The sequence below is a fragment of the Pseudomonas graminis genome (assembly GCF_013201545.1).
Taxonomy (GTDB): Bacteria; Pseudomonadota; Gammaproteobacteria; order Pseudomonadales; family Pseudomonadaceae; genus Aquipseudomonas.
This window is the reverse complement of record NZ_CP053746.1, coordinates 4,105,423-4,162,220: the sequence shown is the minus strand read 5'-3', so window position 1 is coordinate 4,162,220 and position 56,798 is coordinate 4,105,423. Positions and strand designations below refer to the sequence as shown.

Sequence of the window (56,798 nt, the reverse complement as noted above, 5' to 3'; positions counted from 1 at the left end):
ATCAAGGTGACCACGTTGCCCTTGTTCATCTTCAGGTCGACGCCCTTGAGGACTTCAACCGGGCCATAGGATTTGTGCAGCCCTTCGATGCTCAACAGAGCCGGGGCGGCAGGTGCGGTTTGAGTCTGTGTCATGGCAAGGCCACCCGTTTTTCGATTTGCCGCCCAAGAAGCTCGATGGCGTAGTTGATGACGAAGAAGAGAAAGCCGGCGAACAGGTAAAACTCGAGGGTCATGAAGTTGCGCGCGATGACCTGCTGGGTGCTGAGCAGCAGCTCGGCCACGCCGATCACCGAGAGCAACGTCGAGGCCTTGACGATCTCCGTCGACGAATTGACCCAGGTCGGCAATATCTGCCGCAGCGCTTGAGGCAACAGCACATAACTGAGGGACTGGGGAAACGTCAGGCCGATGGCCTTGCCGGCTTCCAGCTGCCCGCGCGGGATGGCCTGCAAGGCACCGCGCACGATCTCGGCGACGTGAGAACCGCAAAAAAGCGTCAGCCCCAGCGCACCGGCCTGGAACGCGCCGATCTGCCAGCCCAGCGCCGGCGCCATATAGAAGCAGGCCAGCACCAAAACAAACACGGGGGTGCCGCGGATCAGGTCGACGTAGGCGCGAAACGGCAGGCGTGCCCACCATTTGCCGTAGGTCAGGATCAGCCCGGCAAACACGCCGATCACCGTGCCGAACACGATCGCAAGGCCGGCGCACTGCACGCTGGTGAGAAACCCCGCCCACAGCGCTTCCCGGGCAGTCCACAATTCATGCAACCAACTGGGTTGTTCGTACATGGTGCGGGCCTCCTAGCGGCGAATCGCCAGGCGCTGCTCGAGGTAACGCAGCAGCATGGCGATGAGGTAACAGGCCGCGACGTACAGCGCCGTGGTCACCAGCCAGGTTTCAATCACCCGGTAGCTCTCGACGTTGATCTTGCGCGCGTAATAGGTCAGTTCCGGCACCGCGATGGCGGCGGCCAGCGACGTGTCCTTGAACAGCGAGATGAAGTTGTTCGACAGCGCCGGCAGCACGTTGCGCAACATGACCGGAACGACGATGTACGCACGCACCTGCCATTCGCCGAGGCCGATCGCCAGCCCTGCTTCGCGCTGGCCCTTGTGAATGCTCAACAGACCTGCGCGGAACACTTCGGTCAGGTACGCCCCTGCATACAGCGACAGGGTGATGATGAACGACGGGATCTTGTCCAGACGAATGCCAAGCCCTGGCAAGGCGAAGTAGATGAGCAGGATCAGCACCAGAATCGGCGTGTTGCGCACCACGGTGACGTAAATCGACGCCACGATACGCAGGGCGCGGTAGCGGGACAGCATCGCGAACGCGGCCAGCATGCCGATGACGCAACCGATGGCGATGGAGATCAGGGCCAGTTCCAGGCCGAGCCCCAGCCCTGCCAGCAGACTGGGGAAATCCCGCCAGACTGCTGCAAAATTCAGCTGATAATTCATGGTCAGCAGTACCTGGGGCGGGACGGCACCACGGCCGCCCTCGCCCCCTTCAGTGAGCGACGCGCGCGGCGCGGGTTATTTGTATTCCATCGGGAAACCGATCGCAGGGGTCGGCAGGTCCACGCCGAACCACTTCTTGAACGACTCGGCATACATCGGGAATTCAACCCCGGTCATGGCTTCATGGAGCGCGGTGTTGACGAAGTTCAGCCAGTCCTGATCGCCACGTTTGACGGCGCACGCGTAGGTTTGCGGGCTCCAGGCAAACGCAGGCGAACGATAACGACCCGGGTTCTGCACCATCAGGTATTTCACCGATGACTGATCGGTGGCGGCCGCATCGGCACGACCGGAGTTGATGGCCTGGTACATCAGATCGACGCTGTCGTACTGGTCGACTTTCGCCTTGGGCAGCGCCTGATGCACCAGCTCTTCGGCGTAGACGTTCTGCAGCACCGCCACAGTGACGCCGTCGCCGGCGCCTTTCAGGTCGTCGATCTCCTTGTACTTGCTGTTGGTCGGCAGGAGCAGCGCAACGCCTTCGCGGTAGTAAGGCAGCGTGAACGCCACCTGCTGGGCACGGCTGGCGGTGACGGTGATGAACTGGCAGCTCATGTCGACTTTGTCGGTGAGCAAGTTCGGAATCCGCGCGTCCGAGGACTGCACGACGAACTCGACCTTGCTCGGGTCGTTGAACAGGCCCTTGGCGACGATGCGCCCGATGTCGATATCAAAACCCTGCAACTTGCCGTCTGCACCCTGGAAGTGCCAGGGCGCATTGGTGCTCCCAGTGCCCACGATCAAATGGCCACGTTGCAGAACGCTGTCGAGCTTGCTGTCAGCAGCGTAAGCCGTCGTTGCAAACGTCGCTGCCGTTACCAAGGCCAATGCACAAGCTTTCAAAGAAAGGGATCCGCGCCGCATGAGAGAAACTCCGCCGGTTATGTTTATTCCGCTATAGCGGAACACTGTGTGCCACACCGGAATAGACAGCAGAAAGTGTGCCACAGAGTCCGGCAGTAAAAGAAGGCGCAAAAAATTCCGGTATTTTCAGGTACATGGGCTTTGAGGCAGGTGTCTACGGGATGAAGCCGCACGCGTGCCAACAGGATTCAGCGCTACGGATCACCCCACGGATTGAGAATTGGGCCCCATCAACGGGCACCCTGCGCCAAGAGCGCGCATTACGGTTTACATCGCGTAACCGTTCATCGTGCCAAGGGCACGATTCCCCTGAAAGCAACCCTAAGCACCGCATCAACTCAGTAGTGGCACTTTGGATCAATCCGGGACGCCGCCCAAGGCGACGCGACACGCCGTTGGGCCGGTTACTCCGAAACTCCACCCATACAAGCTATGGTTTTCCTATGACCGGCCGATTTATCTGGGGTCAAGGGAACATTGGCACCGTTACTGCTTCAAACGTATTTATGAAAGTTTTGTGACAACCGTATGAACATGCACGGACGGCAGGCGCTTTTACGAGTTGTAGGGTGGAGGAACGCCAATGAAAGAACGAGCCACAGTCATCTGCCGCAGAGACAACCAGATTCTCTACGTGCGCAAACCCAAATCTCGCTGGAATCTGCCGGGTGGCAAGGTCGAGGCCGACGAGTCGCCTGCGCAAGCTGCGGCACGCGAGCTACGTGAAGAAACCGGGCTGATCCTGGAAGACCTGGCGTACATCAGCCGGTTTGAGGGCGGCACGGTGATGCATCACGTCTTCGAAGTCTCAGTGACGATGATCGCCACTCCCGCACCACACAATGAAATCGCCGACTGCAAATGGTTTACCACTGAGGAGTTGGGCGGCCAGAAAGTCAGGCCGTCAGCGAAGTCGATCGTGAAGGCGTTTTTGACCAACGCTATTTATTAAGTGTTGTTGAGAGGCGTTCACAGGTTTTTCACATCGGGGGCGGTAATCTTCAATTGCTCCTCCAAGACTGACTTTAAGCCCGCACCCCCCATCGCGGGCTTTTTCTTGTCCAGAATTCCTCGATTTGCCCTTCTTTCTGCGCGACGTGATCTATAAAGAATTCTGACGGTCGGACTTAATTTCGGGATCCAAACGCCGACATCAAGTCATGGGCCTATTCACGGAGCGGCAGATGTTTAATTCCAAGATCAAAAAGCAGGTGACCACTCTGAGCTCGGAGCTGGTCACGCTCAAAAATTTCCATGACGCCCTCATGCAGGAGATGCTGTCGCTGACAGTAGATTCTGACCTGCGCATCACGGACGCGAACAGCAAGTTCTGCGCAGCCATCGGTTACTCCCACGATGAACTGGTGGGCCACCCCATGGCCGCGTTCGTCCCTTCCTATGTGGCGACCATGCCATGCTTTCGCAACTTCAGGGCGGCAGCGACCAGCGGCACGGCAGTGACCGACGACTACCGCTTCGTCAGCAAAAGCGGTTCGCTGATCTGGATTCACGCCACGTGGTCGCCGTTGAAAGATGAGCAAGGTCGCCTCGTCGCCCTCAAATGCCTGGCAACCAATGTCACCACCGAAATCAACAAGGCGCGGGAAAACGAGTCGTTCATCAATGCCCTGCTGCGCTCGACAGCAGTCATTGAGTTCGACCTTGGCGGTCACGTGCTTAAAGCCAACCAATCCTTTCTCAAGGAAATGGGCTATAGCCAGGATCAGATCCTCGGCAAACACCACAGCCTGTTCTGCGACCCGAAGTTTGCCGGCACCGATGAGTACAAAACCTTCTGGAAACGCCTGAACAACGGAGAGTTCGTCGCCGACCGCTTCAAGCGCATCAACAGCCGGGGCGAAGAGGTTTGGCTCGAAGCGACCTACAACCCGGTGCACGACACCCAGGGCGAGCTTTATAAGGTAGTCAAATTTGCCACTGTGATCACGGATCAAGTCCACCGCGAGGCGGAGATCAACGTCGCGGCTGGCACTGCCTTCGAGATTTCCCAGCGCACTGACGTCTCGGCACAGCGCGGGGCAGCGGTGATCAACAACACGGTCGAAACCATGAACGGAATCGCCGATCAGATGCTCTCCGCCTCCCACGGCATGGAAGCCCTGGGCAAACAGTCATTGCTGATCAGCACCATCGTGCAAACCATCGGCGGCATCGCCCAACAGACCAACCTCCTTGCCCTCAATGCCGCCATCGAAGCAGCCCGGGCCGGTGAACAAGGCCGTGGCTTTGCCGTTGTGGCTGATGAAGTGCGTCAGCTGGCCGGGCGCACCAGCACGGCCACCGAGGAGATCGTCGCGGTGGTGCAGCAAAACCAGAAACTGGTGGATGAGGTGGTCAAGGACATGGGCAGCACGCGGGCTCAGGCCGAACAGGGCCTGTCGCTGGCGAACCAGGCCGGTAGCGTGATCGTGGAAATTCAGGAAGGGGCGCGGCAGGTCGTAGGGGCGGTACAGCGATTTAGCCACCAGCTCTGACGTCGGCGGCCCTCGCCTCGTGCCCGGGGGCCCCATGGCAAATGGTCGCAGCGCGCTGAGCGGGAGATACGCTTGCCCTACAAAATGCTAATCTGCGCGACAGATGTGGCCCCATCCGGTATGCCACCCCACGTTGACATGGAGCCGACAATGGCTTTGGATTCCCTGCTCTGCCCGGATTTACTGACCATTGCAGAGCGTTCGGCGATTGCCGAGGTTGAAGCGACCACAAACATCCTCAAGCTGGTGACCCGGCTGACCGGCATGCGCTTTGCGGGCATCGCCAAGTTCACCGACTCCGAATGGGTCGCCTGCGCGGTCTATGACGAGATTCACATCGGTATCCAGGAGGGCGAAGTCCTGGAGCTGGAAACGACCCTGTGCAACGAGCTGATCGAAAACCCGCAGGCGCTGATCATCCCCAGCATCAGCAGCAGCGAGCGCTATGCAGGTCGCCCGGTGGTCAAGAAATACGCCATCGAAAGCTATATCGGCGTGCCGATCAGCCTGCCGGACGGCCAGCTGTTCGGGGCGCTGTGCCTGCTTGATTCCAGAGCCAGCTCTTTCGACAACCCGGACCTCGTCGAGACACTGGGTCTGTTCTCCCGTCTCATCGGCTGCATCGTGTTCTCCCATCACTCAACGGTGAACAAAGTCAGGACACAGGTCGAGCACGCCTGATCAGGTGATGCTCACCGGGCGAGCGGCGGTAGGTGGAAAACCAAGACGGTGTTACACTGCCGCGCCTTGAATTAGCCTGCGCTGCTTGAGCCTTTCGTGGGGTCGCGGCGCGCGGCCAGACCTTTCCGTCTTCCGGCGCACAGCAAGCGTGGCCGATGCATGTCGGTCACCCGCTGAAGCCGTATCGGACGCTGCTCCCGTTCACCCATCTTCATCAGGTCATGTCCCCGTCACCGGTGACGTGCAGGCTGCTGGTTGGATCACGAGCAATCGCCACCAGGCGTCGAAGGCCATCGCCAGTCAGCCCTTTGTAAACAATCCAGGATAAGCAATTGATTTCCACAGCTAACATCACCATGCAGTTTGGCGCCAAGCCGCTGTTCGAGAACGTTTCGGTCAAATTCGGCGGTGGCAATCGCTACGGCCTCATCGGCGCCAATGGCTGTGGCAAGTCCACCTTCATGAAGATCCTCGGCGGCGATCTGGAGCCGTCCGGCGGCCAGGTGATGCTCGAGCCGAACGTGCGTCTGGGTAAATTGCGCCAGGACCAGTTCGCCTACGAAGACTTCACCGTCATCGACACCGTGATCATGGGTCACGAAGAGCTGTGGAAGGTCAAGGCCGAGCGCGATCGCATTTACTCGCTGCCGGAGATGACCGAAGAAGACGGCATGGCCGTGGCTGAGCTGGAAACCGAATTCGCTGAAATGGACGGCTACACCGCCGAGTCCCGTGCCGGCGAGCTGTTGCTCGGACTGGGCATCGGCATCGAGCAGCACTTCGGCCCGATGAGCGAGGTCTCCCCTGGCTGGAAGCTGCGCGTCTTGCTGGCCCAGGCGCTGTTCTCCGATCCTGAAGTGCTGTTGCTCGACGAGCCGACCAACCACCTGGACATCAACACCATTCGCTGGCTGGAAAACATCCTGACCCAGCGCTCCAGCCTGATGATCATCATTTCCCACGACCGTCACTTCCTCAACAGCGTGTGCACCCACATGGCTGACCTGGATTACGGCGAGCTGCGCCTGTTCCCGGGCAACTACGACGAGTACATGACCGTGGCGACCCAGTCCCGCGAGCAGTTGCTGTCGGACAACGCCAAGAAGAAAGCCCAGATTTCCGAGCTGCAGTCGTTCGTCAGCCGCTTTTCGGCCAACGCCTCCAAAGCCAAGCAGGCCACTTCCCGCGCCAAGGCGATCGACAAGATTCAGCTGGCCGAGGTCAAGCCTTCGAGCCGCGTGAGCCCGTTCATCCGCTTTGATCAGAACAAGAAGCTGCACCGTCAGGCGGTCATCATTGACCAGATGGCCAAAGGCTTCGACGGCAAGCCGCTGTTCAAGAACTTCAGCTTCCAGGTTGAAGCGGGCGAGCGCGTTGCGATCATCGGCCCGAACGGTATCGGTAAAACCACCCTGCTGCGCACCCTGGTCAATGAACTGACCCCGGACGCCGGCACCATCAAGTGGACCGATGCGGCAGAGCTGGGTTACTACGCCCAGGACCACGCCCACGACTTCGAAGACGATGTCACCCTGTTCGACTGGATGGGGCAATGGACTCAAGGTGAGCAGGTCATTCGTGGCACCCTGGGCCGCATGCTGTTTTCCAACGACGAGATCCTGAAATCGGTCAAAGTCATTTCCGGTGGTGAGCAAGGGCGCATGCTGTTCGGCAAGCTGATCCTGCAGAAGCCGAACGTGCTGATCATGGACGAACCGACCAACCACCTGGACATGGAGTCGATCGAGGCGCTGAACCTGGCGCTGGAGAACTACCCGGGCACGCTGATCTTCGTCAGCCACGACCGCGAGTTCGTATCGTCCCTGGCCACTCGCATCATCGAGCTGAGCCCAAGTGGCGTGACCGACTTCAGCGGCACCTACGACGATTACCTGCGCAGCCAGGGCGTTGCATTCTGATCAGGGCTCTGAGCTGACAGAGTGATGCGGAAACAAGGAGCCCCGTCCACAGTGACGGGGCTTTTTTGTGACAGTGGGAACGGCTTTGGCCGAAAAGACGCCAGACCAGGCGCCCCCAATTTTGCGGTGTGACATCCGACGCTTTCCCGGCTAAAGCCAGTCCCATTGGAATTAGGCGGTGAGTGAGTGGGACCGGCTTCAGCCGGGAAGGGGCAACTCCGGGCGCCATCTGATCCCGGATAAAAACCGTTAGCCAGCTTTCATTTCCTGACACCACGGGCGATGATGCGGCACTCCCACCGCTCCAGCGAAGAGTCCCCATGTCTGCCGCCCTGCCGCCCGATACGCCTGCCAACACGCCTGTCAGCGACGCCAGTTCGATGGCGATCACGCTGCAAATCGTCTCCATCGTCATCTATACCTTCATCGCCTTCCTGTGCATCGGTTTGCCCATCGCAGTGATGCCCGGCTACGTGCACAACCAGTTGGGCTTCAGCGCGGTGGTCGCGGGGCTGGTGATCGGCGCGCAGTACCTCGCGACGCTGCTGAGCCGTCCGGTGGCCGGACGCATCTGCGACACCATCGGCACCAAGCGCGCCATCGTGTACGGGCTGTCCGGCATCGCGTTGAGCGGCGTGCTGACATTGGCGGCAATCCTGCTGGAGCGTTTCGCCGGAGTCAGTCTGACCATCCTGATCATCGCCCGCCTGTTCCTCGGTGCGTCCCAAGGCTTGATCGGCGTCGGCACCATCAGCTGGTGCATCGGCCAGGTCGGTTCGGAGCACACCGCCCGCTCGATCTCGTGGAACGGCATCGCGTCCTACGGCGCCATTGCGATTGGCGCACCGCTGGGGGTGGTGATGGTCGGCGCGCTGGGGTTTGCAAGCCTGGGCGTGGTGCTGTTTTTACTGGCAGCCGGGGCGCTGCTGTTGATCCGCAAGAAACCGGCGATCCCGGTGGTGCGAGGCGAGCGTATGCCGTTCTTCTCGGTGTTTGGTCGAGTGGCGCCGTTTGGCTTGAGCCTGACCCTGTCCTCCATCGGCTACGGCACGCTGACAACCTTCATCACGTTGTTCTATGTGGCCCGCGGCTGGGAAGGGGCGGCCTGGTGCCTGACCGTGTTCGGCGTCTGCTTCATCCTGGCGCGGTTGCTGTTCATCAATGCGATCAACCGCTTCGGCGGCTTTCGCTCGGCGATCGTCTGCATCTCGGTGGAAACCCTGGGGCTGTTGCTGTTGTGGCTGGCACCCGACACCACCTTCGCCCTGATCGGCGCGGGGCTGACCGGTTTTGGTTTGTCGCTGGTCTATCCGGCGCTGGGCGTCGAAGCCATCAAGCAAGTGCCCAACAGCAGTCGCGGTGCCGGGCTCAGTGCCTATGCGGTGTTCTTCGACTTGGCCCTGGCCATTGCCGGCCCGCTGATGGGTGCGGTGGCTTTGGGCATAGGTTATGGCTGGATTTTCTTCTTCGCGGCGTTGTTGTCGGTGGCGGCGTTGACGCTGGCAGTGGTGCTGTCGCGCAGGGCGCCGGTCGACACGCGGGTGTAGCGAGCGCAGCGTCTCAAAGCTTCCCGGCTGAAGCCGGTCCTACAGAGGGAAGAGGCCGGCGACTCTGCAACAGCGCTCACTCGCTGTTGAAATCCCCCGGCCACAGCCCGTCCCACCTAAAAGCTGAACTGCCGCCTCGCGTCCCGGTCGGAATAGCACATCCCCCGAACAGGAGTGAGGGCGTGACCCCCGATCCCGCTGGCTCGAACGCAACCCCTCCGGACCCGGCCACGTTTCGCGAAGTCCACAAACTGCGCGTGCTGACCGTGAACACCCACAAGGGCTTCACCGCACTGAACCGGCGTTTCATCCTGCCGGAGTTGCGTGAAGCCGTGCGCAGCACCGGTGCCGACCTGGTGTTTCTGCAGGAAGTCCTCGGCGGCCACGACCGCCACGCCGCCAAGTACGAAGACTGGCCCGACACGCCGCACTACGAGTTTCTCGCCGACAGCATGTGGACGGACTTCGCCTATGGCCGCAACGCGGTCTACCCTGACGGCCATCACGGCAACGCGTTGTTGTCCAAATACCCGATCCTGCATTACCGCAACCTGGACATATCGATCACCGGGCCGGAACGTCGTGGCTTGTTGCACTGTGTGCTGCAGGTGCCAGGGCATGCGGAAGTCCACGCGATCTGCGTGCACCTCAGCCTGCTGGAAAGCCACCGCCAGTTGCAGCTGAATCTGCTGTGCGACCTGCTCGACTCATTGCCCGAAGACGCTCCGGTGGTCATTGCCGGTGACTTCAACGACTGGCAGTTGCAGGGCAACAAGCGTCTTCAGCGCTGCGGCTACCTGCACGAGGCCTTCGAGCGCAGTCAGGGGCGGTTGGCCAAGACCTACCCGGCGCGCTTCCCGATGCTGCGCCTGGACCGCATTTACCTGCGCAACGCCACCAGCCACCATCCGAAAATTCTCGGCACGCGGCCGTGGACGCATTTGTCCGATCACCTGCCGCTGGCGGTGGAAGTGCATATGTAGCAACGGCCGTTCATCACCGCCGCCGTTGGTCTGCAAGTGGACCTTTGGGTTAAACCATTGCGTGAACGACCCCTCACATTTAAGGCGAGGCACAGGCTTCGCCATCTCAATAACAAGAGGTCTGCGATCATGGCTAACACCGGAAAGTCGAACCCTGGCAATTTTGCGAACGATAAAGAAAAAGCGTCCGAAGCCGGCAAGAAAGGCGGACAGGCTTCAGGCAGTGGCAATGCCGGAAGCGATATGAAAAGAGAATCGGGTGCAGGCGCAAGCGGCACTGGCAAGAAAGGCGGCTCAGGCGGCAAGTCGTAGTGGCGTGCAGGTGAGTCAAGCGAGCGAGGGCCTAGGCTCTCGCTCTTTTGTTTGATCAGCGGTTAAACAAGCGACGTGCGCCTCATGGCAGGCGCACATTGCCAGCGATACCCTCCCCCTCATTTATCCGGATTGATCAGCGGCACCGTTGCGTCCCGATCAAACTGGGAACCGGGATCTTCATTGCCCGGATCCAGGTCGGCGTCGAATCCTGTTTCTTCGTCACCCGGCTGAGGGGCGGGGCGCGGGGGGACGGGTGCAGCATCAGGCGTATGGGATTGCATGGCTGTTACCTCTCGTTTCAATAGGGCCAACACTAGAATCAGAGGGCTCAAGAGCAGCCCGGTTCAATGGATTGAGCTTAGCTGGCGCTGACGGTCCAGTGCACGGCATCCTCGGCAAACTGAAGTTGCTCGACACGGTGGGCAATGCCGCAGGCCAGCGAATCTTCGGCACGGATCACTTTCTCCTCCGCCGACAGGCAGCGCCCGATGTCCAGCGGGTGCACGGCGCTCACGGTCTCGCTTTCGTAAATATTCACGTAGCGCTGCAGGTCGTTGTCCAGGCTGCGCAGGTATTCGCGCATGCGTGAGTGATCCACCGAGCTCTGGTTGAAGTACCAGCTCATGGGATGGATCAGAAAACGCGAGTGGGGGCAGACGATCCGCTCTTGAGCCGCCAGGTAGATGACGATGCCCATGGATTCGATGTTGCCGCTGTTCAGTGCGCGGATCGGCACTTTCAGGGACTTCAGGAAGTTGTACAGGGTGAATCCCAGCGCGGTGCTGCCGCCGGCGGTCGACAGATTCAGCAGCAACCCGGTCGCGCCCTTGCCGAGGGCTTCGAGGCAGCGATCACGAAAATGCTCGGTGCTGGCCTGATCGACCCCGCAGTGGAAATGAATGATGTGCTCGCTCATCGGCGGCCTCGCTGTGCAGTCACCCTGAAACCTGGCGCCGCTGAAGATGAATGGTGGATATTCGGGCCTCTTCTCGGCTGAAGCCGGTCCAACCAAGAACCCCGGCGCCTTCGTAGGACCGGCTTCAGCCGGGAAGACGTCGGACGCCACTCCGCAAATACAGGCTCTGGGCAACCTTCAAATCTGTGCCCTCGACGTATTTATCTGAAATGTTGAAATTCGCACGCGTGGCTAAAGTTGCATGGGCTGAGGATAGCCGCTCGCCGGGCATGTGAAAGTAAGACACCGCCCATGACCAAGAACCCCTGCGGCAAACAACAGTCAGTAAAGAAGCTTCGCCGGTTTCATCGTGCTCGATGAGGGTCGTGAACCGCGCGCCATCCAACACGCCCCACCGCACAGGACACCCCCATGAGTCTGCACGACAAGATCATCGGCCGCCTCGGCTTCGGCTCCGCGCCGCTGGGCAACATGTTCCGCACCATCGACGAAGAGGAAGCGGCGGCCACCGTTCAATCGGCCTGGGACCAGGGCATTCGTTATTTTGACACCGCACCGATCTACGGCGCCGGCCTGTCCGAGCAGCGTCTGGGCAAGGCCCTCGCCGGCGTCCCCCGCGACCAGTACACCCTGAGCACCAAAGTCGGCCGGCTGATTTCCGACGAGATCGACACCGAGCCCCGCAGCGGTCCGTTCGCTGAAGGCCTGAAAAACAAGATCGTCACTGATTACTCCGCCGATGCCACGCTGCGTTCCATTGAAGCGACCCTGAAACGCCTGAACACCGATCGGCTGGACATCGTGTTTGTTCACGACGTCGCCCAGGACGCCCACGGCGATGCCTGGATCGAGCATTTCAACATCGCCCGCACCGGCGCTTTCCGCGCCCTCACCCGACTGCGCGAAGAAGGCGTGATCAAGGCCTGGGGCCTTGGCGTCAACCGCGTCGAGCCGTGCGAACTGACCCTGGACCTGGAAGAAGCCCAGCCCGATGGTTTCCTGCTCGCCGGCCGTTATTCGCTGCTCGACCATGACCAGCCGCTGCAACGGCTGTTCGACAAGGCCCGCCAGCACAACGCCGAGTTCGTGGTCGGCGGGCCTTACAGCTCCGGTGTGTTGGTGGGCGGCAAGCATTTCGAGTATCAGGAAGCGTCGCCGGCGATGCTCGACAAGGTGGCGCACATTCAGGAGATCGCCCGGCAGTACCAGGTCGACATCAAATCGGCGGCGTTGCAGTTCGTCCTCGCCAACCCGCTGGTGGCAGCGGTAATCCCGGGTGCCAGCCGGCCGTCACGGATCATCGAAGACGTCACCGCGCTCAACGCTCAGGTGCCGGATGGATTCTGGCAGGCCATGCGCGATCAGGGCTTCATTGCCCTGCAGGCGCCAGTCCCGGGCAAAGACTGATATCGTGGGCAACGACGCCGGGCCAGACGCCCGGCCTTGTTTCCTGCGCGAGATCTGTCCATGCGAATTCTGATCGTCAATGTCAACACCACCGAATCCATGACCGAGACCATCGCCGAGCAGGCCCGCAGCGTGGCCTCGCCTAGCACCGAGATCATCGGCCTGACCCCGCGCTTCGGCGCCGAGTCGGTGGAAGGCAATTTCGAAAGTTACCTGGCGGCCATTGCGGTGATGGACCGGGTAATGTCCTACGTAGGGCCCTACGACGCGGTGATTCAGGCCGGCTACGGCGAGCACGGCCGCGAAGGATTGCAGGAATTACTCGACGTGCCGGTGGTGGACATCACCGAAGCGGCGGCCAGCCTGGCAATGTTGCTGGGGCATAAATACGCCGTGGTCACGACGCTCGACCGCACCGTGCCACTGATCGAAGACCGCCTGAAGCTGGCCGGTGTGCATGAGCGCTGCGCGTCGGTGCGGGCCAGCGGCATGGGCGTGCTGGAGCTGGAGGAATTCCCGGAGCGTGCGGTCGAAGCCATCGTTGAGCAGGCCATCGAAGCGGTGATCCGCGACAAGGCCGAAGTGATCTGCCTGGGCTGCGGCGGCATGGCTGGGCTGGATCAACTCATCCGCGACCGCGCCGGCGTGCCGGTGGTGGATGGCGTGACCGCGGCGGTGGCACTGGCGGAATCACTGGTGCGTCTGGGGTTGAAGACCTCGAAAGTGCGGACCTACGCGACGCCACGGCCGAAGAAGATCGTCGGTTGGCCGTTTAAGTTGTAGACGACCAATGTTCAGCACACGCAGATTGAAGGCGAACGTATAACCTGTGGGAGCGAGCTTGCTCGCGAAGACTGCATTCCAGCCGCTGAAGATTTAGCGAAAGTTCGGGCCTCTACGTGAGCAAGGTGGAACGCCACCCCGGTCACTCCCACAGGTTTTGCATCTCCTTCAGGTTTTGCACCTCCTTCAGGTTTTGCACCTCCTTCAGGTTTTGCACCTCCTTCAGGCTTTGCACCTCCTTCAGGTTTTGCATCTCCCGCAGGTTTAGCGCTGCTCCCGTTACTGCCAAGTGTTTGGCCGCCCTCTGCCACACCGCCGCCGCATTCGCCTCCACCCGCCGAATCGTTTAGTATCCCCGCCGCCGGTTTCCACTCGGAATTAATAGGGAATCCCCAGGCGCGCTGCGCGCTGAGACGGAACTGTCCCCGCAACTGTAGGCGCTGAGCCCTGCTTCCTGTTTGCCACTGGGTGACCCCGGGAAGGCCGAAGCATGGCAATGATGCGCCAGTCAGGAGACCTGCCGGCCAGCATATTCATTCACCGGCGGGGTGTCCGGGGAAGGACTCCCGTTCGCGCGTCGCTCGCGCACGCTGTGCTCGCCCTCATCGTAGGGGCGCCCGTCGGGTGGACTTTCCAGCGCCTGCTTCGCCAAGCATTCAGGCTTTCTGGAGATCGCTGTTCATGCCGCTGCGCCGCCTCGCCGCCCTGCTCGTCACCCTGACCTTGCCCACTGCCGCCCTCGCTGCTTCGACGGTTTACCCCTTGACCGTGGATAATTGCGGCGAACCGCTGACCTTCACCCACGCCCCGCAGAAAACCGTGACCATTGGCCAGGCCGCCACCGAGATGCTCTACGCCCTCGGCCTGGGTCCGAACATCGTCGGCACGTCGCTGTGGTTCAATCCCGTGCTGCCCCAGTACCAAACCCTCAACAACGGCATCGAGCGCCTGGCCGACAACGCGCCGAGTTTTGAATCAGTGATCGGCAAACGCCCGGATTTCGTCCCGGTGCAGTTTGAATGGATGGTCGGGCCCCAGGGCGCCGTCGGCACCCGCGAGCAGTTTCGCGATCTGGGCATCCCGACCTACATCCTGCCGTCCGATTGCGAGGGCAAGAACAACCGGGTGGGCGCCGACGGCACGCGCCTCGAAGCCTTCCGCATCGACACCCTGTACAAAAGCCTGCGTCAGCTGGCGCAGATCTTCGACGTGCAGGACCGTGGCGAGCACTTGATCACGGGTTACCAAACCCGGCTGGCCCAGGCGGTGACGCAGGCGAAAGCCCATGCCAATCCGCCCGTCTCGGCGGTGTTCTGGTTTTCAAGCCCGGACATCAACGTCGACCCTTACGTGGCCGGGCGCAAGGGCATTCCCAATTTCATGCTCGACACCCTCGGCATGCGCAATGTCATCGACTCCGATGAGGAATGGCCGACCGTGGGCTGGGAAACCATCGCCAAGGCCAACCCGACGGTGCTGGTCATCGCGCGGATGGACCGCCGCCGCTTCCCGGCCGACGATCACGAGAAGAAGCTGGCGTTTCTCCGCTCCGACCCTGTCACCCGCAACATGGACGCGGTGAAAAACAATCGCATCGTGCTCATGGACGCCAGCGCCATGGAGTCCAGCGTGCGGCTGTTTGACGGCATCGAGCAACTGGCCCAGGCCACTCAAGCGCAATGACGTCATTCAGCATGCCCTCTTCAAGCGTCGTCCGAATCTTCGGCCACGGTGCCTGGGCCCTCGCTTTGCTGGCGTTGGCGGTGCTGGCGGGCGTGGCGATCGGCGAGACATCAATCAGCCTGCCGGTAATCGTTCAGGTGCTGGCCAACAAGCTGTGGGCCGCGGGTTTTCCTCTCGACCCTATCGACGAGGGCATCGTCTGGAATTACCGTCTGACTCGGGCCATCGTTGCCGCCACCTGCGGCGCAGGGCTGGCGGTGTCGGGCGTGGTCTTGCAATCGCTTCTACGCAATCCGCTGGCCGATCCCTACTTGCTGGGCATTTCCGCCGGCGCGTCGACCGGCGCAGTGTTGGTGGCGATCATCGGCATCGGCGCCGGTACGATTTCTCTCTCGACCGGCGCGTTTGCCGGTGCGATCGCCGCGTTCGCGCTGGTCGCCCTGCTCGCCCGCTCCTCCCGTGGTCAGACCGCTGCCGGCCAGATCATTCTGGCGGGCATTGCCGGGTCCCAGCTGTTCAACGCCCTGACGTCTTTCCTGATCACCAAGTCGGCCAATGCCGAACAGGCGCGCGGGATCATGTTCTGGTTGCTGGGCAATCTCAGCGGCGTGCGCTGGTCGTCGGTGGCGCTGTCAGTGCCGTTCGTGTTGCTCGGCTTGCTGGTGTGCCTGTGGCATCGGCGCGCGCTGGATGCGTTCACGTTTGGCACCGATTCAGCCGCATCGCTGGGCATTCCGGTGCGCCGGGTGCAGGCCGTGCTGATCCTCACTGCCGCGCTGATGACGGCGGTGATGGTGTCGATTGTCGGCTCCATCGGCTTCGTCGGTTTGGTGATTCCCCATGCGGTGCGCCTGGTGGCCGGCGTGCGCCATGCACGGTTGCTGCCCTTGAGCGCCCTGATCGGCGCACTGTTCATGATCGCCGCCGATGTGCTGTCGCGCACGCTGATCAAGGGTCAGGTGTTGCCGATCGGGGTGATCACTGCGCTGGTGGGCGCGCCGGTGTTTGCCATGATTCTGGTCCGCGGGAATCGTCCTCGATGAATGCGAGTCAGGAGGTGCCCGGCGCCATGCTCGAAGGCAGTGACCTGAGTTATTCGGTCAAGGGCGCGCCACTGCTCAGTGGCGTGAGCCTGGCGATTCGGCCGGGGGAAAACCTGGGGATCGTCGGGCCGAATGGCTCGGGAAAGTCGACGCTGTTGAAGTTGCTAGCGGGGATTCAGGCGCCGTCTCAGGGCGAAGTTCGCCTGGGCGGGAAGCGCTTGTCGGCGCTGAGCCGGCGGGACATTGCGCGGCAGGTCGCGGTGGTGGAGCAGCATGCCCAGACCGGCGATTCGATCAGTCTGTTGCAGGCGGTTGAGCTGGGGCGTACGCCGTGGCTGTCGGCGCTGGCGCCGTGGGGCGAGATGGATGACGGGATTGTGGCGAAGGCAATTGCGGATGTGAGTTTGCAGCCTCTGGTGCATCGGTCGTGGCATACGTTGTCGGGTGGGGAGCAGCAGCGCGGGCATATTGCGCGGGCTTTGGCGCAGCGGCCGCAGGTGTTGTTGCTGGATGAGCCGACGAATCATCTGGATATTCAGCAGCAGTTGTCGATTTTGCAGCTGGTGCAGGGTTTGCCGGTGACGACGGTGGTGGCGTTGCATGATTTGAATCAGGCGTTGGGCTGTGATCGTCTGGCGGTGATGGATGGCGGGCGGTTGGTGGCGCTGGGTTCGCCGTTTGAGGTGTTGTCGCCGGAGTTGTTGGGTGACGTTTTTGGGGTGCGGGGGCATTGGTTGGTTGATCCGTTTGACGGGGCTCGTATGTTGCGGCTGAGGGCGCCAGGATCAACGGCGTCGGCCTAACGGCCTCGTTTTCGCCTTCGGCGAGTTACTTGGAAAAGCACCCCAAGTAACCAAGGGTGCTTGCTCTCGGTTTGGCCCGACTTCGTCGGGTTCCTTCACTCCGGTCTCGCTCCGTGGGCCCGCCGCCATCCGCCATCCATGGCGGGGGGCGGCTCTCGCGGCATCCATGCCGCTCGGCCCACTCCGCGAGGCCTGCGTTCAGCCTGCACCCAAGTCGCGATTGGCGGTGACTGGGCTTTTTGTGCACGAAGATCAAAAGCAGATCAAGAGCAGATCAAAAGCTTCCCGGCTGAAGCCGGTCCTACAGGCGCGCGCGGTCTATTAGTGGGACCGGCTTTAGCCGGGAAGAGGCCAGTCCAGGCGCCGGCGGATTCTTCGGTTCGGACCCTCCTTGTGGGAGCGAGCTTGCTCGCGAATGCGGTTCCTCGAACACCACCCATCCAGCGCTCTCCCCCAACTTCAATACCGCGGCTTCACCGCCCTCCACTCCGGTTTGTATTTCTGCATCTGCCGGACATCGTCCCGCTGGCGAATGCCGCACGTTAGAAACTGGTCGTTGAGTTTGCCCAGTTGGTCGTAGTCCAGTTCAAGGCCCAGCCCGGGCTCGCGGGTGAGGTGGACGCAGCCGTCGATAATGGGGAGTTTGCCGCCTTTGATGACTTCTTCGTCCGGTTCTTGCCACGGGTAGTGGGTGTCGCAGGCGAAGTCGAGGTTGGGGACGGCGGCGGCGACGTGGGTCATGGCCATGAGGCTGATGCCCAGGTGGGAGTTGGAGTGCATGGAGACGCCGAGGCCGAAGGTATCGCACATTTTTGCCAGCGCCTGGGTGTCGCGCAGGCCGCCCCAGTAATGGTGGTCGGCGAGGACGATCTGCACGCTGTTCAGTGCGACGCTGCGGCGGAATTCGTCGAAGTCGGTGACGACCATGTTGGTCGCCAGCGGCAGGCCGGTGCGTTTGTGCAGTTCGGCCATGCCTTCCAGCCCGGGCGTCGGGTCTTCGTAATACTGCAGGTCGTCGCCGAGCAGTCCGGCCATGCGGATCGAGGTCTCCAGCGACCAGTTGCCGTTGGGGTCGATGCGCAGCGGATAGCCCGGGAATGCCTTTTTCAACGCCTTGATGCACGCCACTTCGTGCTCCGGGTCCAGCGCGCCGGCTTTCAGTTTGATGCTCTTGAAGCCGTAGGCTTCGATCATGCGGCGCGCCTGGGCGACGATCTGTTCTTCGCTCAGCGCTTCTCCCCAGCTGTCCGGCGCGTAGGGCGAATCGGCGTGTTGGGCGTATTTGAAGAACAGGTACGCACTGAACGGCACGCGGTCGCGAACGGCACCGCCCAGCAGGTCAACCAGTGGCAGGTTCATGGAACGTGCCTGCACATCCAGAAACGCCACTTCGAACGCCGAATAGGCATTGCTCACCGCCTTGCTGGCGTGGGAGCCCGGCGCCAGTTCAGCCCCGGCAATACTCGCTGGCTTGTTTGCAGCAACGGTCGCTTTGACCACCGCGCGCAGGTGGTTGAGGTTGAACGGGTCCATGCCGATCAACTGGCTCTGCAACTGCTGCTGGATCGCCAGCGCAGGTGCATCGCCGTAGCTTTCGCCCAGCCCGAGGTAGCCGTTGTCGGTTTCCACTTCAATGATCGAGCGCAGGGCAAAGGGCTCATGGATGCCGCTGGCGTTGAGCAACGGCGGATCGCGGAAGGCAATCGGGGTGACGGTGACGCGTGTGATTTTCAAATGACTTCTCCCGGTCAATCAGGGTGTGAGCTTAGGGTTTCAGGCTTGGAGTTGAGCTGAGCGAGGTCGCTGTACGAAGGGTTGCAGCGTCTTCAGGCTTGGGGCGGTGCGGGTCGCCTTTGGGCGTGGTGCGGGCGAAGAAGATCACCACGGCCGCCACCAGCGAGGTCAGCGCCAGGCCGTACATGCCGCCTTGAATCGAGCCGGTTTTCTGCTCGAGAAAACCGAACGCCGTGGGCGCCACGAAGCCGCCGAGGTTACCGATGGAATTGATCAGCGCGATGACAGCCGCCGCAATGCGCGCGTCCAGATAGCCTTGGGGAATCGGCCAGAACAGCGCCGAAGCTGCCTTGAAACCGATGGCAGCAAAACAGATGGCGACGAAGGCGAAGATCGGCCCGCCGACGGTGGACATGAACATCCCGCACGCGGCAATCACCAGGGTGACCGCAACCCACGCCTGTTGATGCTTGAAGCGAGCGGCCAGCGCGGCGAAGCCGTACATGGCGATGATCGAGATGATCCATGGGATCGAGTTGAACAGGCCGACTTCGAAATCGCTGAGGCTGCCCATCTTCTTGATCATGCTCGGCAGCCAGAACGTCGCGCCGTAGATGGTCAGGGCCACGGAAAAGTAGATGAAGCAAAAGAGCATGATCTGCCGGTCGGCGAGCAGTTTGAAGATGGACGGTTTGACCACCTGAGCCGCTTCACGGGCGCGTTGTTCCGCGTCGATCGCGCTGATCAGTGCGCCCTTCTCTTCTTCGCTCAACCATTTGGCTTCGCGGGGATGGGACTGCAGCCAGAACCAGACGAATCCGCACAGGGCGATGGAAGCAAAGCCTTCGATGATGAACATCCACTGCCAGCCGTGCAGGTTCAGGCCGCTGACGCCGAGCAGCGCGCCGGACACCGGCCCGGAGATCACCGACGCAATGGCGGAGCCGCTGAGAAAGATGGCCATGGCCTTGCCGCGTTCGCTCGAAGGCAGCCACTGAGTGAAGTAGTAAATGATGCCGGGGAAGAACCCTGCTTCTGCCGCGCCGAGGATGAAGCGCAACACATAGAAGCTGGTTTCACCGCGCACGAAGGCCATGGCCATCGCCGCTGCGCCCCAGGTGAACATGATGCGCGTCAGCCAGGCGCGGGCGCCGAAGCGTTGCAGGAGCATGTTCGACGGGACTTCGAACAGCGCGTAGCCGACGAAGAACAGCCCGGCGCCGAGCCCGTAGGCAGCCGCGCCGATGCCCAGATCGGTTTCCATGTGGCTACGGACGAAGCCGATGTTGACCCGGTCGATGTAGTTGACGATGAACATGATGACGAACAACGGCAACGCATGACGCTTCACCTTCGCGGCCGCGCGGGCCAGTACGGTGGGATCGGCGCCGCCGATGGGTTCACTCTGGGGAACTGTGCGGTTCAAGGTGCGACTCCCGGTCTTTGTGATTTTTTTTGGGATGGGAAATGCAGGTGATGAACCGATCATGGACCGGCGCATTGTTCCCGTCTAATCTAGATTGACTGTTGATTGATACCCGGAATAGATCAATGTTCGAGCTTGCCCAGCTGCGCTGCTTCACCACCGTCGCCACCGAACTAAACTTTCGCCGCGCCGCCGAACGCCTGAACATGACTCAGCCGCCGCTCAGTCGGCAGATCCAGTTGCTTGAGCATTCGCTGGGCGTTCAGCTGTTCAACCGCAACACCCGCAGCGTCGCGTTGACCGCGGCGGGCCGGGCGTTTTTTATCGAAGCGCAGACGCTGCTGGAACGTGCACATCAGGCGGCCATTGCGGCGCGACGCTTTGCCGAGGGTGACATCGGCTCGGTGACCATCAGTTTCGTCGGCAGCGCGGTGTACGAGTTTTTGCCGCGGGTGATCGCCGAAGCCCGGCAGAACCAGCCCCACGTAAAAATCTCCCTGACCGAGCTGAACACCTACCAGCAACACGAAGCCTTGCGCGCCCGGCGCATCGATCTGGGCATCGTGCGGGCGCCGCTGCTGCAGCCCGGTTATGAGACCGAATGCCTGGTCCGTGAGCCGTTCGTGCTGGCGGTGCCTAGCAGTCACCCGCTGGCGAACGCCCGGAACATCAGCGTGCAAGACCTCGACGCGCAGCCCTTCCTGATGTACTCGCACTCGGCCTATCCGCCGTTCAACGAACTGCTCACCGGCATGTTTCGCTCGGCGCAAGTGGCGCCCGAGTACGTGCAGTGGCTGGGTTCGTCGCTGACCATTCTGGCGCTGGTGAATGCCGGCATGGGCCTGGCGCTGGTGCCGCGCTGCGCCGCCAATGTGGTGTTCAAGGGCGTGACGTTCCGCGATATCGATCTGGGTGAAGGGGTGCAGAGTGAGCTGCATCTGGTCTGGCGGTCGGACAACGACAACCCGGCGTGTCAGATGCTGCTGGAGGCGATTCGCGCGGCGGTGAAAGCTGAAGGGGTGTGAAGCGGATGCGGCCGGGAAACCATCAATCACGCCGCAAGAGTAACGGTGCCTGCACTGGCCTCTTCCCGGCTAAAGCCAGTCCCACTAAACCATCCGCGCGCATTCAATGGGACTGGCGGGAACACCGACTTGTGGGACCGGCTTTAGCCGGGAAAGCGTCAGTGGGCACACCGCACCAGTGACGTCCGCATCCGGCTCAGCACTTAGGTGCGCTGGGCGGCTGCCGACACATCCAGAGGCGCTGCATCCTCCGGCGTGGTCGAAAACGGCTCAATCTTGCCGACGATAAACAGGTAACTGAACGCCCCCAACAGGGCAAACGCCCCGGCGGTCAGCAGTGGCGCGGTGAACGAACCGTTGCCGATCACCAGCATGAAGCCGGTGAAGGTGGTGATGAAAATGCCGGCGGTGTTCGACGCGAAGTTCTGTATCCCGCCGATCGACGCCACGTGGGCCGGAGACGGCGCCACGTCAGCCGGCAGGCACCAGATGCTCGCGCCGGCAAACGCCAGGCTGGCATAGGCCAGGCTGAAAAAGCCGAGCATCGCCCAGGTACTGTCGACAAACACCGACAGGGAAATGCTCGACGACATCAGCATGCCGCCAACGATGCAGGTCTTGCGCGCGGCGGTCAGGCTCCAGCCCCGGCGATACAGCGCGTCGGAAGTCAGCCCGCCGATCCAGCCGCCGACAATGGACGCCACCGCCGGAATAGTGCCCAGCGTGCCCAATGATTTCAGCGAGAACCCGCGTTCGGTGACCAGGTAAGTCGGAAACCAGGTGATGAAGAAATAGATCACGAAGTTCAGGCAGAAGAAGCCCAGCATCATTCCCCACAGGGTGCGGTGGCGAAACAGCGATGCCCACTTCACTTTCGGCCGTGCCGCGAGGGTCGCCGCCTTGACCGCCTCATGCTGCTCGATGGCGGCCACGGCCTGAGGCTCTTTGTAGATCAGGAACCAGCCCACGACCCAGATCAGGCCCACCGCGCCGGTGATGATGAACGACGCGCGCCAGCCCCACAGCTCGATGATCAGCGCCACCAGCGGAATGGACAGCGCCGAGCCGACCCGTGAACCGCTGTCGAAGATGCTGGTGGCAAAGCCGCGCTCCTTGACGTCGAACCACTGGCTGACGATTTTCGCGCAGGACGGATACGCCCCCGCCTCTCCCACGCCGAGCATCAGCCGGCAACCGAACATCGACGCCAGGCTGCTGGCCGCCGCGGTGGCCGCCGTGAACAGCGACCACCAGGCGACCGCGAGGGGCAGCGCGATGCGTGCACCGACCTTGTCGACGAACCAGCCAAAGGGCATTTGCATAAGTGCGTAGGTCCAGAAGAAACCGCTGAGCAGCAGGCCCATTTGCCCTGAGCCAAGACCGAGTTCTTTCTGGATGTAGGGGGCGGCAACCGCGAGGTTGGCCCTGTCGATGTAGTTGATGGCCACCGCGAGGAAGCACAGAAAAATTACCAACCAGCGCCCTTTCTGCATGGCGAGTCCTCCTAATTATTTTTATGAGTAAGACGTCGTTAGAGCTTCGTCTAGCGCCCAGTCCCTGATCTGCGCGCTGTTCACTGATGGACTGAGCATCCGTCAAAAACCGCAGAATTGGCCTGACCAAATATCCGAATGCAGCGGATACTAGACCCGCAAATCGGGTTAGGGAAATCGAAAAGGCGATTTATTTGCTGAATTACGGCTCGACGGTCGGGATTTGCATAATTTGGCCTGACCAATCTATGCTGCTGCGCACGCCACGCTCCGCCCGGCTTCAACGAAGCACTGGCGGTCTTGAGCGGCCCGCTCCCATAACAACAAGGACTGCGCAATGAAAATGACCTTCCGTTGGTACGGCGACAGCGATCCCGTCACCCTGCCCTACATCCGCCAGATCCCCGGCATGACCGGCGTGGTCTCGGCCATCTACGACATCCCGGTGGGCGAGGTCTGGCCGCTGGAAAAGATCGCCGCCCTCAAGGCTACGGTGAATGCCCACGGGCTTGAGCTGGAGGTCATCGAGAGCGTGCCGGTCCACGAAGACATCAAGCGTGGCTTGCCTTCCCGCGATCAGTTGATCGACAACTACGGCCAGACCCTGCGCAACCTGGCGGCCTGCGGGATCAAGGTGGTCTGCTACAACTTCATGCCGGTGTTCGACTGGACCCGCTCGACCCTGGCCATGGAGCTGCCGGACGGTTCGACCACCCTGGCGTTCGACGTGGCGGTGATCGAGCAGGCCAATCTCGATAACGGCATCAGCCTGCCCGGCTGGGACGTCAGCTATGAGCCGGAAGTCCTGCGCGCGCTGATCAACGAATACGCGCAGGTCGATGAAGCCACCCTGCGAGAACGGCTGGCGTACTTTCTCGAGCGCATCATTCCGGTGGCCAAGGATGCGGGCATCAAGATGGCCCTGCACCCGGATGACCCGCCGCGCTCGATGTTCGGCATGCCGCGGGTGGTGAAGAACCGCGAAGACCTGGCGCGCATTCTGGCGATGGTCGATGACCCGGCCAATGGCTTGACCCTGTGTTCAGGTTCACTCGGCGCGGACCTCGGTAACGATATCCCGTCGCTGGTGCGGGAATTCGGCGGTCAGGGGCGCATTCACTTCGCCCATCTGCGCAATGTGAAGGTCAACGAGGCCGGTGACTTCTACGAAACCGCCCACCGCTCCGAAGACGGCTCGCTGGACATGGCCGAGATCGTCAAGGCCTACGTCGAGACCGGCTTCGAGGGCTATTACCGTCCCGACCATGGGCGCATGATCTGGGGCGAAACCGGCAAACCGGGCTATGGCCTGTACGACCGCGCGCTAGGGGCGGTGTATTTGAACGGGTTGTGGGAAGGGATTCGCAAAACGATGGCGTGAAGCGTCAGCTCAGGGTGCACGTTGACGAGTGGGGAATACTGACCATGTGGGAGTGACCGGGGTTGGCGGTCTTGCTTACGAAGACGGCGTCTCAGCCGCTGAAGATGTAGCGGATGTATGCGCCTCTTCGCGAGCAAGCTCGCTCCCACATTATCGGCGTACATAGTTTCAGCGCAGCTCCGCTTCCATGCCATCGAGCCACCGCGCTTCTGAACGTCGCAGGTGTTCGCGCATGGCGGTCTGGGCGCCGATCAGGTCGCGGGTCTGGACGGCGTGCAGGATGGCTTCGTGCTCGGCCACCGCCATGGCCCAGGTTTCGCGGGTTTCGGAGTGTTCGCTGACGTGGGCGGTGAGCGGGCTGTAACGCTCTTCGAAGAGGGAGGTGATGATGCGCACCAAGGTCGAGTTGCCGCTCATTTTCGCCAGCCGCTGGTGGAATTTGCGATCGTCGTCCAGCGCCGGCACACCTTTGAGCGCACCCTCGCGCATCTTGTCGATGCACCCCTGCAGGTAGCGAAAGTCAGCCTTGCTGCCGTGCAGGCAAGCCAGCATCACGCTCTCACCTTCGATCAACGCCCGGGCCTGCATCAACTCTGACGGGCTTTCTCCCAACGTGCGGGTTTTGCCTTTGACGCCGAGCAGGTGCTCACAGACGTAGATGCCGGAGCCCATGCGGATTTCGACGCTGCCTTCGATTTCGAGAGCAATGAGGGCTTCGCGCAGAGACGGACGAGAGACGCCGAGCAACTGGGCCAGATCGCGCTCGGGGGGCAACCGCGCGCCGGGGGCGATGCCATGCTTGCGGATGTGCTCGCGCAATCGGTCGGCAGTGATCTGGTACAGGCGGCGTTCGGGTGCTGGGTTTGGCGCGGTCATCAATCACGTTCCATCAAGATGCGCCGGAGGATATCACAGGCGTTGGGGCGCCTTGTGAGGTGGCCAGAGATGCGGTCATGACTGGATGCACGCGAGCGTTTAGTGGGACCGGCTTCAGCCGGGAAGAGGCCAGTGCGTTCACCCTCGATTTTGCGGTGTACCAATTGACGCCTTCCCGGCAAAAGCTGGTCCCACTATGGATTCTCAGTGGGTCAGCTGGGGATCAATCGGCTAACGCTCCGCCAAGCTGCGGCTGCTCAAACCCCGCAATTCTCCGCCCCATCTCCACCACCGGCAAGAACCTGCGGCGTTTCTTCTCCTCGTGGTTCTGCGCGATGTCGGCAATGCGGTGCTGCAAAAACGGGTTCAAAAAACGATCGCGAACACTATCCAGATAGTCCCGCGCCTGATCCCCTTGGCCCTTCGCCGCAAACACCGGCAGCACCTCCCGCTCCCACAGATCCTCCAGGCTCCCGCGCAGCAGCGGGTCGTTCATCGCCTGAAACACCGTTTCGTCCGCCGGCCGGCCATCCTTCAACCACCGCTCGGCCAGCCAGGTGTGCCCGAGATTGAGCATGAACAATTTGAACTGCTCGTACTGCTCAAGCTGATCCGTCACCACCACGCAAGGGTGCGTACACGGCAGCACCAGCCCCGGCTGCCGCCCAATCGCCCAGATCGCGTACGGCTCGGCAATGGCGCCAACCGGCTGAATGGGCTGCGAGACGATGCGATCAACCAGGGAATTCGCCCAGCGGCAGGTGTCGCGCAGATAGTGCGTAAACTCGATGTTGATGCCCCACTCCGTCGCCAGCGCAATGATCAGGTCGCGCAGCACGTCGCCATTGCGCGACACCAGTTCACAGGGGAACAGCGACAACGCTGCATCAGGGTTCGCCTGCCAGCGGTCATGGAGCAACACCAGCAGTTTCGCCGGAAAACTCCTGGGCGTCGGGGCATCAGCGGCCAGGCAAGACGCAATGTCAGCCGCGTCCAGCACGTAACCGTTGTCGCCGGTATTGGAAATCACCACCTGCACGTCGTGCCGCATCGCCTGACGAATCACCGACCAATCGGGGTTGGCGTGCAGCGCCCCGGCAATCGAGGTCGACCAATACTCTTCATCTACTGTGCGACCGGCTTCTGTGCCCTGGATGCGCACCGGATACCCCAAGCCGCTGGCCAGCGCCTGCACCCGCCGGGCACTGTCCGCGCTGGATGTGGTTTGCACGACAGTAATTCTGCCCAGCGCTTCGCCCTTTTCAAGCGCCTGGGAAATGAACAGATCGACGTGGGCCTGAAGAAAACGGCTGGTGCCGAACTGCAAGATCGGGGTAAACGGGGTCGCACGCATCCCCGCGCCTCCTAGCATTCGACGATGGCTTTGACGACGCGCTGCGCCGGGTCGAGCAGCGTGGTGAAGCGCTCAGTCACTTCGCTCAGGGCCATGCGGTGGGTGTTGAGCGCTGCGTCGGGGATCAGGCCGTCGCGCAGGCATTGCTCGACGTAGCGGAAGTCCTCGACGGTGGCGTTACGGCTGCCCATCAGTGTCGCTTCGCGCTTGTGGAATTCAGGGTCGGAGAAGCTGATGGTGTCGCGAACGATGGATACCAGCACGTATTTACCGCCGTGGGCGATGAACTCGAAACCGCGCTCCATGGCCTTGGCGTTGCCGGTGGCGTCGTACACCACATCGAAGAATTCACCCTGGGTCAGTTGCTCCAGTTGCTGCTTGTCGTCCGCGCCGATCAGCACGGCCGAGTCGATCTGCAGGTGCTGCTTGCAGAAGGTCAGACGGTCCTCCCGGGTGTCGAGCACGGTGACCTTTGCCCCGCGCAGGCGGGAGAAAATCGCCACTGCCATACCGATCGGTCCGGTGCCGACCACCAGCGCGCGCTGGCCGGATTGCACGTCCGAGCGACGCACCGCATGGGCGCCGATGGACAGAAATTCGATCATGGCCGCCTGATCCAACGTGACCCCGTCGGCCTTGAGCACGAAGCCGTGGGGCAGGCTCAGGTATTCGGTAAACGCGCCGTCGCGGTGGACGCCGAGCACTTGAATGCGCACGCAGCAATTGGTCTTGCCCTGACGACAGGCGATGCAATCGCCACAGGACAGGTAGGGCATCACGTACACCACGTCGCCAGGCTCAAGGCCGCTACCCGCCTCGCTCTGCTCGACGATGCCGGAGAATTCGTGGCCCATGACCCGGGGGTATTCGAGAAACGGCTGGTTGCCGTTGAAGATATGCAGGTCGGTGCCGCAGACGCCTACCCGCTTGATGCGGACCAGCGTTTCGCCAGGGGCGCGTTCGGGTTTCGGACGGTCAAGGGCCAGGAGGGATCCGGGTTTTTCGCAGACGACGGTGAGCATCTTCTTTCTCCAGACCAGGCACGCCGGCGCAACTGGGAGGGCCGAAGCCGTTTGTTGCCGGGCAATGATCTTGTTGTTGTGGGGTGGCTGATGAATGCTGAAAGCGCGGGCCGCAGCTGAATGGCTCGCCCTGCGGCTCAGGAAAAAACTACACAGCCGCCTGATCATTGGCAAGACCAATTAATGAATCAAGCTATTGGCCTTACCAGATTTGTGATTCGATGTTCCGGCGCGAACGCCCGTGCTACCGCTGTAAATCCCTACAGCCGATGGTTATGATCGGAGCCCATGACTTCCCCATTGCCGATCCGCTCGCCCTGCCCGCCCGGCGCCTGTCAATGCGACCGCGACCAACTGTTGGCGCTGGACGGGGCAGATGTGCGCATCCTTCGCCTGACCCGCCAGGAAGAGAAACGCCTGCTCGATCGTCTGGAAAATATCGCCAGCCTGGAAGATCTGCAGCGCCTGCAAACGCGAATGTTCGACCAACTCGGCATCCGCCTGGACATCGCTCCCGGCTTCAATGAGGTGCGCAGCATGCGCGGCATGGTCATCGACATCGCCGCACTGCCCGGCATGTGCCGCAAGACCCGCGCCGCCATCCCCGCCGCCATCCGCCGCGGGCTGGAAAAAAACCCCGAAATCGCCTGGCGCTTGCTCAACGCCCACGACTTGTTGCGGGATGCCTGACCCCGGTGACCTGCCCGCAGGCTCTGTCACTGCAGAACCTGCATCACTACGGCCTTACTTCTCCCAGTCCGCCTTGGCGATCTTCAACCCGTGCAAACCGTTGTAGGCCGCGCGTTTGGGCTGCTCCCAGCCTTGCAGCAACGCCGCATCAAGGTCGTAAACCTCGACGCCCAGCGGCCGGCAAACGGTCAGTGGGTCCTGAGCATCCGGGCCCCACATTGGCAGTGAAAGGTCGCCCCCGGGGCAGGTCGATAAGGCACAGAGCAGGTCAATCTCGGCGAAAAACTCCAGGTAATCCCCCTGTTTGGCCGGGCAGGCTTTCATGAAATACAGGTCGTCGTGATTCAAGCCGGTGCACTGGAAGATGTTCAGCACGTCGTGGACGTCAAACTCGGTCAGGCCGTGGGGCAACACGGCGCGGGTCAGGTTCGAATGGCAGTGGTGGTGAAAGTCTTCGCCGGTGAGCATTTTGTTCACATAGGGATCGCAGCGGGTGCCGAGCAGGTCATGCAGTCTGCCGCCGTGTTCGTCGATGCCGTAACTGGCGAGGCTGTCGTCGGTGATGGTGACCATCGGCCGCAGGAACGGCAGGTTAGACCACAACCGGTCATGGGTCGTGACATGGGCGCCCTGCAGTTGCCGGGTGCGTGCCGCCCACATGCGCTCGCGGGGGTCGTCGGCACTCCAGACATTGAAGTCGCCCACTTGCGGGCCCACCGGGGTGGTCACACGGAACACCTGCCCGGCCTTGACCTTCCAGGCCCGCCCGGTGCGGATGGGCACTTCGAATTGCTCGACCAGGGTGCGGCTGTCCTGCGCCTCGCGAATGCGTTGATAAAAGGCGGTGTCGACCTGCAGGGCCGAGCCTTTGCTGACCTGATAAGCAGCGGGATAGTCTTTGTACATGGGGGCTCCGGGCGAGTGGGTTTTCAGCTGATGCATTGAGCACAGCACAGCCCGTGCCAAGGGATGTGCGGCATTCAACACGCACAGCCACAACCTGTTATTTGGAATTTAATTTCCATCTGTACAAGTAATAGAACTGCGGCTAGCATTGCGACAGCCTCACCGAGGCCCCGAATCGACCTCAACAAGACCTCACCGAGAGGCGCCAGGGGATTCACATGCTCGACCGCGCCAGACGTTTTTCCATCAAGCAGATCGCGACTCAGGCCGGCGTGAGCAAGGCGACGGTCGATCGCGTCCTGCACCAGCGCGGCAGCGTGCATTACCAGACCCACCGCCGCATTCATCAAGCCCTCGAAGAACTCGAAGCCCAGGAAAAGTCCGGGCCTGCGGTGGGCCGCACCTTTCATATCGATGTCATCCTGCACACACCCAAGCGCTTCAGCGATGCAGTGCAGGAGGCAATTCTCGCGCAGCTCGGCAATCTGGCGCCGTTTCGTATCTTTCCGCGTTTTCACCTGTATCAGGCCATCGGCACGCAGCAGATGCACGACCTGATCCTGCGTTGCGTCGGCAAAGGCAGTCAGGGCCTGATCATCAAGGCCGCAGATGAGTTACCGATCAACGAGGCAGTGAATCAGGCCACGGCGGCGGGTGTGCCGGTGGTGACCTTTGTTTCCGATCTGCCCCAGAGTGAGCGCATCGGTTACATCGGTATGGACAATCGCACCGCCGGGCAAACGGCGGCGTACTTGATGTCCCGCTGGCTGGCCGAGGAAGCGCAAGACGTGGCCGTGGTGATCAGCAGTGAGCTGTTTCGGGGCGAGGAAGAACGGGAAATGGGTTTTCGCACCTGGCTGCGCAGCCGTGCGGCCCATCTGCGCGTGGTCGACGTCACCGGTGGGTTTGGGGTGCATGAGCCGACCTTTGAAAAAGTGACGCGCGCGCTCCAGGACAATCCGTCGATCAAGGCCATTTACAGCGTCGGCGGCGGCAACCGCGCCATCGTTGAAGCCTTCGCGGCACTCAATCGCCCCCTGGAGGTGTTCATCGGGCACGACCTCGATCAGGAAAACCGGCAACTGCTGGCGGAAGAAAAGATGGCCGCGATCATCGATCACAACTTGCACGTGGACGCCCGCAACGCGTTTCTGCACATCCTGCAGTTTCATCGCCTGTGGAAGGCGGTGCCGATTCCCGTTTCCCACGTGCAGGTAGTCACGCCGTTCAACCTGACGCACTGACGCACTGACGCGCAGTCACACCCGTTACGCCGATCACCCCATAACAACAATCCCGGAGATCCACCCATGCTACGCATTGCTGTCCTCGGCGCAGGCCGTATCGCCAACATTCACGCGGCCAATGTGGCTGCCAATCCCGACGTGCAACTCGTGCTGATCGCTGATCCATGGCGCGAAGGCGTCGACACCCTGGCCGGGAGGTTGGGTTGCGCGGCGGCCTACGATTGCGCCGAGGCCATTGCCCGGGACGATGTGGACGCGATTGTCATCGGGACGCCGACCGACACCCACATCGACCTGATGCTGCGGGCGGTTAAGCTGGGCAAACCGGTGCTGTGCGAGAAACCCATTGACCTGGATTTCGCCAAAGCCGCCCGCGCAGTGGAAGAGATCGAGCGCCTGAACGGCAAAGTGATGCTGGGTTTCAACCGCCGTTTCGACCCGGACACCTTGCAGATGCGCAAAGCCATTACACGGGGGGACATCGGCGAGGTGCGCCAAGTGGTGATCACCAGCCGTGATCCGGGGCTGGCGCCGGTGGAGTACCTGACCCACTCCGGCGGCATCTTCCGCGATATGACCATCCATGATTTCGACACCGCACGCACACTCCTCGGCGAGGAACCCATCGAAGTGATCGCCATCGCCAGCCGACTGGTGGAGCCCGCGCTCGCCCAGATCGACGACTACGACAGCGTGATGGTCCTGCTGCGCACCGCCTCCGGCAAACAGTGCCACATTAATTGCTGCCGCGAGGCGGTGTATGGCTACGATCAGCGCCTGGAAGTATTCGGCTCAAAAGGCATGATCCTCAACGACAACCATCGCCCGAGCACGGTGCGCAGCTACAGCGCCACGCAAACCGAAGTGCGCGAGCCGCTGGAGAATTTCTTCCTCGAGCGTTATGCCGCTTCCTACCGCATCGAACTGAACCAGTTCATTGACGCGGTGCGCGGCAACCAGCCCCTGCCGACCAACGCCCGCGATGGCTTGAAAGCTTTGCATCTGGCGAACTGCGCCATTGAGTCGATCAAGACCGGGCGGGCGGTGAAGGTAGTAGCCTGAAGGAGAATTCTCAGATCAAAGGCCTCCCGGCTAAAGCAGGTTCCACGGTCTGGGGTCATGGCAAATATCGCGAACTGCACGCAATGCTTTTAGTGGGACCGGCTTTAGCCGGGAAAGCGCCGGTGTAGCCAACGACAGTTTCAATGAATACACGCACGCTCACTGGAGGAGCCGGCTTGTTGGCGAACGAGGTGGCGCTGAAATGAAGATGTTGACTGATCCACCGCGTTCGCCAGCAAGCCGGCTCCTACAAAGGTTTGCGTCAAAGAGACATGTGACGGGGTGCACAAGATCCGTGGGAGGTCACAGACATCCAGTTAGTTATCAGCCCGCTTGCCCGTCACTTGAAATCCCGACTGCGCACGTCGAGCCCGGTGAGCATCGGCGTGAGGTCGAACAATCGCTGGGCGATGACGTGGCGTACGCCCTTCTGGAATTCGAACTTGCCGAACACCTGCATCAACTGCGACCCGACCAACACCTTGCGTTGACGCTCGGCCAGATCACGCCAGACCACGACGTTGATCATTCCGTGTTCGTCTTCCAGGGTGACAAAGGTCACACCACTGGCGGTGCCGGGCCGTTGTCGACCGACGACAAGCCCGGCGACGCTGAAACTTCGGCCGTGTTCTTCATCCAGCAAATCCTTTGAGCTGCGAAAACGCTTCGCCGCCAGTTTGTGGCGCAACAGGGCCAGCGGGTGCGGGCCGAGTGTGGTGCCGAGGGTGTCGTAATCGGCAGCAAGGTCCTGGGCGACACTGGGCAACGGCAGCGCGACCTGGGCCTCTTCGCCAAAACAGTCATCGCCGAACAACGGCCGTTGCATCTCGACGCCGGCGATTTCCCAGCGCGCCCGATGCCGATGCCCCACCAGGCCTCGCAATGCACCGGAATCCGCCAGCGCAGCACGGGCCCGATTGTCCAGTTCGGCGCGAATACACAGGTCGGTTACGTCTTTGAAATCCCGTACGCCCCGCGCCTGCTCGATGCGTCTGGCGTCTTCCTCGCGGAAGCCGCGAATCATGCGCAGGCCCATGCGGATCGCCAGGTTCTGGTTGTATTCCCGGCCGGCCACCGGCTCGAGGGAACAGTCCCAGTCGCTGTACCGCACGTCCACCGGATGCACGTCGATGTGGTGGCGCCGGGCGTCTTGCAGCAATTGATCAGGGCTGTAAAAGCCCATCGGCCAACTGTTGATCAGCGCACAGGTGAACGCCGCCGGCTCGTGGCATTTGAGCCAGCAACTGGCGTAGGTCAACAGGGCGAAACTGGCGGCGTGGGATTCCGGAAAGCCATAACTGCCGAAGCCCTTGATCTGTTCGAAAATGCGCTGGATAAACTCGTCGGGGTAGCCCTTTTCCTTCATGCGCTCGCTGAGGCGAATGCGATGGGGCTCGAGACCGCCATGGCGTTTCCAGGCCGCCATTGACCGGCGCAGTTGATCCGCCTCCCCGGGGGAATAATCGGCAGCCACAATCGCCAGCTGCATGACCTGCTCCTGAAACAGCGGAACGCCCAACGTGCGCTCGAAAACCACTTTCAGTTCCTCGGACGGGTACGTCACTGCCTCTTCGCCGTTCTTGCGGCGCAGGTACGGATGCACCATGCCGCCCTGAATGGGCCCGGGGCGGACGATGGCGACTTCGATCACCAGGTCATAGAAGGTATTGGGCTTCAAGCGTGGCAGCATGGACATCTGCGCCCGCGACTCGATCTGGAACACTCCAATGGTGTCGGCGCGGGTGATCATGTCGTAGGTCGGTTTGTCCTCGGAAGGAATGGTCGCGATGGTCAGGTCGTAACCCCGATAGCCCCTGACCAGATCAAAGGTCCGGCGCAGCGCGCTGAGCATGCCCAAGGCCAGGATATCGACCTTGAGCAGGCCCACCAGATCGAGGTCGTCCTTGTCCCACTGAATAATGGTGCGGTCCGCCATGGCGGCGTTTTCCACCGGCACCAGGGTTTCCAGCGGGTGCTCGGAAATCACGAAACCGCCGGGGTGCTGGGACAAATGCCGCGGGAAGCCGATGAGTTCGCCGGTCAACGTCAGCACCCGCCGCAGGATCGGACTGTCGGGTTCGAAACCGCATTCGCGCAGGCGTTCGGCGGGCGGCATGCTGTCGCTCCAGCGGCTGAAGCAGTCGGCCAAGGCGTTGATCTGATCGGGGGGCAAACCGAGGACGCGCGCCACATCGCGGACGGCCCCCGCACCGTGGTAGGTACTGGCAACGGCAGTGAGCGCCGCCCTGCCCCGTCCGTATCGACGGAACACGTATTGCAGGACTTCCTCGCGCCGTTCGTGCTCGAAGTCGACGTCGATGTCCGGGGGCTCGTCGCGCTCTTCGGAGATGAAACGCTCGAACAGCAGATTGCTTTTTGACGGGTCCAGCTCGGTGATGCCCAGGGCAAAACACACTGTGGAGTTGGCCGCCGAGCCTCGGCCCTGGCAAAGAATGTGCTGGTCGCGGGCGAAGCTGACGATGTCATGCACCGTGAGGAAGTAACTCTCGTAACGCTTGGCCGCGATGACCTTCAGCTCTTTTTCGATGTTGCTGCGGGCGACCTCCGGCACGCCTTGAGGCCAGCGACGGCGTGCGCCCTGCTCGGTCAGATGCCGCAGCCAGCTGCTGGGGGACTGGTCAGGCGGTACCAGTTCATGGGGGTATTCGTAGCGCAATTCACTGAGGTCGAAGGTGCAGCGCCGGGCGATGGTCACGGTTTCAATCAGCAGGCTTGCTGGATACAACTCGCCGAGCACCGACAGCGGCCGCAGATGCCGCTCACCGTTGGCAAACAGCCGATGCCCTGCCTCGGCCACGGTGGTGTGGTGGCGAACGGCGCTCATGGTGTCCTGCAACGCCCGACGACCGCGGGCGTGCATGTGCACGTCGCCGCTTGCGACGGCTGGAATCGCCATGGCCCGTGCCATGCCGAGCAAGGTGTTCAGACGCTTTCGATCATCCGGACCGCAATGCAACTCGACACTCAGCCACAGATTCTGCTGAAAAATCCCACGCAACCATTCGCCTTGTTCCCGCCGCGTCGGAACGTCGTGATCTAGATCCGGCAGCCACAGCGCCAAAAGCCCCGAGAGCGGCGGCTGAAAGTCCTCGCGCAGCAAGCGGTATTCGCCCTTCTTGCTGCGGCGCCGACCCTGGGTGATCAAGCGACACAACGCCTGGTAGCCGGCGAGATTCTCCACCAGCAACACGATCTTCGGCCCGTTCTCGACAGTGATTTCGCTGCCGATGATCAGCGGCAGTTCACATTCCTTCGCCGCCTGCCACGCCCGCACAATGCCCGCCAGGGTGCATTCATCGGTGATCGCCAGCGCTTGATACCCATGAAGTTTGGCCCGCTCGAACAGCTCCTTCGCACTCGACGCCCCGCGCTGGAAGCTGAAGTTCGACAGGCAATGCAGCTCGGCGTATCCCCCGCTCATGCGAACCAGCCGTGGAGCAACAGGTTGCTGTCGCCGACGCTGCGGTACGCCCAGCCGCGCTGGCCGTTGCGGGTTTCGACGAGGTAATAGTCGCGGCGCACGTCGCCGCCGTCCCACCAGCCCGACTCGATGCGCTCCGGCCCGGCCAGCACGCGCAGGCCGGGCTCGGTCAGTAACTCGGGCTCAGGCAACAGCCAGCCGGGGCGTGGCACTTTATGGGTCAGCGCCAGCGGTTTGTTGGGGGATGCTGACAGCGAGGCGTGTTCCGGGCGATGGTCGGCATTGAAACCCAGCCCTGCGACCGCTTCATCTCCAAGCCGGGCACGCAGGCGTTCGCGCAGCTGCTCCCAGGGCATGGTCTGCTGTGGGCGGTCGTCGAACAGCTCGCGGTGGGTGGGCACAAATGCCGGCAGGTCCTTGGCCTGCAATCTCAAGGCGCGTACCGGCGAAGGCACTTCGACTTGTTCCAGACGGCCACGCGCCAGCTCGAACAGCATGTTGGCTTCGCGCTCGGCGCTGAGCAGGCCGACGGGAATCTGCGTGTCCGGCGCAACGCTGCCGACGCTCGGCACGTGCTCCAGATGAATCACGAAACGCTGAACGCCGCTGTCGCGCCCGGCCAGAAACACCGCCAGATCGGCAATCATGCGCTTGAGCGGAAACAGCAGCGCCTGATGGGATTCGACGTCGAAATTCAGCTCGATGCGGGTATCGAAACGGTCCGGCGGCACATAGCACTCCAGCCCCATGGGCCTGCGCCCAAACAGCGTGTCGAGGTGTTGCAGCACGGCGGCCGGGAAACGCCGGGCCAGGGTGTCACGTGGCAGCGCCTCAACCTGTCGCACGCGGTGCAGCCCCATGCGCGCCAGTGCAGTGGCGACTTCGGTTGGCAGTCCGATACGGTTGACCGGCATCTGTGCCAGCACCTCGTGCAGCGTGTCGCCATCGGTCACGGCAAGCCCATCATGGGCGTTGGCGAGCATGCGGGCCGCCAGCGGGTTGGGCGCCGCAACGATGCGGTGGGTGAAGCCCAGTTCGGTCAGTTCCTGACGCAGACGCGCTTCGAACACCGGCCATGGCCCGAACAGGCCGAAGCTGGATTCGACCTCCATCAACAGCACGCGCGGGTACTTCAGGCTAACGTGGGAACTGAAACGGTAGGCCCAGGCCGCCAGCAAACGATGCCAGCGCTCCGTTTCGTCGGGGTCGTATTCGACCGTGGCGAATTCACGGGTCATGGCATGGGCTGCGGTCAACGACTGGCCTGCACGCAGGCCTATGGCCCGGGCCGCCGGGTTGACCGTCTGCAGCACCCGGCGCTGGGCCGTGCCGCTGATCAGTGCCAGCGGTTCTTCAGGGTTTTCGCGACGACGCATGACGCCGTCCAGCGCCAGCTGCGGCAGGAGGACACAAGCCCAGAGCATGGCAACCTCAAACGTCAGCAGTGAACGGAAAGGGGGAAGACGGAGCCAGCCCGCCGCGACACTTCAGCACCCGCAACTGACTGGGGCGTGCATCGATCGCAATGCGCAGCGCGGCCGGTGACGGATTGGCCGCCGCTTCATGCCCGCGGCAGGCAAAAGCCAGGGTTTCACCGGTTTCGGCGGCCACCTGCAACCGCCGCAAGGCGCGGTCGTCGACTTTGGTGGGCCAGCACAACACAGCGCCGCAACTGCCCGAACGCAGGCATTGCTCCACCGCCCACAAGGCATCGCGCTCGTTGGCATGAATGATCGATAACTGCCTCAAGTCGATGCCCGCCATCTGCCACGCCTGCGCATAGGGCAAAAAGGGAGGCGCAACCAGCACGATGCGCTCGCCGCTGTCAGCGAGCCGCGCCAGGGTTGGCCACATCAGCCGCAACTCGCCAGTGCCGTTGGCCGCCACCAGCACTTCGGTCATCGCTGCAGGTGGCCAGCCGCCCAAAGGCAATGCCGCATCGAGGGCCGCATGGCCGGTGGGCTGGGCGGCAACCGAGGCAACTTGCTGGCGCCCTTTCCAGACCCGTCGCTCGTCCAGCAGCGCGTCGAGGCTGACCATCGCGCCCATCATTCCCGCCGCACCAGGCCACAGAACACGCCTTCGATGGCGAAGTCCTGGTCGGGCCGCACGATGATCGGTTGGTAGGCAGGGTTGCGCGGCAGCAGGCGCAAGTGATCATCGCCGCGCTCAAGGCGCTTGATGGTCACTTCGCCATCCAGTCGGGCGACGATGATCTGCCCGTCGCGGGCCTCGGCGCTTTGCAGGATGCCCACCAGATCGCCGTCGAAGATACCGTCGTCGATCATCGAGTCACCGTTCACCCGCAACAGGTAATCCGGGACGCGCATGAAGGTGCGGCTGTCCAGCGTGAAGGTGTCGTGGTGATCGAGATCGGGCCCGATGGGCGCACCGGCGGCCACTCGGCCGAGCACGGGTATGTCGAGCATCTGCGGTCGTGGGCGAGTGTCCAGCAGGCGGATACCGCGGGCCTGATTGGCGACGACTTCGATCAAGCCGGCGTCGGTCAGGGCCACGATATGTTTGCGCGCAACACTGCGCGACGCAAATCCGAAGGCTTCGGAAATTTCAGCCAGGCTGGGAGGCTGGCCATTCTGGGCGATGCGATCTCGAATGAACGTGAGGATGGCAGCGCGTTTTGGGGATAGGGTCGTCATGGAGCACATTTGTACTCTTTTCGAATAACCCTGACCAGCGCCTCTTGTCGATCCGGCTGCCATTTTTGTAACAGAGCGGCGAATCCTGGTAATTGCCACCCTGCTCCAAAGCGCTATCTAGCGCTCAAACAGCGCCTGAATCTGCGGATACGTGAGGCTGGACTCGGTGACTGTCTCCGAGCGGCCTTCCTCCAGAAAGCCCCTTGCCAATTGCTCGGCCTGTCCCCACAAGGTCTGGGCGATGCTGGATCCGGCGCTCAAACGGCGCACGCCCAATGCGGCCAACGCATCGGCGGCGAGCAGCCCCTGTCGCGCCAGCAGATTGATGGGCAGACCGATGCCTTTAACGACGGCTTTGATCGGCTCGACATCCACCAGGGCCGCGACGAACAGACCATCCGCCCCCGCCTCCCTGTACAGCTGGCCTCGCTTCAGGGTTTCCTGCAGGCGCAACTCATCAGGGACCAGACTCGCCAGGTAAACGTCCGTGCGGGCATTGATAAAGACGTCCAGCCCGTTACTGGCCGCCATGCTTTTGATCGCCTCGATCTTGCGGGCCAGCAGATCCGGCGCGTCGGAACCATCCTCGATATTGATCCCGACCGCGCCGACGTCCAGCACCCGCTTGACGTTTTCCGCGACGGTTTGCGGGTCGTCCGAGTAACCGTTTTCCATGTCGACCGACAGTGGCACCTTGATCAGCCGGGCGATGCCGGCCGCTACGCTTACGGCAATGTCGACCGGAAACACACGGCCATCGGCATAGCCCTGGGCCCAGGCGACCCCGGCGCTGGTGGTCGCGATGGCGGTGGCGCCGAGGCTTTCGAACAGTCGAGCGCTGCCCGCATCCCAGGCATTGGGCAGGCGCAAAACGGTGGATTGGTGATGGAGCGAGCGAAACGTCTGAGCGGAACCGGGCATGATCATCTCCATTGATTCGGTTTCGGGGCGGGTGCCTACTTTACGGTGTGCGTGTGCGTGATTGCGCGGGCCAGTCTAGAACAGTGACGCCTGGGTCGAAGCCACTACCTTGACGCGCTTTTCCCGCAGTGCGGGCTGATAACCCTCCAGGGTCAGCAGCAGATGCTTGGCGTCGAGGCCACCGGCAAAACCGGTGAGCGCTCCGGAGCTGCCGATCACGCGGTGGCAGGGAGCGATGATGGAAATGGGGTTCTTGCCGTTGGCGGCACCGACCGCGCGAACGGCCGCCGGGTTGCCGATCTGCAGGGCAACGTCGAGATAACTGCGGGTTTCACCGAAGGGAATGCTCAACAAGGCCTGCCAGACTGTCTGCTGAAAGGCTGTGCCATGAAATTCGAGCTCAAGGTCGAAGCGCTGACGCTGCCCGGCGAAGTATTCGGCGAGCTGGCGCTCAGTCCGGTCAAGGATATCGCTGCCGGTGTCTTCGCTCATCGCCCCCAGCAGCACGCGATTAGGGCGGTCGTTTTCCCACAGCACGGCGGCCAGACGCGGGCCTTTGGCGATCAGTTTCAGCTGACCGACCGGGGACTCGATGAAACGGTAGGTGAGGGTCATCGTCTGGCTCCTGCTCTGATTTTTGCTCTCGATACGGGCGCCGGGATAATCTGGAATCGTCCGGGCATGGGCCGTACGCCGTCATACTACTCGCGCGCCCATCCCGAACCACCCGATTCTTGCGCTCAAACTCTCGGGTCAACCGCCCTTCTGCTTGCCTGCTGCGTCCGCCGCGGAATTCCAGATGTGAATCGCGGCGTAGGCGCGCCAGGGTTTCCAGGCTTCGGCCCGCGCCTTGTGCTGCGGCAGACGGAGCAGCGATGGCTCTTGCTGAGTCATCAGGTTCATCAGCACCAGGTCGGCGGCGGGCCAGGCGTCCGGGTCACGCCAGGCGCGCATGGCAATGTACTCCACGGTCCAGGGGCCGATGCCGGGCATGGCCAGCAGCTGTCGCCGCACATCGCCGAGGTCGCCATGGCGAACGTCAAGGGACAGCTCGCCACTGGCCACCGCTGCCGCGAGACGCTGCAGGGTATCGACGCGCTTGCCGGGCATGCCGATCTTGTCCAGGTTGGCCTGCGCCAAGGCCTCAGGCGTCGGGAAGCGCCAGGCCAATTGTGGATGCAACCCCTCGTTGACCTGAACCCCGGCGCGCTGCACCAGGCGACCGACAATCGTCGTCGCCCCCTTCACGCTGACCTGCTGCCCGACGATCGTGCGCACCGCCAGCTCGAACCCGGAAAACGCCCCCGGCACGCGCAGCCCCGGACGACGCTGCACCAGCGATGCCAGCCACGGGTCTTGCGCGAGGGATTGGTCGATGATGTGCGGTTCGGCGTACAGATCGAACATGTGTGAAACCGGCACGATCAGCTCATCAATGTACTGACTCACCTCGCCGTGGGCGGTCGCCAGCAGTTGCTGCCCGCCCGGCGCCAGTTCCACCGTCAAGGCACCCTGGCTCCCCTTGAACTCGATGTTGCGCAGGTAAACGCCCCCGACCACCGCTTCCACCCCCGCCGTCATCCGCGCCGCGAAGAAATCGAGCATGCGCTGCCAGTTGAACGGCGGATTAAAGGAGATCAGGCGCGAGGCATGGGGCTGGAGAGCTTCAAGCATGGGGAGGCGCCGGCAGTCAGGGTCGGCTGACGCTAGCGTAATCGATGGAGGGGCACAAATATTTCGGGCTGAAACCCGTGATTGAGGGTGAGCAAACCGGCCTATTCCCGGCTGAAGCCGGTCCCACTAAGAGATCCGATGGATCCCCATCAACTCGGGCAGCCCACGGCCCCGCCATCAAGGTTCTGCTTGTAGTTTTCATACTGCAGGGTGGCCTTGCCGTCGTTCCATTTGAGGGTCAGGACCAGCACGGAATCGAAGTCCTCGGCGACCCAGTCGTCGACCAGTTTGAGTTTCTCGCCCGATGCCTCCTGGGCGACTTTGTTGATCAGCTCCGGCAGATAACCGTGGGACCAGGCGGTGTAAATGGTGGCGTCGTGGTATTTGTCGCGCATCAGCTCATCGGCCAGATCGCCGGTGTCATTGGCAGCGAAGTCGATATTGACCGGCAGGCCCAGCTTGATCGCGCTGGGTCCCACGGTCATGAGCGGGCGCAGGTAGCTGTAGGAATGATCGTGCTCGCCCTCTTCCACATGTCGGCTGGGGTTCGCGGCGAAGATGAAGTCGGCCTTGCCGAAAGTGTTCGGTAGCACGGTGGACAGGTCGATGGCGCGGTTCAGGCCCTGGCAGTTCAGTTGGCCCAAGCCGGTTTCGGGCTTCTCGGCGTGGCGCAGAAACACCAGGGTCTGGGTGCCGTTCTTGGGCTCGGCATGCACACCCTTGCCCGCTGCGAACCAGAAAATGGCGGAAGCGATCAGCAGGGTCGGCAATAGAAAATAGGTCATGCGCTGCATCGCGCGGGACAACAGAGGTGGCGTTGAAAAGCTCATATGGGCATGGAATTCTGATGGCTCGTGATGGGCATGATGCCCGATGCAACGTCCTTGTCAGCGTGCGGCTCGGTGCAGTATGGCGAGCGAATATTTCCGTATAACGAATGCCCATCAGATCAGAAAACGCTCAAGAGGTTGCACGCAACCGCCTGATTTGCCGAATTAATCGCCCAACGGTCCTGGCCGTGTATTTCGCAGGGAGTTAACCCAGAGCGTAAATAGCTCGGCGCAACTGTTTCCCCAGCAACACCTGATCATCAGACTGCTGTGCCATGCGCAGTATTAAAAGCCATGAAGTCCCGTAAATCCGCGCCTTCACCGACCCAACGTCCATGGCACAAAGCCTGCAATCTTCCAATCAAGCTAACCGATTCGCTCCGACTGTGGATTTCGTCTCAAGCAGCCGTACGCAGCTTCCGCCCTTAGATTGGACACTTACCATGACCTCCTTTACTCGCCTGCCGACCTCGTTAAAAGTACTCGCCGGCGCGCTTGCACTGACCTTGCAATCGCTGGCCCAGGCTGCCGAGGCGCCACCCGCCGAGGTGCATCTGGATTACGCTTACTATTCACCGGTCAGTCTGGTGCTCAAGCATTTTGGCTGGCTGGAAAAAGCGCTGCCAACGAGCAAAATCAGCTGGGTGTTCAGCCAGGGCAGCAACCGCTCGCTGGAATACCTCAACAGCGGCGGCGTCGACTTCGCCTCCTCTGCCAGTCTCTCAGCGGTGCTGGCGCGGGCCAACGGCAGCCCGATCAAATCAATCTACGTCTACAGTCGCGCCGAATGGACCGCGCTGGTGGTGCGCAAGGATTCGACGCTGCAGAGCGTTGCCGATCTCAAGGGCAAGAAAATCGCCGCCACCAAAGGCACCGACCCTTACCTGTTTACCCTGCGCGCCTTGCAGCAGGCGAAGCTGACCAAGGACGACGTCGAGCTGCTGCATCTGCAACACCCGGAAGGCCGTATTGCGTTGGAAAAAGGTGACGTCGACGCTTGGGCCGGGCTCGATCCGCACATGGCGGCGAGCGAAATACAGGCCGGCTCGCGCTTGCTCTATCGCAACAAGGACTTCAACAGCTTTGGCGTGGTCAGCGTGACCGAGCGTTATGCGAAAGAGCACCCGGAAGCGATCAAAACCGTCCTCGGCGCGTACGAAACAGCCCGGGAATGGTCGCTAAAAAACCCGGACGAGCTGGCGCAATTGCTCGCCACGGAGTCAGGTCTGCCGCTGGATGTCGCCAAACTGCAATTGACGCGTACTGACCTTGGCAGCCCGCTGCTGACCGACAAGGACATCACCGCTTCGAAGGCCGCCGCGCCGATTCTGGTTTCCGAAGAGCTGGTGCGCAAAGGCACGAACGTCGACCAGGTCATCGACCGCTTGATCGACCCAGACTTCGGCAACGCGGTCATCGCCAAGCCATGAGCAGCGCGCCGGGTCGCGAAGCCGGTGGCGGCGGTATCGAAAGCAGCGTCAGCCCCCACGCGCAGAGGTTGGAGCGCGAGCCCTCTGATGCCCAACCGAGTGTGCGGCAAGCACGTGGGAATGGGCTGACCCGCTTGAAGGGTTTTGCCGTGCCGGTGGTCATTTTACTGTTGTTGGAAATCGCCGTGCGGGTGGGTTGGGTGCAGTCCTACCAGATGCCGGCGCCCAGTGAGATCGCCTCGACACTGATGGACCTGGCCGACGGCGCGCTGTGGAAGCACATCGGCGCCAGCCTGACGCGGGTGCTGTCGGGGTTCGTCATTGGGGCGGGGCTGGCGCTGGTGTTTGCGGCGTGGGTCGGACTCAGCCGCGAGGCGGAAGCGTATCTGGAGCCGACGTTCGCCGGTCTGCGCTCTATCCCGAGCCTGGCCTGGGTGCCGCTGTTGCTGTTGTGGCTGGGGATTGGGGAGACGTCCAAGATTGTGCTGATTGCCATTGGGGCTTTCTTTCCGGTGTACCTGAACGGTGTCGCGGCCATCCGCAACATCGATCGCAAGCTGGTGGAGGTGGGGCAGATGTATCGCTTCAGTCGGTGGCAGATGGTTGTGCATGTGTTTTGGCCCGCCGCCTTGCCCGGCGCGTTCACTGGCTTGCGCTCGGGGTTGAGTCTGGCGTGGATGTTTCTGGTGGCGGCGGAGTTGATCGCCGCGACGAAGGGGTTGGGGTATCTGCTCAGTGATGGGCGCGAGACGTCGCGGCCCGATATTGTGCTGACGGCGATCATTGTGTTGGCGGTGTTGGGCAAGTTGACCGATGGGGTGCTGGCGATGCTCGAACGGCGGTGTTTGGCCTGGCGGGATTCCTTTAATGGCTAAGATCAAGATCAAGATCAAGATCAAAATCTAAAGCGTCGGCCTAACGGCCTCGGTTTCGCCTTCGGCGAGTTACTTGGAAAAGCACCCCAAGTAACCAAGGGTGCCTGCTCTCGGTTGGGCCCGACTTCGTCGGGTTCCCTCACTCCGACGACGCTCCGTGGGCCCGCGCCGAACGGACATCCATGTCCTAGCGGCGCTCTCGCGGCATCCATGCCGCTCGGCCCACTGCGCGTCGTCTACGTTCGGCCTGCACCCAAGTCGCGTTTTGCGGTGTTTGAACTATTTCGGTTGAAGATCAAGATCAAGATCAAACGCAAAAGCCGAGCGCCCATGATCCTCTGATCGTGCCCACGCTCCCCGCTCTGATGATCGTGCCCACGCTCCGCGTGGGTATGCATCCCAGGACGCTCCGCGTCACGTCACCCAGGCCTGAATGCGCGCTGTATTCGAGACGCGGAGCGTTCGGGGCGGCGTTACCACGCGGAGCGTGGGAACAATCAGAAATAGTGGCGGCGACCTCGACTGTAGGACCGGCTTCAGCCGGGAAGCCTTTGATATGCTTTAAAAGCGCTTTTGATCTTCGTACACAAAATGCCCAGACACCGCCAATCGCGACTTGGGTGCAGGCTGAACGCAGGTCTCGCTCCGTGGGCCGAGCGGCATGGATGCTGCGAGAGCCGCCCCCCGCCATGGATGCGGATGGCGGCGGGCCCACGGAGCGAGACCGGAGTGAAGGTACCCTGACGAAGGAAGGGCCCAACCAGGAGCAGGCACTTTTGCTTACTTTTGGTGCTTTTCAAAAGTAAGTCGCCGAAGGCGAAATATCTGCCGTTAGGCAGATGCCTTCAAACCGATATTGACGCCCTTAAAGATCTGGTGTCTCCTGAAACCGGTTTCAGAGCTAAATAGCTCCCCCCATAAGCCTGCTGATAAATCCAATAAGGTCCAGGCCGTGAACAGCATTTCCACCCCGACGACGCGCACCCGCGTCACCATGAACGACGTTGCCGACCTCGCGGGCGTCTCCAAGGCCAGCGTCTCGCGCTTCATCGGCGATGATCGTCAACTGCTGTCAGACGCCATCGCCAAACGCATCGAACAGGCCATCGACACCCTCGGCTATCGCCCCAACCAAATGGCCCGCGGCCTCAAACGCGGCCGCACCCGTCTGATCGGCATGCTCGTCGCCGACATCCGCAACCCCTACTCCATCGCCGTCATGCACGGCGTCGAAACCGCCTGCCGCAAACACGGCTACAGCCTCGTCGTGTGCAACACCGACCGCGACGACGAACAGGAACGCCTGCACCTCGCGGCCCTGCGCTCCTACAACATCGAAGGCCTGATCGTGAACACCCTCGGCCATCACCTCGACGAACTGCGCGAACTGCACCGCGAACTGCCGATGGTGCTGGTGGACCGCAAGGTCGATGAACTGCACAGCGACCTCGTCGGCCTCGACAACGTGGCGGCGATCCGGCAGGCGCTGGACCATCTGCATGACGCCGGTTATCGCGACGTGCTGATGGTCACCGAACCCCAGGACGGCACCAGCTCGCGGATCGAGCGGGTCGACGCTTTCAAACACCAGATTGCCCAGCGCGCCGATATGCATGGCCAGGTCTGCGAAACCGGCGAGGCGTTGCGCGATCGGTTGCGCCACTTCCTCGCTCAGCAAGGCCCCGGCCCCAAAGCGCTGTTCACTGCCAACGGCGTCGCGACCCTGATCACCACCCGCCAGCTGCATGAGCTGGGTTGCCACCTGTTCGACGACATCGGCCTGATCGCCCTTGACGAACTGGACTGGTACCCGCTGGTCGGCAGCGGCATCACCTCCCTCGCCCAACCCACCCATGAAATGGGCATCACCGCTTTCGAGTGCCTGCTCAATCGACTCCGTGGCGATCTGGAGCCGGTGCGGCTGTACGACTTCCCTGCGCAATTGATCGCGCGGGGCTCGACCCGACGACAGACCTGACATCCCACACAGATACCGCAGGTCAGGCCCTGCACACTGATGCGAACTTTTTCTCGGTTCGCTCGTTCGAACAAAAATGTAACCGGTTTCAGAGGACAATAATAATGCCCCTACCATCCGTTGCCATCAGCCTCGGCGCCTTCGGTGCAGATCGTGTTCGCGAGCAAGGCCAGGCCAGTTTTATACCTCTACTCGTCGATGCCGGCGTCAAGCGCATCGAGCTGCGCGAAGAGCTGTTCAGCCCCGGCGTTCATGACCAGGACTTCCCTGCCCTTGCCCGCGCCATTCAGGCTCAAGGCCTGGAGTGCCTGTACTCGGCGCCCCTTGAGTTGTGGCTCGAAGGCGACACGCAACCGAACCCCGAACTGAAACCGACCCTGGAGCGTGCCACCGCATGCGGTGCGTTCTGGCTCAAAGTGTCGCTGGGGCATTTTGGCGAGCACTGCGACGTCGCCGCGCTGGCCGATCGCCTGGCGCCCTACGACGTTCACTTGCTGGTGGAAAACGACCAGACCGAACAGGGCGGCCGCATCGAGCCCTTCGTGCAGTTCTTCGCGCAGATCACCGCGCTGCAAATGCCCATCGGCATGACTTTCGACATCGGCAATTGGCGCTGGCAGGAACAGTCCGCCAGCGACGCCGCGCAGCAATTGGGTCGTTACGTTGAGTACCTGCATTGCAAAGCGATCAGGGTAAATGCAGCGGGCAAGCTCATTGCCGTGCCGCCAGCGCCCGCCGATCTTCAAGCGTGGGAGCAGCTCATCACGCACATGCCGGTTAACCTGCCCCGCGCCATCGAATACCCGCTGCAAGGCGATGACCTGCTGCAGGTGACTCGCCAGCAGGTTGCCCTGCTCGCCCGCCTTGGCCAGTCGCGATCCACTCAATCCAACGCGACCGAAGCGGAGGCGCTGAGCCATGTCTGAGATCGATATTCTCTCGTTCGGCGAAACCATGACCATGCTGGTGGCCGAGCAAACCGGGGACCTGGCGCAGGTTCGCCACTTCGAGAAACGCATCGCCGGCGCTGACAGCAACGTGGCGATCGGTCTGTCGCGGCTGGGCTTCAAGGTCGCGTGGCTGAGCCGAGTCGGCAACGACTCCATGGGCCGCTTCGTCACCGACAGCCTGCAACAGGAAGGCGTCGATTGCGCTCACGTCACCGTGGACGCCGCGCACCCCACCGGTTTTCAGTTCAAGTCCCTGGAGCTGGAAGGCGCCGACCCGGTGGTCGAGTACTTCCGTCGCGGCTCGGCGGCTAGTCACCTGTCGGTCAACGACATCGTCCCGGAGTTGCTCAAGGCGCGGCACTTGCACGCCACGGGGATTCCGGCGGCGCTGTCCGACACCTGCCGGGAGCTTTCCCACGTGCTGATGACGCAAATGCGCGAGGCCGGGCGCAGCGTGTCGTTCGACCCCAATCTGCGGCCTTCGCTGTGGTCGAGCCAGGCAACGATGATCCGCGAAGTGAATCACCTCGCCAGCCACGCCCACTGGGTCATGCCAGGCCTGGCCGAAGGTGAGTTGCTCACCGGTTTCGACACCCCGGCGGACATCGCCCGCTTTTATCTGGACATGGGCGTCGAGGCGGTGATCATCAAACTCGGCGCCAAGGGCGCGTATTACCGCACCCAGCTCAATGAGGCGTTCTTGCCCGGCGTGCCGGTGGCCAACGTGGTCGACACCGTGGGCGCAGGCGATGGCTTCGCCGTCGGGGTGATCAGCGCGCTGCTGGAAAACCTCGGCTTCGAACAGGCCACTGCCCGGGGCAACTGGGTCGGCAGCCAGGCCGTGCAAAGCCGTGGCGACATGGAGGGCCTGCCCACCCGCGCCGCACTCGACGCCGCCGACGTTTCGGCAGGCCTGCGACGACAGAGCGCCTGAACGCTCGCTTTCACACACATCGAACCTGCATCACCTGCTGCGACAAAAACAACATGCTCAGGGAGCCTGAAATGGAAAAGCTGCTCGAATCCGTGAAACACGCCGGCCTCAAACGTCGCTGGCTGTTGATCATGCCCATTGTCTTCATCACCTACAGCCTGGCGTACCTGGACCGCGCCAACTATGGCTTCGCCGCCGCGTCGGGAATGGCCGAAGACCTGAATATCACCCCGGGCATGTCGTCATTGCTCGGTGCGTTGTTCTTCCTCGGTTACTTCTTCTTTCAGGTGCCCGGCGCCATCTATGCGCAGAAAAAGAGTGTCAAGAAACTCATCTTCGTCAGCCTGATTCTGTGGGGCGGCCTGGCCACCCTGACCGGCATCGTCTCCAACGCCTACATGCTCATCGGCATCCGCTTCATGCTCGGCGTCGTCGAAGCGGCCGTCATGCCGGCCATGCTGGTGTACCTCTGCTACTGGTTCACCAAGGCCGAACGCTCCCGTGCCAATACCGTGCTGATTCTCGGCAACCCGGTGACGATGCTGTGGATGTCGGTGGTGTCCGGCTATCTGGTGGCGCACTTCAGCTGGCGCTGGATGTTCATCGTCGAAGGTTTGCCGGCGGTGATCTGGGCGTTTATCTGGTGGCGTCTGGTGGACGAGCGTCCCGCCCAGGCCAAATGGCTGACCGTCGAAGAAAAGACCGAACTGCAATCGCGCCTCGACGCCGAACAGGTCGGCATCAAGCCGGTGAAAAACTACGCCGAAGCCTTCCGTTCTCCGCGCGTGCTGCTGCTGGCCGCGCAGTATTTCTGCTGGAGCATCGGCGTCTACGGGTTCGTGCTGTGGCTGCCGACCATCATCAAGAAAGGCATGCAGATGGACATGGTCGAAGCCGGCTGGCTCTCGGCCCTGCCGTACTTGGCCGCGGTGATCGGCATGGTGCTGGTGTCGTGGGCGTCGGATAAAACCCAGAAGCGCAAAGCCTTTGTCTGGCCGCCGCTGCTGCTGGCCGCCGTCGCGTTCTACGGCTCGTATGCGCTGGGCACCGAGCACTTCTGGTGGTCGTACTCGCTGCTGGTCATTGCCGGTGCCTGCATGTACGCGCCTTACGGTCCGTTCTTCGCGATCGTCCCGGAAATCCTTCCCGCCAACGTTGCGGGCGGCGCCATGGCATTGATCAACAGCCTCGGTGCGCTGGGTTCGTTCGCCGGCTCGTACCTGGTCGGTTACCTCAACGGCGTCACCGGCACCTTGAGCGCGTCGTACCTGTTCATGAGCGGCGCACTGCTGGTCTCGGTGGTGCTGACGCTGCTGCTCAAGCCGGACAGCAAGGCCCGGCCCCTGAGCGACAAGCCCGGCGTCGGTTCTGCGCCTGCCCATTCTTGATCGGAAACTCTTTTGATGACTCAGCATGTTGTGCTCTACAAGAAACTCTCGGCGCCGCTGATGCAGCGCCTGCAAGCCCAGGCCGAGGTCACGCTGATCGATGATCCGAAATCCCGCGACGGCCTCGCCCGTCTGCGCGACGCCCTGCCCCATGCCGACGCCTTGCTGGGCGCGAGCGTGAAGCTGGACGCCGAACTGCTGGACCTGGCGCCGAAGCTCAAGGCGGTGTCCAGCGTTTCGGTGGGCGTCGATAACTACGACATCGAGTACCTGACGCGGCGCGGCGTTCTGCTCACTAACACCCCGGATGTGCTGACCGAAACCACCGCCGACACTGGCTTTGCGCTGATCATGGCGACGGCCCGTCGTGTGGTGGAGCTGGCCACTATGGTCCGCGACGGCCAGTGGCAGCAGAACATCGGGCCGAAGCATTTCGGTTCCGACGTGCATGGGAAGACCCTGGGCATCATCGGCATGGGCCGCATTGGCGAGGCGGTCGCCCAGCGGGGCCATTTCGGTTTCGGGATGCCAGTGATCTACCACAGCCACTCACCGAAGCCGGCCGTGGAAGCGCGCTTCGATGCCCGCTATCGCAGCCTGGAAGACTTGCTGCGCGAGGCGGATTTCGTCTGCCTGACCGTGCCGCTGACCGCTGAAACCGAGGGGTTGATCGGTGCCGAGCAGTTCGCGCAGATGCGACCCGAGACGATCTTCATCAACATCGCTCGGGGCAAGGTGGTGGACGAGCGGGCGCTGATCGCCGCGCTGCAGAACGGACAGATTCGCGCGGCGGGGCTGGATGTCTTTGAACAGGAGCCCGTGAGTCCGGACTCGCCGCTGCTGAAGATGGACAACGTGGTGGCGACACCGCACATGGGCTCGGCGACCCACGAGACCCGCGAGGCGATGGCCCGCTGTGCCGTGGATAATCTGCTGGCGGCCCTGGCGGGCGAGCGACCGAAGGATCTGGTCAACCCCGCTGCGTGGAATGGCTGATTGATACTCTGTGGGATATGGGAATGCTTGCGATATCAGCCAGCTCGCAGCACCTCTGGGGGTGACCGGGGTGAACTCAGGATCTTGGGCACGCCGCAGGACGTGTAGGAGTGAGCTTGCTCGCGAAGACTGAGGTTCGTCCGCTGGAGATCTAGCGGCTTTGCCGCTCTATTCGCGAGCAAGCTCGCTCCCACAAGATTGCGCCGGTCCTTCAAGCTTGCGCGCCCCGAACAGACCGCGCCGCTTAAATCACAAACCGCGCCACCATTGCTTTCAGATCAACCGCCAGTCGCGACAGTTCATGGCTGGCCGCGCTGGTCTGGTTGGCGCCCGCCGCTGTTTGCGCGGCGAGGTCGCGAATGTTGACCAGATTGCGGTCCACCTCCCTCGACACCTGCGCCTGTTCTTCCGATGCACTGGCGATGACCAGGTTGCGCTCGTTGATTTGCGCAATGGCTTCAGTGATCAACTCCAGCGCGTCACCCGCCGAACTGGCCAGGCTCAGCGTGGTGCGGGTGCTGTCGGTGTTGCGTGACATCGATTGCACGGCGTCGCCGGTCCGGGTCTGGATGCCGGCGACCATCTGTTCAATCTCCGTCGTCGACTGCGCGGTGCGGTGTGCCAGCGCGCGAACCTCGTCGGCGACCACGGCAAACCCGCGACCCGCCTCCCCCGCACGGGCGGCTTCGATGGCCGCGTTAAGCGCCAACAGATTGGTCTGCTCGGCGATCGAGCGAATCACGTCGAGCACCTTGCCAATATCACGGCCCTGGGCCGCCAAGCCTTCCACCAATCCGGAAGTGGCCTGGATCTGCTGGGTCATGTCCTGAATCGACTTCACCGTCTCGACCACCCGATCACGGCCCTGACGTGCGGTCTGGTTGGACTGCTGTGACGCTTCGGAGGTCGACACCGCGTTGCGCGCGACTTCCTCGACCGCTGCGGTCATCTCGTTGACGGCCGTTGCCGCCTGCTCGATCTCGTTGTTCTGCTGCTGCAAACCGCGCGAGGACTCTTCTGTCACCGCGCTCAGCTCTTCAGCCGCCGACGCCAGTTGGGTGGACGAGCCGGAAATCAGCTCGATGGTCTGGCGCAGATTGCGCTGCATCGTTGTCAGGGCACGCAACAGCTGCGCCGCTTCGTCCTTGCCGTCGACCTCGATGGGCCGGGTCAGATCACCGGACGCAATCTCCTCTGCTGCGCGAACCGCGCGGGTGAGCGGGCTGACGATACTGCGGGTGAGCAACCACGCCAGCAGTATCGTCAGCAGCACGGCGACCACTGAAACAGCAATGATGCTCAGGTTGGCACTGTCATATTGCTGCCGCGAAATAGCCGCTGCATCAGTGGCGCCTTTCTTGTTGATGGCAATCAGTTGATTGATCTGGACACCCATAAGGTCGGTGGCCTCTTTCATACGGGTGTTGATCATCGCGCGCATATCGTCAGTCTTGTCCTGCCGAGACAAGTCCAGCACCTTGGCTTGAACATCAAGGAACGTTGCAAGTGTCGCTTCAAACTGGTTGTACACCGTTAGTTCTTCGCCCTCCGCAGGCAGCGCGGCGTAGGCTTTTTTGGCGTTCTGCAACTTGCCGATCAGCTCGGCAATACGGGCATCGGTTTCACGCAGGGAGGCCGGTTCACGGTTGACGAGAGTGCGGAAGGAAGTGATGCGTAACCGCAAACTGTTCTCCAGCATCTCGCTTAGATAGCCAATACTGGGCAGTTGGTTGGACTCCATGTCGATGGTGGCCTGGCGAATCACCGCCATCCGGTTGACCGAGAACACGCTCAAACCGACTACCAGTGCGGCAATGAACGCGAATCCCAGGAATGCACGAGGCGCAATGTTCATGTTTCTTATCGACATGGATGATCTCTCTTGAAGGCTGACGCTGCGTCGAGTCTTTTTATTGACGCTTGCCCTGCTATCGGCCGCGCATTAACTTTCATGCGGGCGAGTTAAGCGTTTATAGATATATATTTTTGGCCACTGACTTTAAATCAGGGGTTTTATATAGCTATAACGATTCAGCACTTATTCCGGCATGCACTTGGATATAAGCGATTCATGATAAAGATCAACGAAACATGAAATTCTCAATTGTGTAGGATTTATTTCCCGACACTGTCAGAACTCGGTGCTACCTTTACCTGACTCGTGGTCTGCGGGTCAGGCTTCATCACGCGACGTGTCGATCGCCGAAGCCTGAACAGACCTGCCGTTTTCCTACCCTGCGGAGCTTGTGAAGTGCTCGATTGAACGAGGTGGGTCCATGAATAAAGTGACATTCCCGAACGCCTGCCAGCTGATGCGCTGGCATTTTCATCCGGTGGGCTTCGAAGCCAACATGGATGCGCCCGGCAGCATGGTGGCCCGCCTGTTCGACAGGGCCAGCGGCGAGACAGTGATCGCTATCGCCGCCATCCCCTGCGCCACGGTGATGAATGCCACAGACGTCGAACGCATCATCGAAGCCATTGAGCTCGAGGTCGAAACTTTCATTCCGAGGCGCTCGCTGTACCTCAATCGGGCCTGAGCGCCTGTGGGTTTTAGCTTATTCAACTGAAGTGCTGAGAGATTCGCCGGATGAAGTGCCAGGGGAAGAGGCCCCTCGGCGATCATCGAAAAACGCCTTGTCCCCCGCCACCCGCGCCGACGCACGTGGGATGTTCCCATCGTCATTGCCAGCGGACTCAATGAACCAGTAGCAGTGGCGAACGGCGCGCGTAATGGCCACGTACGCCAGGCGCAAGACCTCATCTTTCTGCGCGTTGTCGAACGCTTCCAGATCTCCTTCTCGGCCCAGCCCCGTCAGCTGATAGACCTGATTCTTGTACGGCGACTGCGTCAGATGCTGGCAATCCCCGAGCAGAAACACCGCGTCAGCCTGTAGGCCCTTGGCGCTGTGATAGGTCAGTTGCTTGAGGCGGCGGTCCTGGGGCGGCAGCGTGTAGTCGGCATCGGCGAGGGCCTGCAGGGCTTCCGGCAAGCGGCTGCGTTCACTGCCTTTGCGGTACAGCAGCAGCACCGAGTCGCCGGCGTGGTAGTGCTCGGTCAGGCTGGCCAGCAGCCGGTCGTCGTTACGATCGAGCACGGTCACCGGCAGCAGCTCCTGCACCGGGCCGCTGGCGCGGGCCTTCTTGCCGCTGATTGCCGGCGCGGCACGGACGATGTGTTCGGCGGCGTCGATGATGTGCTGGTGGCTGCGGAAGTTGTCGCTGAGCATGACCTTGGTGGTCGCGGGCGAGGAAAACTCCTTGGGGAACTCCATGAAGAATTTTGGCGAACTGCCGCGCCAGCCGTAGATCGATTGCCAGTCATCGCCGACGCAGAGCAGCGATGAACGCTGGGCACCGCGGCCCAGATGCAGCGCCGGGCCACGACTGCGGATCTCCCGCAGACTGGCGCGGATCCACGAGACGATCTGCGGCGAGACGTCCTGAAACTCGTCGATCATCAAATGCGACAGCGGGCGCAGGCCGGCATCGCTGACCAGCTTGAGGTTTTCCGGCGAGTTTTCGCCAAACAGCGAGAACATCCGGTTGTAGGTCATCACCGGCGGCGATTGATCCAGCAGGTGGTTCTCGAACGCTTTCCAGAACAGGCTCAGCGCCTCGAAGAAAAACCGGTCAGGGTCCTGCTCGGAAAAGCTCATCTGCGCCACGGCGCTCGGCACATCCAGCCCGAGGTTTTCGATGAAACTGGCGGCTGCCACGAAACAATCCAGCAGTGGCGCCGCGCTCAGCTCGCCTTTGACCTTGTAATCGAAGCCCGGCCCCGCCACGGCCGCGCCGGACAACGACTGCATCATGCCCCGCGAGGCCTGGTAGTTTTCCAGCCAGATCACCGGCTTGCGGCAGAACGCCTGGAACAGCGTGCGCTTGATCACCCACTCCGCCCACACCGGCAGCTTGGCATCCGGGCGGCGCAGGTGCTGGTCTTCGCCGGGGTCGAAGCCCAGGACGATCCACGCATCCAGCTCGGCGGCATAGCCGTGGACGTGAAAGGTCAGGCCGCTGACTTCGACGGTCTGGCGCATCGGCTCGACGCCCTGAATCGGCCACGCGCCAGCGCGAATCCACAGGTCTTCGATGACGTCGCACAGCTCCTCGTCGCGCTTCGACGACAGGCCCATCACGGTGATGCGTTTTTGCACGTCCGGGTGATCGCGGTCCAGCTCCTTCAGTTGCAGGGACTGGCGGTACAAGGGCGCCATGACCTCGCGAAAACGCGGGTTGGCGGCGTATAAATCGCGGTAGCAGAGGTTCAACTGGTGGCGCTGGGCGTCATTGATGCGCAGGTCGAAAGGGTTGCTGTCGGCGCTGTCGTCGAATAGCTGGCCCGACTGGCTGCTGAGGTTCTCGAACGCCTGCAATTGCTCGAAACCCGGCAGGCTGCGCACCAGCGGCAGGATGCGCGAATGGAACGTGCGCACCACCTCGCGGGCCTGACGCAGGGTCAGCTCATGGCCCCACAGCGCCATGATCTCGACCAGCTTGTTGATGAAGTCCTTGCGCGACTCGCGGGTGAAGGTCACCACGGTCATCGAGTCCAGCTCGAAGCCCAGGTAGTGGTTCAGCAACAGCACGCGCAGAACCAGCGACGTCGACTTGCCCGCCCCGGCGCCGGCGATCACGTAGGTCGAGGGTGTGTCGCTGAAAATCATCTTCCATTGCGCGGCGGTCGGTTGCGCGTGGGCAGGCAGTTTCTCGGCGACGTCCGCCTTTATGCGCTTTTTCAGCTCGTTGGTGAGGGGCAGGCGCCAGTCGTCGAACAGGTGATCGTCAACCCTCGGGCCGCGGTGCTCCAGTGGCCGCGTGTCGCGGATCACCAGCACTTGCCGACCTTCTTCGATGCCATCGAAGCGGCCCTCGTTGTAACCCTCGTTCACGCCTTCGGCGTGGCCATTGAGGTAACCATCGGCATGGCCCTGCTGCCACGACGGCACGTGCTGCGCCTGCATGCGCGACAAGCCGCCGCCGAACATGCGAGCCATTAGCCGTTTGAAGAACGGCAGACGTTCGGGGATGTTCAGGTCAGGCGGCATCTGGTGGGAAGGCTGGCTGGAGGATTTGGGGGGTAGCTCGGCGGAAAAATCGTGCGGCACGCGGGCTCCGGGTTTCGGCGTTATCGACAGGGCGCCTATGGTCGCCCCATTCGTCACTCAGCTCCAGTGAAATGCTTTCCTGTCAGGGAGTTAGCCGATCAAGGGCAGAGGGTTGGTAGCCTGGAAAAATGGTTAAGTATCGAATTAACCGATTGCATTCATGCAGAACTTACGCTTTTTATCGATGATTAGTTGATAGATCATTGCTCCATCGACTGACAAGTCATCACCAGCGGCGCCCTGCCACAGGCCCGGCCCTGCTACGGAGGAACTGATCATGCTGCAACTTCGACCTTTCAAATCCCTTGGCGGCGCAGACCACGGCTGGCTGAATGCCCATCACCATTTCTCGTTCGCCAGTTACTACGATGAGAGCCGGATGAACTGGGGCCAGCTGCGGGTCTGGAACGATGACGTGATCGAGGCCGGCACGGGCTTCCCGCGTCACCCTCACCGGGACATGGAGATCATTACCTATGTGCGTGAGGGCGCCATCACTCACGAGGACAGTCTGGGTAACCGTGGCCGTACCGAAGCGGGCGATGTGCAGGTCATGAGTGCCGGCACGGGTGTGGCGCACAGTGAATACAATCTGGAGTCGAAGGAGACGCGGATTTTCCAGATCTGGATCATGCCGGACGAGGTCGGTGCTCCGCCGTCCTGGGGTGCCAAGCCGTTTCCGAAAGGCGACCGCGAAGGCTTCGTGACGCTGGCGAGCGGCAAGGCGGACGATGATATCGAGCTGCGGATTCGGGCCAACGCCCGGTTGGTGGCGGCGAATCTGAAGGCCGGTGAAACGGCTGAATATGTGCTGGACGCTGGCCGCCGTGCGTATCTGGTGCCTGCCACTGGTGTCATCGAGATCAACGGTCTCCGTGCCGAGGCACGGGATGGTGTGGCGGTTGAGGATGAGCGTGTGTTGCGGGTGACGGCCATCGAAGACAGCGAGATCGTCCTGGTGGATGTGGCTTAAAAAGCCGTAAATCAAGATCAAGAGCAAGATCAAGAGCGTCTGCCTGGGGGGCAGACGTTTCGCCTGCGGCGACTTACTTTTGAAAAGCACCAAAAGTAAGCAAAAGTGCCTGCTCCTGGTTTGGCCCCTCGTTCCTCGGGGTTCCTTCACTCCGGTCCCGCTCCGTGGGCCCGCGCCGAACGGACATCCCTGTCCTGACGGCGCTCTCGCCGCATCCATGCGGCTCGACCCACTGCGCGAAACCTCCGTTCAGCCTGCACCAAAGTCGCGTCTGGCGGTGACTGGACCCTCTGTGTACAAAGATCAACAGCAGATCAAAGACAGATCAAGGGCTTCCCGGCTGAAGCCAGTCCTACAAGACACCGCGTGCTTTCAGTGGGACCGGCTTTAGCCGGGAAAGCGTTAGTGGGCACGCCGCAAATTGATGGTGAATGAACCGGCCCCTTCCCGGCTAAAGCCGGTCCCACAAAAGCGCCGCGTTTTGTCAGTGGGATTGGCGCGGACTGTAGGACAGGCTTTAGCCGGGAAGCTTTTGCTTTTGCTTTGCTTTGATTTGCTTTTGATCTTCTACGCGGTAGTCCAGACACCGCAAATCGCGACTTTGGTGCAGGCCGAACGCAGACGACGCGCAGTGGGCCGAGCCGCATGGATGCGGCGAGAGCGCCGTCAGGACATGGATGTCCGTTCGGCGCGGGCCCACGAAGCGTCGTCGGAGTGAGGGTATTCCGACGAAGGAGTAACCCAACCAGGAGCAAGCACCCTTGGTTACTTGGGGATGGTGCGACTTTCGACTTTTCCAAGTAACTCGCCGAAGGCGAAATGTCTGCCCTTAGGCAGACGCTCTTGATCTTCGTACCTTCAAGGCGCTATCGCGCCATCCACGAGCACTTGTGCCTCAGCCACCAAACGCTTGAGGTGATCCTCGCCCTTGAAGCTCTCGGCATAGATCTTGTAAATATCCTCAGTGCCCGACGGCCGCGCCGCGAACCAGCCGTTCTCGGTGATGACCTTCAAACCACCAATCGCCTGATCATTGCCCGGCGCCTTGCTCAGGATGCTCTCGATCTTCTCCCCCGCCAGCTCCGTCGACGTCACCTGCTCCGGAGACAGCTTGCTCAACAGCGCCTTCTGCTCGAAGTTAGCCTTTGCCTCGACGCGGGTCGACACCGGCTCGCCCAACTCATCGGTCAACGCCTTGTACATCTCGCTCGGGTCGCGACCTTTGCGTGCGCGGATTTCCGCTGCCAGTAATGCCGGAATCAAACCATCCTTGTCCGTGGTCCAGACGGTCCCGTCGCGACGCAGGAACGACGCACCGGCACTCTCCTCACCACCAAAGCCCAGCGAACCCTCGTACAAGCCTTCGGCGAAGAACTTGAAGCCTACCGGCACTTCGTACAGGCGGCGGCCCAGACGCTGGGTCACGCGGTCGATCATCCCGCTGCTCACCACGGTC

51 protein-coding genes, 1 pseudogene and 1 riboswitch (2 of these 53 only partly in view) are annotated in these 56,798 nt (G+C 61.9%); of the genes and pseudogenes, 27 read left to right on the top strand and 25 right to left on the bottom strand.

Annotated features, from left to right (window positions below):
- From FX982_RS18635 to FX982_RS18620, 4 genes are all read right to left on the bottom strand, one after another.
- On the bottom strand, positions 1–134 hold the 5' end (the start) of the coding sequence (locus FX982_RS18635; protein WP_108119374.1) for an amino acid ABC transporter ATP-binding protein. The gene continues 658 nt to the left of window position 1, outside the view; the window shows 134 of its 792 coding nt (coding positions 1–134); it begins with the start codon at positions 132–134; the stop codon falls past the left edge of the window.
- Positions 131–793, bottom strand: a complete 663-nt coding sequence (locus FX982_RS18630) for an amino acid ABC transporter permease (RefSeq protein ID WP_172611982.1) — start codon at positions 791–793, stop codon at positions 131–133. The genes FX982_RS18635 and FX982_RS18630 overlap by 4 nt, the downstream gene beginning before the upstream one ends.
- 12 nt (positions 794–805) lie before the next feature.
- A complete protein-coding gene (locus FX982_RS18625) occupies positions 806–1,468 on the bottom strand; it encodes an amino acid ABC transporter permease (protein WP_122537215.1) in 663 nt (220 codons plus the stop codon).
- A gap of 75 nt (positions 1,469–1,543) precedes the next feature.
- Positions 1,544–2,392, bottom strand: a complete 849-nt coding sequence (locus tag FX982_RS18620; protein ID WP_172611981.1) for a transporter substrate-binding domain-containing protein — start codon at positions 2,390–2,392, stop codon at positions 1,544–1,546.
- A gap of 583 nt (positions 2,393–2,975) precedes the next feature.
- On the opposite strand from FX982_RS18620, the gene FX982_RS18615 reads away from it, so the two are divergent.
- The 8 genes and pseudogenes from FX982_RS18615 to FX982_RS18585 all read left to right on the top strand — a co-directional run bounded on the left by FX982_RS18615 (position 2,976) and on the right by FX982_RS18585 (position 10,329).
- Positions 2,976–3,344, top strand: coding sequence for an NUDIX hydrolase (locus FX982_RS18615; RefSeq protein WP_172611980.1), 369 nt, complete (start codon positions 2,976–2,978; stop codon positions 3,342–3,344).
- A 208-nt stretch (positions 3,345–3,552) separates the two neighbouring features.
- A pseudogene (locus FX982_RS24900) lies at positions 3,553–4,305 on the top strand (PAS domain-containing protein); the annotation flags it as partial.
- Positions 4,285–4,887 (top strand): methyl-accepting chemotaxis protein, encoded by a 603-nt coding sequence (locus FX982_RS24895; RefSeq protein WP_420793102.1) that lies wholly within the window; start codon positions 4,285–4,287, stop codon positions 4,885–4,887. The pseudogene FX982_RS24900 and the gene FX982_RS24895, both read left to right, overlap by 21 nt.
- A gap of 150 nt (positions 4,888–5,037) precedes the next feature.
- The gene (locus FX982_RS18605) at positions 5,038–5,568 is read left to right on the top strand and encodes a GAF domain-containing protein (protein WP_172611978.1); all 531 of its coding nucleotides are present in this window, start codon (positions 5,038–5,040) and stop codon (positions 5,566–5,568) included.
- 332 nt (positions 5,569–5,900) lie between these two features.
- Positions 5,901–7,487, top strand: coding sequence for an ABC-F family ATPase (locus FX982_RS18600; protein ID WP_122537220.1), 1,587 nt, complete (start codon positions 5,901–5,903; stop codon positions 7,485–7,487).
- A 320-nt stretch (positions 7,488–7,807) separates the two neighbouring features.
- Positions 7,808–9,034: an MFS transporter gene (locus FX982_RS18595; protein WP_172611977.1), complete on the top strand. Its 1,227-nt coding sequence runs from the start codon at positions 7,808–7,810 to the stop codon at positions 9,032–9,034.
- Between the two features lie 251 nt (positions 9,035–9,285).
- Positions 9,286–10,017 (top strand): endonuclease/exonuclease/phosphatase family protein, encoded by a 732-nt coding sequence (locus tag FX982_RS18590; RefSeq protein ID WP_438826337.1) that lies wholly within the window; start codon positions 9,286–9,288, stop codon positions 10,015–10,017.
- A 129-nt stretch (positions 10,018–10,146) separates the two neighbouring features.
- A complete protein-coding gene (locus FX982_RS18585; protein WP_122537223.1) occupies positions 10,147–10,329 on the top strand; it encodes a general stress protein in 183 nt (60 codons plus the stop codon).
- Positions 10,330–10,448: 119 nt separating this feature from the next.
- Here FX982_RS18585 and FX982_RS18580 read toward each other — a convergent pair whose 3' ends face one another.
- Positions 10,449–10,613 carry a hypothetical protein gene (locus FX982_RS18580; RefSeq protein WP_163022133.1) on the bottom strand — a complete coding sequence of 55 codons (165 nt, stop codon included), beginning with the start codon at positions 10,611–10,613 and terminating at the stop codon, positions 10,449–10,451.
- A 77-nt stretch (positions 10,614–10,690) separates the two neighbouring features.
- A complete protein-coding gene (locus FX982_RS18575; protein WP_122537224.1) occupies positions 10,691–11,248 on the bottom strand; it encodes an ATP-dependent Clp protease proteolytic subunit in 558 nt (185 codons plus the stop codon).
- 411 nt (positions 11,249–11,659) lie between these two features.
- Here FX982_RS18575 and FX982_RS18570 point away from each other — a divergent pair, with 411 nt between their 5' ends.
- Entirely contained in the window at positions 11,660–12,655 is a 996-nt protein-coding gene (locus tag FX982_RS18570) for an aldo/keto reductase (RefSeq protein ID WP_172611975.1), read from the top strand.
- Between the two features lie 60 nt (positions 12,656–12,715).
- Positions 12,716–13,438: an aspartate/glutamate racemase family protein gene (locus FX982_RS18565; RefSeq protein WP_172611974.1), complete on the top strand. Its 723-nt coding sequence runs from the start codon at positions 12,716–12,718 to the stop codon at positions 13,436–13,438.
- 142 nt (positions 13,439–13,580) lie between these two features.
- Here the strand turns inward: FX982_RS18565 and FX982_RS18560 are convergent, their stop codons facing one another.
- A complete protein-coding gene (locus tag FX982_RS18560; RefSeq protein WP_172611973.1) occupies positions 13,581–13,772 on the bottom strand; it encodes a hypothetical protein in 192 nt (63 codons plus the stop codon).
- An 11-nt stretch (positions 13,773–13,783) separates the two neighbouring features.
- Positions 13,784–13,977, top strand: a riboswitch (cobalamin riboswitch).
- 142 nt (positions 13,978–14,119) lie between these two features.
- Between FX982_RS18560 and FX982_RS18555 the strand changes: the two genes are divergently transcribed.
- From FX982_RS18555 to FX982_RS18545, 3 genes are read left to right on the top strand one after another with little or no spacing between them, the layout of a single operon-like run.
- Positions 14,120–15,121 carry an ABC transporter substrate-binding protein gene (locus FX982_RS18555; protein WP_172611972.1) on the top strand — a complete coding sequence of 334 codons (1,002 nt, stop codon included), beginning with the start codon at positions 14,120–14,122 and terminating at the stop codon, positions 15,119–15,121.
- Positions 15,122–15,132: 11 nt separating this feature from the next.
- Complete coding sequence (locus FX982_RS18550; RefSeq protein ID WP_172611971.1) at positions 15,133–16,164, top strand: FecCD family ABC transporter permease; 1,032 nt, start codon at positions 15,133–15,135, stop codon at positions 16,162–16,164.
- Positions 16,161–16,967, top strand: a complete 807-nt coding sequence (locus FX982_RS18545) for an ABC transporter ATP-binding protein (RefSeq protein WP_172611970.1) — start codon at positions 16,161–16,163, stop codon at positions 16,965–16,967. The genes FX982_RS18550 and FX982_RS18545 overlap by 4 nt, the downstream gene beginning before the upstream one ends.
- A 459-nt stretch (positions 16,968–17,426) precedes the next feature.
- Here the strand turns inward: FX982_RS18545 and FX982_RS18540 are convergent, their stop codons facing one another.
- Together FX982_RS18540 and FX982_RS18535 are read right to left on the bottom strand one after the other, a co-directional pair.
- Positions 17,427–18,701 (bottom strand): glucarate dehydratase family protein, encoded by a 1,275-nt coding sequence (locus tag FX982_RS18540; protein WP_172611969.1) that lies wholly within the window; start codon positions 18,699–18,701, stop codon positions 17,427–17,429.
- A 31-nt stretch (positions 18,702–18,732) separates the two neighbouring features.
- The gene (locus FX982_RS18535) at positions 18,733–20,019 is read right to left on the bottom strand and encodes an MFS transporter (RefSeq protein ID WP_172613102.1); all 1,287 of its coding nucleotides are present in this window, start codon (positions 20,017–20,019) and stop codon (positions 18,733–18,735) included.
- Positions 20,020–20,252: 233 nt separating this feature from the next.
- On the opposite strand from FX982_RS18535, the gene FX982_RS18530 reads away from it, so the two are divergent.
- Entirely contained in the window at positions 20,253–21,152 is a 900-nt protein-coding gene (locus tag FX982_RS18530; RefSeq protein WP_172611968.1) for a LysR substrate-binding domain-containing protein, read from the top strand.
- A 203-nt stretch (positions 21,153–21,355) separates the two neighbouring features.
- Here FX982_RS18530 and FX982_RS18525 read toward each other — a convergent pair whose 3' ends face one another.
- Positions 21,356–22,645 carry an MFS transporter gene (locus FX982_RS18525; protein ID WP_172611967.1) on the bottom strand — a complete coding sequence of 430 codons (1,290 nt, stop codon included), beginning with the start codon at positions 22,643–22,645 and terminating at the stop codon, positions 21,356–21,358.
- Between the two features lie 337 nt (positions 22,646–22,982).
- On the opposite strand from FX982_RS18525, the gene uxuA reads away from it, so the two are divergent.
- Positions 22,983–24,026, top strand: coding sequence for a mannonate dehydratase (uxuA, locus tag FX982_RS18520; protein ID WP_172611966.1), 1,044 nt, complete (start codon positions 22,983–22,985; stop codon positions 24,024–24,026).
- Between the two features lie 168 nt (positions 24,027–24,194).
- Here uxuA and FX982_RS18515 read toward each other — a convergent pair whose 3' ends face one another.
- The 3 genes from FX982_RS18515 to FX982_RS18505 form a co-directional block, all read right to left on the bottom strand.
- Entirely contained in the window at positions 24,195–24,902 is a 708-nt protein-coding gene (locus FX982_RS18515; RefSeq protein WP_172611965.1) for a FadR/GntR family transcriptional regulator, read from the bottom strand.
- A gap of 223 nt (positions 24,903–25,125) precedes the next feature.
- Entirely contained in the window at positions 25,126–26,256 is a 1,131-nt protein-coding gene (locus FX982_RS18510; protein ID WP_172611964.1) for a mannitol dehydrogenase family protein, read from the bottom strand.
- Between the two features lie 11 nt (positions 26,257–26,267).
- Complete coding sequence (locus FX982_RS18505; protein ID WP_172611963.1) at positions 26,268–27,278, bottom strand: zinc-binding alcohol dehydrogenase family protein; 1,011 nt, start codon at positions 27,276–27,278, stop codon at positions 26,268–26,270.
- 288 nt (positions 27,279–27,566) lie between these two features.
- Here FX982_RS18505 and FX982_RS18500 point away from each other — a divergent pair, with 288 nt between their 5' ends.
- On the top strand, positions 27,567–27,968 hold the full coding sequence (locus FX982_RS18500) for a hypothetical protein (RefSeq protein WP_172611962.1): 402 nt from the start codon (positions 27,567–27,569) through the stop codon (positions 27,966–27,968).
- Positions 27,969–28,022: 54 nt separating this feature from the next.
- Here FX982_RS18500 and FX982_RS18495 read toward each other — a convergent pair whose 3' ends face one another.
- Complete coding sequence (locus FX982_RS18495; protein WP_172611961.1) at positions 28,023–28,874, bottom strand: urea carboxylase-associated family protein; 852 nt, start codon at positions 28,872–28,874, stop codon at positions 28,023–28,025.
- A gap of 218 nt (positions 28,875–29,092) precedes the next feature.
- Here FX982_RS18495 and FX982_RS18490 point away from each other — a divergent pair, with 218 nt between their 5' ends.
- Positions 29,093–30,118: a LacI family DNA-binding transcriptional regulator gene (locus FX982_RS18490; RefSeq protein WP_172611960.1), complete on the top strand. Its 1,026-nt coding sequence runs from the start codon at positions 29,093–29,095 to the stop codon at positions 30,116–30,118.
- 66 nt (positions 30,119–30,184) lie between these two features.
- Complete coding sequence (gene iolG, locus FX982_RS18485; protein WP_172611959.1) at positions 30,185–31,183, top strand: inositol 2-dehydrogenase; 999 nt, start codon at positions 30,185–30,187, stop codon at positions 31,181–31,183.
- Positions 31,184–31,523: 340 nt separating this feature from the next.
- On the opposite strand, the gene FX982_RS18480 is transcribed toward iolG, so the two are convergent.
- The 8 genes from FX982_RS18480 to FX982_RS18445 all read right to left on the bottom strand — a co-directional run bounded on the left by FX982_RS18480 (position 31,524) and on the right by FX982_RS18445 (position 40,671).
- Complete coding sequence (locus FX982_RS18480; protein WP_172611958.1) at positions 31,524–34,625, bottom strand: error-prone DNA polymerase; 3,102 nt, start codon at positions 34,623–34,625, stop codon at positions 31,524–31,526.
- Positions 34,622–36,049, bottom strand: coding sequence for a Y-family DNA polymerase (locus FX982_RS18475; protein ID WP_172611957.1), 1,428 nt, complete (start codon positions 36,047–36,049; stop codon positions 34,622–34,624). Before FX982_RS18475 ends, FX982_RS18480 begins: the two co-directional genes overlap by 4 nt.
- 7 nt (positions 36,050–36,056) lie before the next feature.
- Entirely contained in the window at positions 36,057–36,674 is a 618-nt protein-coding gene (gene imuA / locus FX982_RS18470) for a translesion DNA synthesis-associated protein ImuA (protein ID WP_172613101.1), read from the bottom strand.
- Positions 36,674–37,291 carry a transcriptional repressor LexA gene (gene lexA / locus FX982_RS18465; RefSeq protein WP_172611956.1) on the bottom strand — a complete coding sequence of 206 codons (618 nt, stop codon included), beginning with the start codon at positions 37,289–37,291 and terminating at the stop codon, positions 36,674–36,676. The genes imuA and lexA overlap by 1 nt, the downstream gene beginning before the upstream one ends.
- A gap of 108 nt (positions 37,292–37,399) precedes the next feature.
- The gene (locus FX982_RS18460) at positions 37,400–38,203 is read right to left on the bottom strand and encodes an isocitrate lyase/PEP mutase family protein (protein WP_172611955.1); all 804 of its coding nucleotides are present in this window, start codon (positions 38,201–38,203) and stop codon (positions 37,400–37,402) included.
- A gap of 75 nt (positions 38,204–38,278) precedes the next feature.
- Positions 38,279–38,818 (bottom strand): methylated-DNA--[protein]-cysteine S-methyltransferase, encoded by a 540-nt coding sequence (locus FX982_RS18455; RefSeq protein ID WP_172611954.1) that lies wholly within the window; start codon positions 38,816–38,818, stop codon positions 38,279–38,281.
- A gap of 138 nt (positions 38,819–38,956) precedes the next feature.
- On the bottom strand, positions 38,957–39,877 hold the full coding sequence (locus tag FX982_RS18450; RefSeq protein ID WP_172611953.1) for a DNA-3-methyladenine glycosylase family protein: 921 nt from the start codon (positions 39,875–39,877) through the stop codon (positions 38,957–38,959).
- Between the two features lie 149 nt (positions 39,878–40,026).
- The gene (locus tag FX982_RS18445; RefSeq protein ID WP_420793094.1) at positions 40,027–40,671 is read right to left on the bottom strand and encodes a hypothetical protein; all 645 of its coding nucleotides are present in this window, start codon (positions 40,669–40,671) and stop codon (positions 40,027–40,029) included.
- A gap of 479 nt (positions 40,672–41,150) precedes the next feature.
- Between FX982_RS18445 and FX982_RS18440 the strand changes: the two genes are divergently transcribed.
- The 7 genes from FX982_RS18440 to FX982_RS18410 all read left to right on the top strand — a co-directional run bounded on the left by FX982_RS18440 (position 41,151) and on the right by FX982_RS18410 (position 49,258).
- The gene (locus FX982_RS18440; protein ID WP_172611951.1) at positions 41,151–42,137 is read left to right on the top strand and encodes an aliphatic sulfonate ABC transporter substrate-binding protein; all 987 of its coding nucleotides are present in this window, start codon (positions 41,151–41,153) and stop codon (positions 42,135–42,137) included.
- Entirely contained in the window at positions 42,134–43,012 is an 879-nt protein-coding gene (locus FX982_RS18435; protein ID WP_172611950.1) for an ABC transporter permease, read from the top strand. Before FX982_RS18440 ends, FX982_RS18435 begins: the two co-directional genes overlap by 4 nt.
- Positions 43,013–44,006: 994 nt before the next feature.
- Complete coding sequence (locus FX982_RS18430) at positions 44,007–44,990, top strand: LacI family DNA-binding transcriptional regulator (protein WP_172613100.1); 984 nt, start codon at positions 44,007–44,009, stop codon at positions 44,988–44,990.
- A gap of 104 nt (positions 44,991–45,094) precedes the next feature.
- Entirely contained in the window at positions 45,095–45,916 is an 822-nt protein-coding gene (locus FX982_RS18425) for a sugar phosphate isomerase/epimerase family protein (protein ID WP_172611949.1), read from the top strand.
- Positions 45,909–46,874, top strand: coding sequence for a sugar kinase (locus FX982_RS18420; protein ID WP_172611948.1), 966 nt, complete (start codon positions 45,909–45,911; stop codon positions 46,872–46,874). Before FX982_RS18425 ends, FX982_RS18420 begins: the two co-directional genes overlap by 8 nt.
- Before the next feature lie 71 nt (positions 46,875–46,945).
- On the top strand, positions 46,946–48,262 hold the full coding sequence (locus tag FX982_RS18415) for an MFS transporter (protein WP_172611947.1): 1,317 nt from the start codon (positions 46,946–46,948) through the stop codon (positions 48,260–48,262).
- 15 nt (positions 48,263–48,277) lie between these two features.
- Positions 48,278–49,258, top strand: a complete 981-nt coding sequence (locus tag FX982_RS18410; protein WP_172611946.1) for a 2-hydroxyacid dehydrogenase — start codon at positions 48,278–48,280, stop codon at positions 49,256–49,258.
- A gap of 244 nt (positions 49,259–49,502) precedes the next feature.
- On the opposite strand, the gene FX982_RS18405 is transcribed toward FX982_RS18410, so the two are convergent.
- Positions 49,503–51,128 carry a methyl-accepting chemotaxis protein gene (locus FX982_RS18405; protein ID WP_172611945.1) on the bottom strand — a complete coding sequence of 542 codons (1,626 nt, stop codon included), beginning with the start codon at positions 51,126–51,128 and terminating at the stop codon, positions 49,503–49,505.
- Between the two features lie 406 nt (positions 51,129–51,534).
- On the opposite strand from FX982_RS18405, the gene FX982_RS18400 reads away from it, so the two are divergent.
- Complete coding sequence (locus FX982_RS18400) at positions 51,535–51,798, top strand: DUF1652 domain-containing protein (RefSeq protein WP_197983975.1); 264 nt, start codon at positions 51,535–51,537, stop codon at positions 51,796–51,798.
- Between the two features lie 18 nt (positions 51,799–51,816).
- Here FX982_RS18400 and FX982_RS18395 read toward each other — a convergent pair whose 3' ends face one another.
- The gene (locus tag FX982_RS18395; protein WP_172613099.1) at positions 51,817–54,309 is read right to left on the bottom strand and encodes a UvrD-helicase domain-containing protein; all 2,493 of its coding nucleotides are present in this window, start codon (positions 54,307–54,309) and stop codon (positions 51,817–51,819) included.
- 337 nt (positions 54,310–54,646) lie between these two features.
- Here FX982_RS18395 and FX982_RS18390 point away from each other — a divergent pair, with 337 nt between their 5' ends.
- Entirely contained in the window at positions 54,647–55,342 is a 696-nt protein-coding gene (locus tag FX982_RS18390; RefSeq protein ID WP_172611944.1) for a pirin family protein, read from the top strand.
- 858 nt (positions 55,343–56,200) lie between these two features.
- Here FX982_RS18390 and pgm read toward each other — a convergent pair.
- Positions 56,201–56,798, bottom strand: partial view of a phosphoglucomutase (alpha-D-glucose-1,6-bisphosphate-dependent) gene (gene pgm, locus FX982_RS18385; protein WP_172611943.1) — the end only. It continues 1,046 nt past the right edge of the window; the window shows 598 of its 1,644 coding nt (coding positions 1,047–1,644); its start codon lies off the right edge, out of view; it ends in the stop codon at positions 56,201–56,203.

Excerpts from the sequence above, each read along its gene's own strand:
- FX982_RS18410 (WP_172611946.1), top strand. The coding sequence starts at position 48,278 with ATGACTCAGCATGTTGTGCTCTACAAGAAACTCTCGGCGCCGCTGATG.
- FX982_RS18625 (WP_122537215.1), bottom strand. The coding sequence starts at position 1,468 with ATGAATTATCAGCTGAATTTTGCAGCAGTCTGGCGGGATTTCCCCAGT.
- iolG (WP_172611959.1), top strand. The coding sequence starts at position 30,185 with ATGCTACGCATTGCTGTCCTCGGCGCAGGCCGTATCGCCAACATTCAC.
- FX982_RS18405 (WP_172611945.1), bottom strand. The coding sequence starts at position 51,128 with ATGTCGATAAGAAACATGAACATTGCGCCTCGTGCATTCCTGGGATTC.
- FX982_RS18435 (WP_172611950.1), top strand. The coding sequence starts at position 42,134 with ATGAGCAGCGCGCCGGGTCGCGAAGCCGGTGGCGGCGGTATCGAAAGC.
- FX982_RS18450 (WP_172611953.1), bottom strand. The coding sequence starts at position 39,877 with ATGCTTGAAGCTCTCCAGCCCCATGCCTCGCGCCTGATCTCCTTTAAT.
- FX982_RS18515 (WP_172611965.1), bottom strand. The coding sequence starts at position 24,902 with ATGACCGCGCCAAACCCAGCACCCGAACGCCGCCTGTACCAGATCACT.
- FX982_RS18460 (WP_172611955.1), bottom strand. The coding sequence starts at position 38,203 with ATGCCCGGTTCCGCTCAGACGTTTCGCTCGCTCCATCACCAATCCACC.
- FX982_RS18555 (WP_172611972.1), top strand. The coding sequence starts at position 14,120 with ATGCCGCTGCGCCGCCTCGCCGCCCTGCTCGTCACCCTGACCTTGCCC.
- FX982_RS18430 (WP_172613100.1), top strand. The coding sequence starts at position 44,007 with ATGAACGACGTTGCCGACCTCGCGGGCGTCTCCAAGGCCAGCGTCTCG.
- FX982_RS18505 (WP_172611963.1), bottom strand. The coding sequence starts at position 27,278 with ATGCTCACCGTCGTCTGCGAAAAACCCGGATCCCTCCTGGCCCTTGAC.
- FX982_RS18455 (WP_172611954.1), bottom strand. The coding sequence starts at position 38,818 with ATGACCCTCACCTACCGTTTCATCGAGTCCCCGGTCGGTCAGCTGAAA.
- uxuA (WP_172611966.1), top strand. The coding sequence starts at position 22,983 with ATGAAAATGACCTTCCGTTGGTACGGCGACAGCGATCCCGTCACCCTG.
- FX982_RS18415 (WP_172611947.1), top strand. The coding sequence starts at position 46,946 with ATGGAAAAGCTGCTCGAATCCGTGAAACACGCCGGCCTCAAACGTCGC.
- FX982_RS18585 (WP_122537223.1), top strand. The coding sequence starts at position 10,147 with ATGGCTAACACCGGAAAGTCGAACCCTGGCAATTTTGCGAACGATAAA.
- FX982_RS18490 (WP_172611960.1), top strand. The coding sequence starts at position 29,093 with ATGCTCGACCGCGCCAGACGTTTTTCCATCAAGCAGATCGCGACTCAG.
- FX982_RS18445 (WP_420793094.1), bottom strand. The coding sequence starts at position 40,671 with ATGCAGCGCATGACCTATTTTCTATTGCCGACCCTGCTGATCGCTTCC.
- FX982_RS18420 (WP_172611948.1), top strand. The coding sequence starts at position 45,909 with ATGTCTGAGATCGATATTCTCTCGTTCGGCGAAACCATGACCATGCTG.
- FX982_RS18425 (WP_172611949.1), top strand. The coding sequence starts at position 45,095 with ATGCCCCTACCATCCGTTGCCATCAGCCTCGGCGCCTTCGGTGCAGAT.
- FX982_RS18530 (WP_172611968.1), top strand. The coding sequence starts at position 20,253 with ATGTTCGAGCTTGCCCAGCTGCGCTGCTTCACCACCGTCGCCACCGAA.
- FX982_RS18480 (WP_172611958.1), bottom strand. The coding sequence starts at position 34,625 with ATGAGCGGGGGATACGCCGAGCTGCATTGCCTGTCGAACTTCAGCTTC.
- FX982_RS18570 (WP_172611975.1), top strand. The coding sequence starts at position 11,660 with ATGAGTCTGCACGACAAGATCATCGGCCGCCTCGGCTTCGGCTCCGCG.
- FX982_RS18495 (WP_172611961.1), bottom strand. The coding sequence starts at position 28,874 with ATGTACAAAGACTATCCCGCTGCTTATCAGGTCAGCAAAGGCTCGGCC.
- FX982_RS18475 (WP_172611957.1), bottom strand. The coding sequence starts at position 36,049 with ATGCTCTGGGCTTGTGTCCTCCTGCCGCAGCTGGCGCTGGACGGCGTC.
- FX982_RS18575 (WP_122537224.1), bottom strand. The coding sequence starts at position 11,248 with ATGAGCGAGCACATCATTCATTTCCACTGCGGGGTCGATCAGGCCAGC.
- imuA (WP_172613101.1), bottom strand. The coding sequence starts at position 36,674 with ATGGGCGCGATGGTCAGCCTCGACGCGCTGCTGGACGAGCGACGGGTC.
- FX982_RS18535 (WP_172613102.1), bottom strand. The coding sequence starts at position 20,019 with ATGTTCATCGTCAACTACATCGACCGGGTCAACATCGGCTTCGTCCGT.
- FX982_RS18620 (WP_172611981.1), bottom strand. The coding sequence starts at position 2,392 with ATGCGGCGCGGATCCCTTTCTTTGAAAGCTTGTGCATTGGCCTTGGTA.
- FX982_RS18500 (WP_172611962.1), top strand. The coding sequence starts at position 27,567 with ATGACTTCCCCATTGCCGATCCGCTCGCCCTGCCCGCCCGGCGCCTGT.
- FX982_RS18565 (WP_172611974.1), top strand. The coding sequence starts at position 12,716 with ATGCGAATTCTGATCGTCAATGTCAACACCACCGAATCCATGACCGAG.
- FX982_RS18510 (WP_172611964.1), bottom strand. The coding sequence starts at position 26,256 with ATGCGTGCGACCCCGTTTACCCCGATCTTGCAGTTCGGCACCAGCCGT.
- FX982_RS18605 (WP_172611978.1), top strand. The coding sequence starts at position 5,038 with ATGGCTTTGGATTCCCTGCTCTGCCCGGATTTACTGACCATTGCAGAG.
- FX982_RS18580 (WP_163022133.1), bottom strand. The coding sequence starts at position 10,613 with ATGCAATCCCATACGCCTGATGCTGCACCCGTCCCCCCGCGCCCCGCC.
- FX982_RS18395 (WP_172613099.1), bottom strand. The coding sequence starts at position 54,309 with ATGCCGCCTGACCTGAACATCCCCGAACGTCTGCCGTTCTTCAAACGG.
- FX982_RS18525 (WP_172611967.1), bottom strand. The coding sequence starts at position 22,645 with ATGCAGAAAGGGCGCTGGTTGGTAATTTTTCTGTGCTTCCTCGCGGTG.
- FX982_RS18390 (WP_172611944.1), top strand. The coding sequence starts at position 54,647 with ATGCTGCAACTTCGACCTTTCAAATCCCTTGGCGGCGCAGACCACGGC.
- FX982_RS18545 (WP_172611970.1), top strand. The coding sequence starts at position 16,161 with ATGAATGCGAGTCAGGAGGTGCCCGGCGCCATGCTCGAAGGCAGTGAC.
- FX982_RS18400 (WP_197983975.1), top strand. The coding sequence starts at position 51,535 with ATGAATAAAGTGACATTCCCGAACGCCTGCCAGCTGATGCGCTGGCAT.
- FX982_RS18630 (WP_172611982.1), bottom strand. The coding sequence starts at position 793 with ATGTACGAACAACCCAGTTGGTTGCATGAATTGTGGACTGCCCGGGAA.
- FX982_RS18615 (WP_172611980.1), top strand. The coding sequence starts at position 2,976 with ATGAAAGAACGAGCCACAGTCATCTGCCGCAGAGACAACCAGATTCTC.
- FX982_RS18550 (WP_172611971.1), top strand. The coding sequence starts at position 15,133 with ATGCCCTCTTCAAGCGTCGTCCGAATCTTCGGCCACGGTGCCTGGGCC.
- FX982_RS18440 (WP_172611951.1), top strand. The coding sequence starts at position 41,151 with ATGACCTCCTTTACTCGCCTGCCGACCTCGTTAAAAGTACTCGCCGGC.
- FX982_RS18595 (WP_172611977.1), top strand. The coding sequence starts at position 7,808 with ATGTCTGCCGCCCTGCCGCCCGATACGCCTGCCAACACGCCTGTCAGC.
- lexA (WP_172611956.1), bottom strand. The coding sequence starts at position 37,291 with ATGTGCTCCATGACGACCCTATCCCCAAAACGCGCTGCCATCCTCACG.